Raw genomic sequence first — 55,607 nt, 5'->3', positions numbered from 1 at the left:
CCCGTCTGCCGGGCCGCGCATCTTACAGCAGAGTTCGAAGTCGTCAACCGATTTCGTACCGCTTTCGATCCGCCCCGACGCGCTCAATCCATGCAGCTCGGCGGGGCGCGCATTGTGCACATGCACAACGGATTTGGGAAGCCCGAAATCGCGATTTTTCGAAAGTTTTTTCGTCGGGCTCAGCCGGCGATCAGGCGCACGCGCGCAAAGGTGCGCTTGCCGACCGCGAGCACGCCCTCGAAACCCGGCGCATACGCGCGCTGCGCGTCCTCGACGATCTCGCCGTCGATGCGCACCGCGCGCTCCTTGAGCTTGCGGTTGGCTTCGGAATTGCTGGGCGTGAGCCCGGCCGCGGTCAGCAGGGCGGCGATGCGCAGGCCTTCGGCGGGCACCGCCACATCGGTCAGCGGCAGGGACGCGGTATCGCCCTCGCCGCGCACGGCCGCGTTCCAGCCGGCGACCGCGGTTTCGGCGGCGTCCGCGCCGTGGAAGCGCGCCGCCAGCTCGCGCGCCAGACGCAGCTTGAGATCGCGCGGATTGAGCGTTCCGGCCTCGATTTCGGCCTTGAAACGCGCGGCATCGGCGATCGAGATCTCGAAACTGAGCAGGTCGATCCAGCGCCACATCAGCGCGTCGTCGATCTTCATGGTCTTGGTGACGATGTCGATCGCCGGTTCGTTGATGCCGATGTAGTTGCCCAGCGACTTGGACATCTTGTTGACGCCGTCCAGGCCTTCCAGCAGCGGCATGGTCAGCACGATCTGGGCCGGTTGGCCGTGGTGCTCCTGCAGGCCGCGGCCCATGAGCAGGTTGAACTTCTGGTCGGTGCCGCCGAGCTCGACGTCGCACTCCAGCGCGACCGAGTCGTAGCCCTGCACCAGCGGATACAGGAACTCGTGGATCGCGATCGATTGCTGGGCGGCGTAGCGCTTGGCGAAATCGTCGCGCTCGAGCATGCGCGCGACCGTGTGCTGGCCGGCCAGGCGGATCATGTCGGCCGCGCTCATCTTGCCGAACCATTCGGAGTTGAAACGCACCTCGGTCTTGTCGCGGTCCAGCACCTTGAACACCTGGTCGGCGTAGGTCTGGGCGTTGGCCAGCACGTCCTCGCGGGTCAGCGGCTTGCGGGTGACGTTCTTGCCGGTCGGGTCGCCGATCATTCCGGTGAAATCGCCGATCAGAAAGATCACCTGGTGCCCCAGGTCCTGGAACTGGCGCATCTTGTTGAGCAGGACCGTATGGCCGATGTGCAGGTCGGGCGCGGTCGGGTCGAAGCCGGCCTTGATCCGCAGGGGGCGGCCGAGCTTGAGACGGGCCTCGAGCTCGTCGAGCTTGAGGATCTCGTCGGTGCCGCGGCGGATCAGGTCGAGGGCGTCTTGGACGGAGGCGGGGCTGGGAGCGGACAAAGGAGGACTCGCGTGGCGGACGCGGGCGCCGAAATGCGACCGCGGTCAATGAATGGGGTTAACAGGGAGTTAAACGTTACCGCATTGTCTGGCGGACAAAAACCCTATTCAGGTCAAGGGTTTGACGCACGTTGCTCGCATGTCTATGGTAACGCCGCTACGCAGCCTTCACACCTTTTGCAGGGGATTCCATCGATGACCGCACCCGATTCCGGTTCGGACCGGCGCGAACGCCTGAAGGCACTGCGTGAGGCCGCCCTGCATCGACCGGTGCTGGCACGTCATATTTCCGATGGATTCAACGGTCGCTGGTCGCGCCGTCAATGGGTGCAGGCCAGCCTGTTCGCGACCATGGGCATGCTGGTGCTGGCGATCGTGCCGGGCTTCAGCCCCGGCAACGCCAAGCCGCTGCACGCCGCGCGCCAGTCGCTGGCGCTGGCCCTGCCGCCGCTGCCGATGGCGCGCGCCAAGGGCCAGATCGGCGACAGCTGGCAGCTGGTGCGGGTCGACCGCGGCCAGACCCTGGGCGCGGTATTCAAGCAGTTGGACATTCCCGCCTCGACCCTGCAGCAGATCCTCGACCAGCCCGGCGCCAAGCAGGCGCTGACCCGGCTGAAGCCGGGCACCGAGCTCGCCTTCGACATGCCGGTCAACGGCTCGCTGCGCAGCTTCCGCTACGACCGCGACGACAGCCACCAGGTCGAACTGAAGCTGGACGGCGGCAAGATCTACCAGAAGGTGATCGCGCGCCCGAGCGAAACCCGCACCGTGGTGCTCAGCGGCAAGGTCGGCTCCTCGCTGTTCCGTTCGGCGCGCAAGGTCGGCCTGACCCCGAACAACATCCGCACCCTCACCGACGACATCTTCAAGTACGACATCGACTTCAACGAAGACGTCGGCGCCAACGACCGCTTCAGCGTGGTGGTCGAGCAGACCTGGCGCGAAGGCGAACTGGTCAGCACCGGCCCGGTGCTGGCGGCGACCTTCACCAGCGACGGCAAGCTGCACACCGGTTTCCGTTTCGAGCGCGACGGCAAGGCCGAGTACTTCACCGGCGACGGCCGCCCGCTGAAGAAGAGCTTCATCCGCATGCCGATCCCGTACGCGCGCCTGAGCTCGGGCTTCGGCGCGCGCCGCCACCCGGTGCTGGGCCGCATGCGCATGCACAAGGGCGTGGACTACGCGGCCGGCAGCGGCACCCCGATCATGGCCGCCGGCGACGCGCGGGTGAAATCGGCCGGCTGGATGGGCGGCTACGGCAACGCGGTGGTGCTGGACCACGGCCGCGGCTACACCACGCTGTACGGGCACATGTCGCGCATCGGCAAGATCCGCCCGGGCCAGCGCATCGCCCAGGGCACGGTGATCGGCTACGTCGGCAGCACCGGCATGTCGACCGGCCCGCACCTGCATTACGAATTCCGCGTCAACGGCGTGCACCGCAATCCGCTGTCGATCACGATGCCGCCGCCGGAGCCGCTCAGCGGCGGCGCGCTGGCGCAGTTCCGCTCGCAGACCGGCGTCGCCCTGGCGCGCATCCGCCAGGTCGAGAACATCATCTACGCCGACGCCACGCCGGTCGTATCGCCGATGTCGCGCGCGCTGGCGCCCAAGAAGAAGACCAAGGCCTGAGGCCAGCAGTGCCCGAAAACATGCAGGCCCCCGCTGCGGGGCTGTTCGTCGGACTGATCTCCGGTACCAGCGCCGACGGCATCGATGCCGCGCTGGTGCGTTTCGATGCCGCCCGATCGCCGCATTGCGAACTCGTGCTGGGCCGCACCTTCCCCTGGGCCGAGGCGCTGCGCGCGCGCCTGGTGGTGCTGGGCCAGGGCGGCGAGGCGCAGTCGCTGGAGGAACTGGGCACGCTGGACGTGCAGATCGCAGACGCCTTCGCCGAGGCGGCGCTGGCGCTGCTGGCCGAAGCCGGGGTCGGCGCGGCCGACCTCAACGCGATCGGCTCGCACGGCCAGACCGTGCGCCACCGCCCCGAGGGCGCCTACTACGACGGCCGCAACCCCTTCACCTGGCAGCTCGGCGACGGCCACCGCATCGCCGAGCGCTGCGGCGTGGCCACTGTCGCGGATTTCCGCCGCCGCGACGTCGCCGCCGGCGGCCACGGCGCGCCGCTGGTGCCGGCCTTCCATGCCGCCCTGCTGCACGCGCCCGACGAGGACCGCGCGGTCCTGAACCTGGGCGGCATCGCCAACTACACCCTGCTGCCCGCCGACGGCGCGGCGCGCGGCTTCGACACCGGCCCGGCCAACTGCCTGATGGACGCCTGGCACCTGCTGCACCGCGGCGGCGCCTACGACGCCGACGGCGACTACGCGGCCCAGGGCGAGGTCGATCCGGAGCTGCTGGCGCGCCTGCTCGACGAGCCCTGGTTCGCCCTGCCGCCGCCCAAGAGCACCGGCCGCGAGCATTTCCACCTCGACTGGGTGCGCACGCGCCTGAGCGGCGGCGAGCGCCCCGAGGACGTGCAGGCGACCCTGCTGGAGCTGAGCGCGATCACCATCGCCGACGCCCTGCGCGCGCAGCAGCCGGACACGCGCCGGCTGCTGGTCTGCGGCGGCGGCGTGCGCAACGCCCGCCTGTTGCAGGCGATCGCCGCGCAGCTGCCGGACACGATCATCGAATCGACCGCGGCCTACGGCCTGGATCCGGATTTCGTCGAAGCCATGGCCTTCGCCTGGCTGGCGCGGCAGACCCTGGCCGGGTTGCCCGGCAATCTGCCCAGCGTGACCGGCGCGCGCGGCCCGCGCGTGCTCGGGGTGGTCTACCCGGCCTGATTCTTGCCGGCCGGCACCTGGTCGATCAGCTTCTGCAGGTCGGCGTCGATCTGGCTGGCGCCCTGGTGACCCCATTCGCCCTCGTCGACCGGACGCGGCGCGCGCCCGATCAGGGAATAGCCCGGATCGCTGGGCACGCTCTCCAGGGCCATGATCGCGGCCTTGAGGGCGTCGGCATCGGTGTCGCTGAAGCGCGCGGCCATCTCGGTCTCGCAGGCGAACAGGCCGTGCTCGAGCAGGTGCATCAGCGCTTCGTCCGGGGACCAGCTGCGGGCCTCGGCGACCCGGCGGATGCGTTCGGCCAGCACCGGGTCGATGTCGTGCAGGACAATATCGGTCATTGCTGCACTTTACCTCAGCAAACCGCGGGTTTTGTGCATGAACGTCGGCGAATCGTGAGCGCGGTCGCGCGCGTTCAGGCCGCCGCCGGCGCCGCGACCGGCCGGCGCATGACCAGGATCAGGCACAGCAGCAGGGCCGGAATTCCGAGCAGGGCGGTGCCGACGAAGAACAGCGAGTACGCCTCCAGCAGGGTGCGGCCGGTTTCCAGCTGCTCCACCGCCACCCCGGACAGGCCCTTGAGCAACTTGCCGGGCATGGCATAGAACGAACTGAGCAGGGCGTATTGGGTGGCGGTATAGCCCACGCTGGTCAGGCTGGACATGTAGCCGACCAGGGCCACGCCGGCGTAGCCGTTGCTGAAGTTGTCGATCGCCATGACGATCGCGAACACGGTCGGATCGCTGCCGTGCACCGCCAGATAGGCGTAGGCCAGGTTGGAACCCGGGCCCAGCACCGCGCCCACCAGCAGGGTGGGCACGAAGCCGAAGCGGATCGCGCTCAGGCCGGCCGCGGCGATGCCGACGATGGTCGCGACGGTGCCGATCGAACCGCGCACCGCGCCGACGGTCTCCTTGCCTATGCCCAGGTCGGCATAGAACGGGTTGGCCATCGGCCCGAACACGAAGTCCGGCAGCCGGTACAAACTGATCGCCACCAGCATCAGCAGCGCCCACTTGCCGTGGGTGCGCAGGAACATCAGCAGCGGGCCCAACACCGCGTCGAAGAAGCGCAGCAGCGGCCGCACCAGCGGCCGCGACCAGGTCGCCTCGGGCACCGGCCGGCCGTCCTGGGGGCGGCGCAGCAGCAGCCACAGCACCAGCGCCGTGCCCGCGGCGAACGCGGCGTCGAGGTAGCTCCAGCCGGCGTCCCAGAAATTGTGCTTGGCGATCTGGTAGGCCAGCGCGGCCACGCCGATCGCCAGGGCCGTCAGCCAGCGCACCACCATCGCGTCGGATACGCCCAGCGTTTCCTCGCCGGCGTCGACGATCCCGATCGCCGGTTCGGCGGCGGGCAAACGCGTCTCGCGCGCCAGGAACACCGCGAACATGCCCACGCCCAGCAGCGCCGCCATGATTTCGTAGGACACCGCCCAGCCCACACGCGCGGCGATGATCAGGATCAGCGAATCGGTGACCAGCAGCGCGGTGCGATAGCCCAGCGCGCCGCTGGCGGTCAGCAGGCCCTGTTGCTCGTTGCTGTCGGCGCTCTCGATGCGCCAGGCGTCGATCACGATGTCCTGGGTGGCCGAGGCGAAGGCCACCACCAGGGCCAGCACGCCGAACACCAGCAGGTGGTTCAAGGCCACCCCGCCCAGCATCAGCTGGCCCTTTTGCGGCTCGACCAGGGCCATGCCCAGCAGCGCCACGCTGGCGACGATCTGGGTGAGCAGCATCCAGCCGCGGCGGCGGCCCAACCAGCGCCCGAACAACGGCGCGTCGGTCTTGTCGACCAGCGGCGCCCACAGGAATTTCAGCGAATAGGCCAGACCGACCCAGGACAGGAAGCCGATCGTCGACAGCTCGATCGCGTTCTCGCGCATCCAGAAGCCGAGCGTGTTGCCGACCAGGTAGATCGGGATGCCCGAGCTGAAGCCCAGCAGCAGCATCGCCAGCACCTTGGGCTCGCGCAGGCTCTTGAGCACCTGCCGCCAGCCCGGGCGCGGCTTCGCCGCGGCGGCCTCAGAGCTCATAGTCGACGATGAACGGCGCGTGGTCGGAGAAGCGCGGTTCCTTCTGGATCGCCCAGCCGCGCAGGCGCTCGCGCAGGCCCGGCGTGGCCAACTGGTAGTCGATGCGCCAGCCCACGTCGTTGCCGCGCGCGCCGCCGCGGTTGCTCCACCAGGTGTAGTCCTGGCCTTCGGCGTTGAGGGCGCGGTAGGTGTCGACCCAGCCGTCCTGGTCGGCGCACAGGCCGTTCAGCCACTCGCGCTCGGGCGGCAGGCAGCCGGAGTTCTTCTGGTTGCTGGTCCAGTTCTTGATGTCCAGGCGGCTGCGCACGATGTTCCAGTCGCCGCACAGCACGTACTCGCGGCCGCTGCGCAGCCATTCGTCCAGCTTGGGTTTGAGCCAGTCCATGACCTCGAACTTGAAGCCCTGGCGCAGCTCGCCCGAGGACCCGGACGGGATGTAGAACGAGACCACGCTGAGATTTCCGTAACGGGCCTCGATATAGCGGCCTTCGTCGTCGAACGGCGCCCAACCCATCGCGGTGCGGACCTCGTCGGGCTCGCGCTTGGAGTAGATCGCGACGCCGCTGTAGCCCTTCTTGGTGATCGCGTCGCGGAAGTAGGCGCGGTAGCCCTCGGGCAGGAAGGCCGGGCCGGTGAGCTGGTGTTCCTGGGCCTTGGTTTCCTGGATGCACAGCACGTCGGCGTTCTGAGTGCGGAACCAGTCGAAGAAGCCCTTGGTGGCCGCCGACCGCAGGCCGTTGGCGTTGAAGCTGATGATGCGCATGCGCACTCCCGAGCGTGATGCGGCCGATCATAGCAATGGCCCGGGCGCCGGTGGCCTATCATGCCGGCATGTCCGTAGCCCCCGCCGCGTCCGCGATCGTCCGCGTCGTCCCCGTCGACGATGCGCTGGCCGAGGCGGTGCGCGCGCTGCGGGTCGCGCCGGAACAGCTGGAGTTCGTCGGCGATACCGCCTTCAACCTCGACGACACCCGCCGCGACCCCGACAGCGAGGCGATGGCGGTGCTGGCCGGCGACGAGGTGGTCGGCTTCTACCGCCTGGATTTCCATCCTGGCGCGGTCGGCGGCCGCGCCTTCGAGGAGCCCAGCGTGGGCTTGCGCGCGGTCGTGATCGACCACCGCCGCCAGGGCCGCGGCTACGGCGCGCGCGCCATGGACGCCTGCTGCGAGGACCTGCGACGGCGCCACCCGCAACGGCGGCTGCTGGCGCTGACCGTGAACTGCCGCAATCTCGCCGCGATCGCCGCCTACCGGCGCTCGGGCTTCGTCGACACCGGCGAACTGTTCCTGGGCGGCGCGGCCGGCCCGCAGCACCTGATGCTGCGCCGGCTGCAACCGTCCCCCACCGCTTGAATCCGAACCGCACGACGCCCCCCATGACCGACCACCGCTCCCGCTTCCTGCAACTCGCCCTGCGCGCCGACGCCCTTCGCTTCGGCGAATTCACCCTCAAGTCGGGCCGCAGCAGCCCTTATTTTTTCAACGCCGGCCGTTTCGATACGGGCGCCGCGCTGGCCGAACTGGCCGGCTGCTACGCCGACGCCATCGACGCCCACGGCGTCGGCTTCGACCTGCTGTTCGGACCGGCCTACAAGGGCATCCCGCTGGCGACCGCGCTGGCCTGCGAATACGCGCATCGCGGCCGCGACCTGCCGCTGGCGTTCAACCGCAAGGAAGCCAAGACCCACGGCGAGGGCGGCAGCCTGATCGGCGCGCCGCTGGCCGGGCGCCGGGTGCTGATCGTCGACGACGTGATCACCGCCGGCACCGCCATCCGCGAGGCGCTGGCGATCATCGCGCAGGCCGGCGGCAGCGCCGCCGGCATCGTGATCGCGCTGGACCGCCAGGAAGCCGTCGACCCGGCCACATCGCGACGCTCGGCGGCAGAAACTGTCGCAATCGAACAGGGCCTGCCGGTGATCGCGGTCGCCAGCCTGGCCGACCTGCTGGCGTTCACCGGCGAAAGCGCCGAATTCGGCGCCCAGCGCGAGCGCCTGCTCGACTACCGCGAGCGTTACGGCAGCCACGCCGGCGCCTGAATTCCGCGGCTCGCGCCTGGCCGGCCGACCCCGGCCGGGCGCGTTGATGGAATCGTGACGCCGGTTGCACGCGCGGGGTGCTGATATGGCCCGACTCTTGCGTCAGTTCCATCCCATGACCCATGCATCGCGATGGCAGGGAGCCGATATGAACAAGATCCACTCGCTGCTGACCGGTGCCGTGCTGCTGGCGCTGACCGCCACCGTCGCGGTCGCCCAGGACGCGCCCAAGAAGAAGCTCTACTGCTGGAACGAGAACGGCCGCAAGGTCTGCGGCGACGCCCTGCCGGCCAGCGCGGTCGACAGCGCGCGCACCGAGTTCAGCGCCAAGAGCGGCCTGGCCACCGCTCAGGTCGGCCGTGCCCTGACCGCCGAGGAACGCGCCGCCGCCGCCGCCCAGGCCGAAGCCGCGCGCATCGCCGCGATGGCCGACGAGGCCAAGGCCCGCCGCGACATCGCCATGGCCCAGTCCTACGCCACCGAGGCCGACCTGCGGCGCGCGTTCCAGGAACGCATCGCGGTGATGGACGAGACCGTGAAGGCCTCGCAGCTCGGCGTCGAAGGCCGGCGCCAGAGCCTGCTCAGCCTGCTGCGCAAGGCCGGCGAAGAAGAACTCAACGGCAAACCGGTGCGCGGCAGCCTGTCCGACAACATCCGCAACCAGCACGCCGAACTGCTGCGCCAGCAGAGCATCCTGCTGCAGCAGAAAGCCGAGCGCGCGACGATCGACGAGGACCTGACCGCGGCGCTGCAGCGCTACAACAGCATGAAGGCCGCCGAGGCGGCGCGCGCGGGCGGTTGAGCGGGACGAACGCCGCGGGACTGCGTCCGAGCGCTAGCGGCATCCAGGATTCACGGACGCTGAGAACGAAACGACCGGCCTGAGCCGGTCGTTTCGCTTTGCGTCGGCCCGATGCCCGGGCCGCAATCAGAACGGCAGGTTGAGCGTGGGATCCACCGCCAACAGCTGCGAGCGGAACGCGGCCTGGATACGGCCCAGCGACTCGCGCGAGTCGGCGTCGAAGCGCAGCACCAGCACCGGGGTGGTGTTGGACGCGCGCACCAGGCCCCAGCCGTCGGCGTAGTCCACGCGCAGGCCGTCGATGGTCGACAGGCGCGCGCCCTCGAACTGGGCCTGCTGCAGGAAACGCTCGACGAAGCTGTGCGGGTCGCCGTCGGGCGCATCGACCTTGATCTCGGGCGTGGACACGCCGTCGGGCAGGGCCGCCAGGGTCTCGCTGGCGCTTTGCGGGCGCGCGGCCAGGATCTCGAGCAGGCGCGCGGCGGCGTAGATGCCGTCGTCGAAACCGAACCAGCGCTCCTTGAAGAAGAAGTGGCCGCTCATCTCGCCGGCCAGCTCGGCGTCGGTCTCGCGCATCTTGGCCTTGATCAGCGAGTGCCCGGTCTTCCACATCAGCGGGCTGCCGCCATGGCGCAGGATCTGGCCCGGCAGACGGCCAGTGCACTTGACGTCGTAGATGATCATCGCGCCGGGGTTGCGTTCCAGCACGTCGGCGGCGAACAGCATCAGCAGGCGGTCGGGGAAGATGTTCTGGCCGTCGCGAGTGACCACGCCCAGACGGTCGCCGTCGCCGTCGAAGGCCACGCCCAGGTCGGCGTCCAGGCGCTGCACCATCTTGATCAGGTCGGCGAGGTTGTGCGGCTCGCTCGGGTCCGGATGGTGGTTGGGGAAGTTGCCGTCGATGTCGCAGTACAGCGGCGTGACCTCGGCGCCGATCGCGCTGAGCACGCGCGGGCCGATGTCGCCGGCCACGCCGTTGCCGGCGTCGACCACGACCTTGAGCGGGCGGTCGATCTGCACGTCGGAGGCGATGCGCTGGACGTAGTCCTCGCCGATGTCGCGCTCGGACAGCGAGCCCAGATCGCCCAGGTGCAGGCGGTCGTCGGCGATGCGCGCGTACAGATCGGTGATGGCGTCGCCGGACAGGGTTTCGCCGCCGACCACGATCTTGAAGCCGTTGTAATCGGGCGGGTTGTGGCTGCCGGTGACCGAGATGCAGGAACCGGCGCGCAGATGGTAGGCGCCGAAGTAGATCACCGGGGTCGGCGCCATGCCGATGTCGATCACGTTGCGGCCGGCCTTGCGCAGGCCGGCGATCAGGCCTTCGACCATGGCCGGGCCGGACAGGCGGCCGTCGCGGCCGACGACGATGTCGGTCAGGCCTTGTTCGTGCATCAGCGAGCCGACCGAGTGGCCGATCAGTTCGGCGACGCCTGCGTCCAGGGTCTTGCCGACCACGCCGCGCACGTCGTAGGCGCGGAAGATGCTGCGGTCGATCGCGACCGCCTTGGCCGGCAGCGGCGACTTGACCTCGATCGGCAGTTCGACCGGCGGCGGCACCGGCTGCTGTTCCATCGCTTCGGTCAGGGTCTGGTCGGGGCCTTCCTCCTCGACCGCGACCGCCGCGCCGCGGCGCAGCTTGGGCGCGCGCCAGGCCAGCAACGCCAGCAGCGCCAGCGCCGCGGCGGCGCCGAAGCAGCCGACCGCGCCCAGGCCGAGCGGGCCGCCGGCGATGTCGGGAATGGCGGCGGCGACGCGCAGGTCGCTGTCGGGAATCTTGGCCGCAAGCGCCTCGGCGCCGTCGGCGAGCGAGGCGTCGCCGCGCTCGACCACGCTGTAGCCGCCCTGGCGCAGGGCCAGGTAGCTGTCGCTGGACACCGAGGCGCCTTCGATGCCTTGGCTCACGCGCTGCAGCGGCAGACGCAGGAAGGCCACGCCGACCGCCTGCGGGCCGACGCGCGCGGGCGCGGCCAGGGCCAGGGTGGCTTGGGCGCCGTCGCGCGCGATCCAGGCCACCGCCTTGTCGTTGGCGATCGCCGCCTCCATCGCGGCCAGGCGGCCGTAACCGCCCTTGGGCAATGCGGCGTACTCGGCCGCCAGGTCGCTGCGCAGGACCACGGCGTCGCTGGCGCCGGGCCAGTCCTTGCCGAGTTCGCGCGCGGCCGCGGCCAGATCGCCCGCGCCCAGCGCGGTCTGCAGCGGCGCCGAGGCCAGGCGTTCGTCCAGGCGCTTGAGTTCGCCGGCCAGGCCGGACTTGGCGGCGGCGACGGCGGCGTCGCGCGCGCGCTCGATCCCGCTGCGACGCGCGTTGTCGCGATGCTGCTGCCAACCGCTCCAGGCGAACCAGGCCGCCAGCAGCGCGCACAGCACGATCGCGATCGGGCGTATCGGTTTGAGTTGTTCGGCCGACAGCTTGGGCCGCTCGATCTTCAGATCCACCATCGTTGCGTTCCTTTGATCAGCGCACGCCAGTGTGGCCGAAACCGCCGGCCCCGCGCGCGCTGGATTCGAATTCGTCGACCACCTGCAGCGTCGCCCGTACGATCGGAAGTACGACCAGCTGCGCGATGCGATCCCCCGGCTGCATCGTAAAAGCCTCGCGCCCGCGATTCCACACGCTGATCAGCAAGGGCCCCTGATAGTCGGCATCGATCAGGCCGGTGCCGTTGCCCAGCACGATCCCGTTTTTGTGACCCAGGCCCGATCGCGGCAGGATCACCGCGCACAGCGTGGGGTCGCCGAGGTGGATCGCCAGACCCGACGGCACCAGCGCGGTGTCGCCCGGGTGCAGCACCAGCGACTGGTCCAGCGCCGCGCGCAGGTCCAGGCCGGCGCTGGCGGCGGTGGCGTATTGCGGCAGCGGCCATTCGTCGCCGAAGCGCGGGTCGAGGATCTTCAGTTCAAGAGTGTGATTCATTCGTTGCGCAGTCGTTCGGCGATCAGGTCCAGCAGCTGGTCGGCCAACTGGGTCTTGGGTGCGGGACCGAGCGCGCGTTCGCCGCCGGTCCAGTACACGGTCAGGGCGTTGTCGTCGCTCTCGAAACCGCTGCCGGGCACGCCGACGCGATTGGCGGCGATCAGGTCCAGCTTCTTCTTCTCGAGCTTGCCGCGCGCGTAGCGCTCGACCTCGTCGGTCTCGGCGGCGAAGCCGACCACCAGGCGCGGGCGCGCGGCATGCACCGCGACCTCGGCCAGGATGTCGGGCGTGCGCACCAGCTCCAGGGCGAAGTGCGCTTCGTTTTTCTTGATCTTGCCCGGCGCGACCTGCGCCGGGGTGTAGTCGGCGACCGCGGCGGCGCCGATGTAGGCGTCGGCCGGCAGGCCCGCCAGCACCGCCTCGCGCATCTGCGCGGCCGAGCGCACGTCGGTGCGCGCGACCCCGGCCGGCGTCGGCAGCGATACCGGACCGGCGATGAGGCTCACCTGCGCGCCGCGGCGTGCGGCGGCCTCGGCGATCGCGAAGCCCATCTTGCCGCTGCTGCGGTTGCCGATGAAACGCACCGGATCGATGTCTTCGAAGGTCGGGCCGGCGCTGACCAACAGCCGCAGCCCCTGCAGGCTGGCCGCGCTCACGGCGTCACCTGGGCCAGCGCGGCGACGATGTCGTTGGGCTCCATCAGGCGGCCGGGACCGGATTCGGGCTCGGCCATGGGGCCGTCCATCGGGCCCAGCAGGCGCACGCCGCGCGCGCGCAGGGTGGCGACGTTGGCCTGGGTGGCCGGATGCGCCCACATGCGGTGGTTCATCGCCGGGGCCAGGGTCAGCGGCGCGTCGGTGGCCAGGCACAGGGTGGCGATCAGATCGTCGGCGAAGCCGTGCGCGAGCTTGGCGATCATGTCGGCGGTGGCCGGCGCGATCAGCACCCGCTGCGCCCAGCGCGCCAGCTCGATATGGCCCATCGAGGCCTCGGCCTCGGCGTCCCACAGCGAGGTCCGCACCGGCTGGCCGGACAGGGCCTGAAAGGTCGCGGTGCCGACGAAGCGGGTCGCGTTCTCGGTCATGGCCACGCGCACGTCGGCGCCGGCATCGCGCAGGCGGCGCACCAGCTCGGCGGCCTTGTAGGCGGCGATGCCGCCGCAGACGCAAAGCAGCACGTGCTGGCCTTGCAGGGTGAGTGGCGCGTCTGATGCCATGTTCGGCTTCGGTCCATTGCGGCGGTGCGGCTCCGGCGTTCGCAGACTGCCCGTAAGGGAATTCCCACGCCGGAATGGGGCCCTAGCTTACCCGATGCCCCCGCAACGCCCGATCGGCGCGCCTCGCGCCACGCGGCAAGCTGCGGCCATGCGTATCCAAGAATGGCCCAGCGCGGAACGGCCCCGCGAAAAACTCCTGGCACGCGGCGCCCGCTCGCTTTCGGACGCCGAACTGCTGGCGATCTTCCTCGGCTCCGGCCTGCGCGGCCGCGACGCGGTCTCCAGCGCGCGCAGTTTGCTGAACGCGCACGGCCCCCTGCGCGCCCTGCTCGAATGCAGCCCCGCCCAGCTGCTGGGCCTGCCCGGCCTGGGTCCGGCCCGCACCTGCACCCTGGTGGCGGCGCTGGAGTTGGCCAACCGGCACCTGTCGGCCCAGCTCGAGCGCGGCGAGGCCCTGGCCGATCCGGGCGCGGCCGGGCGCTATTTCGCCCAGCGCCTGCGCGGCCTGTCGCACGAGGTGTTCGCGGCCCTGTTCTTGGACGCCAGCCACCGCGCGATCGCGTTCGAGGAGCTGTTCCGCGGCACCATCGACGGCGCCGAGGTGCACCCGCGCGAGGTGGTCCGGCGCGCCCTGGCGCACAACGCCGCGGCGGTGATCGTCGGCCACAACCACCCCAGCGGCAATCCCGAACCCAGCGGCGCCGACCGCGCCGTGACCGCGCGCCTGCGCCATGCCCTGGACCTGGTCGACATCCGCCTGCTCGACCATTTCGTGATCGCCGACGGGCCGCCGGTGTCGATGGCGGCGCGCGGCATGCTCTGAGGCCTGGCTCCAGCGGCCGGCGCTGGTGCCGCCGTCGGGTACGGGAACGCGTTTCGCGGCGGCGTCCGCGGCCCGCCCGCGGCTTCGCCCTCGCGTACAATGGCCGATCCGCAGCACCCCGCAGAATCCCCGTGAAAACCCATCTCCGCGCGCTGGTCGCGCAGGCCATCGATGCGTTGCGCGCCGCCGGCACCCTGCCGGCCGAGCTGGCGACGCCCGAATTCGTGATCGAACGTCCCAAGACCCGTGCCCAGGGCGACTTCTCGACCAACGCCGCGATGCTGCTGTCCAAGCCCGCGCGCGCCAATCCGCGCGAAATCGCGCAGAAGCTGGTCGAGGCCCTGCCCGGCAACGGCGACATCGCGCGCATCGAGATCGCCGGCCCCGGCTTCATCAACTTCCATGTCGACGAGTCGGCCTGGCGCCGCCTGCTGCGCGACGCCCTGGCCGCCGGCGCCGACTACGGCCGCAACGACAGCGGCGCCGGCCATCGCGCCGGCGTCGAGTACGTCTCGGCCAACCCGACCGGCCCGCTCCATGTCGGCCACGGCCGCGCCGCGGTGATCGGCGACTGCATCGCGCGCGTGCTCGCCGCCAACGGCTGGAACGTGGCGCGCGAGTTCTACTACAACGACGCCGGCGTGCAGATCAACAACCTGGCGATCTCCACCCAGGCGCGCGCGCGCGGCATCGCCCCGGGCGACGAGGGCTGGCCGGAAGACGGCTACCGCGGCGACTACATCGCCGACGTGGCGCGCGCCTATCTCGACGGCGCCACCGTCGAAGTCGACGGCCACAGCGTGGTCGGCGCCGGCGATGCCGACGACCTCGACGCGATCCGCCGCTTCGCCGTGGCTTACCTGCGCCGCGAGCAGAACGGCGATCTCGCCGCCTATGGCGTCGGTTTCGACGTGTATTTCCTGGAAAGCTCGCTGTACGCCGACGACAAGGTCGAGGAGACCGTGCGCGAACTGATCGCGCACGGCCATACCTACGAAGAGGGCGGCGCGCTGTGGCTGCGCAGCACCGACTTCGGCGACGACAAGGACCGCGTGATGCGCAAGTCCGACGGCACCTACACCTACTTCGTGCCCGACGTCGCCTATCACCTGAGCAAGTGGCAGCGCGGCTACGAGCGCGCGATCACCGAACTGGGCGCCGACCACCACGGCTCGCTGGCGCGCGTGCGCGCCGGCCTGCAGGCGCTGGATGCCGGCATTCCGCAGGGCTGGCCCGAGTACGTGCTGCACCAGATGGTCACGGTGATGCGCGGCGGCGAGGAAGTGAAGCTGTCCAAGCGCGCCGGCAGCTACCTGACCCTGCGCGACCTGATCGACGAGGCCGGCCGCGACGCGGTGCGCTGGTTCCTGATCGCGCGCAAGCCCGATTCGCAGCTGACCTTCGACATCGACCTGGCGCGTTCGCAGTCGATGGACAACCCGGTCTACTACGTGCAGGTCTCGCACGCGCGCATGTGCGGCCTGATGCGCCAGCTCAAGGAACGCGGCCTGTCCTTCGACCTGGAGCAGGGCTTGGCCCAGCCGCTGGACCTGGACGACGCCGCCGCGCACGAACTGGTGACGACCTTGCTGCGCTACCCCGATGTGGTGGCCGCGGCCGGCCGCGACCTCGAGCCGCACCAGATCGCGGTCTATCTGCTGGAATTGGCGCAGACCTTCCAGACGTATTACAACGACCACCAGTTCCTGGTCGACGACGATGCCGTGCGCAACGCGCGCCTGGCGCTGGCGACGGCGACGCGCCAGGTGCTGGCGAACGGTCTGGATCTGTTGGGCGTCAGCGCCCCCGAGGTGATGTAAGTGGCAGCACGACGTGGCAAATCGCAAGCGAAGCGCAACCAGGGCAACGGCGGCGGCCTGCCCGGCTGGGCCTGGGGCGTCATGGGCGTCCTGTTGGGCGTGGTGCTGATCCTGTCGGCGCCGAAGTTCCTCAAGTCCGACGGCGACGGCTTCTTCCGTCCCAAGCCCAACCCCGACGCCCAGCCCGCGCCGGTCGCGGTGGCCGAGGACGAGACCGTCGCGCCGGACAACGACAACGGCTCGACCGCGCCCAAGCCCGCCGCCGCTGCCGACAAGCAGCCGCCCGACTACGCCTTCTACGACCTGCTGCCCGGCAAGGAAGTCCCGCTGAGCGATGCCGAACTGGCCGCGACCGAGCGCGCCGAAGCGCAGCGCCTGGCCCAGCAGCAGAAGCAGCAGGCGGCGCAGACCGCCGCGCAGAACGGCGCATCCCCGGCGACCGCACCGGCCAACGCGACCGCCGCCAACAACGCCGGCGCCACCCTGCCCAAGCCGGTCGACGCCGGCCCGAGCACGCCCGTCGCGGCGATCCCGGCCGCGACCGCCAACGCGGGCACGACCGCGCCGGCCACGGCCAACATCGCCGCCGGCACTGCATCGAACGCGATCGGCGACGGCACCCTCTACCTGCTCCAGGCCGGCGCGTTCCAGGCCTCCGGCCAGGCCGAGGAAATGAAGGCCAAGATCGCTCTGCTGGGCCTGGGCGCCCGGGTCGAACAGGCGCAGATCAGCGGCAAGACCGTCTACCGCGTGCGCATGGGCCCCTACGGCACCGCCAGCGACCTGGCCGAAGCCAAGCGCAAGCTTGCCAGCGGCGGCCTGCCGGGCATGGCGATCAAGGTCAGGTAAGCGATCGGTTCCGCCGGCGGCCGCTGCGTCGCCGGCCCGCTGGGCATGCTCGCGCCGACGGCGATGCGACGGCTTCCAGGGTTCGATGGCCACGCGCCGCAAAGGTAGCCGCCACCTCGTTCGCGGCGCAGACGCGGGTCGCCGCTCATGGTTCGACAGGCTCACCGGCTCGGGAGCTGCGTCTAGGGCCCCACCGTAGGATGCGGTGAGCCATAGGCCAACCGCGTCGTCGCCATGACGACGACGCGCCGCAAAGGCAACCGCCACGTCATCGACGCAGCGGACGCGGTTCGCCGCTCATGGTTCGACCGTGCGCGCCACGAACGGCTCTGGCAGTCGCGAACGGCCTTGGGAATCGCGAACGGCTCGGGGAGTTGCGAACGGCTCTGGGGGATCGCAACGCCTTTTGGCGTGGCGACACAACCGCTCTTCCTCTCCCTTTGAAAAGGGGGACTGAGGGGGATTTGCTCTTACAGCGGCACGAGGAAGCACCTCTCAAGCCCGCATCGTCGCCATCGCGCGCACCGCCGCGGGCGGCCCGCCACACCAGACCGTCGCCGCCAGCCGGCGCCTCAGCGCCCGCCGGCAAGCGCGAGCACGGTCACAGCCCGGGCAGCGCAGGCTTGGCGCTGCGCACGACCGAGGTAGACTCGCCCGGTTCGCAGCAAGGTGAAGCATGGACAAACGCGTACTTCTGGGCTGCATCGCCGCACTGTCGGTGCTGTTGCTGGGCGGCCTGGCCGCGCAGCTGGCCGGCGCCAACAGCGAGGGCGGGCAGATCCTGCATACCCCCTTGGGCCGGGTGCCGATCGGCGATGTCCTGATGGTGCTGCTGGCGATGACGGTGGGCGGCGCGGTCGCGCGGCGCAAATTCCGTGCCGTCGCCGTGCTGATGGTGCTCATCGTCTGGCTGGCGATCCTGACCGTGCTGGTGGCGATGATCGCCCCGGACAGCCCGCCGCCGATGGCGTCCTTGCCGGCGATGCTGAAGTACAACGGCGCCGCGATCGCGCTGAGCCTGTTCGCGGCCTGGCTGGGCGCCACCATCGGCGAGACCCTGGCCAACCGCCGCGCCAAGACCGTCGCGTCCTGAGCGTAGCACCGCTGCCTTCTGTGGGAGCGGCGTGAGCCGCGATCGTGCGGCCCGTCGCAACGCGGCTCGTAGCTCGCGCAGCGAATGCAAAAGCGTCGCGGCTTACGCCGCTCCTACAGGGAACCGGCGCAACGCGCGCTGCCGGCTTAGGCGCGCGATCAGCCGCGCTTGATCGCGATCAGCGCCGACGTATCGGACTCGCCCATGCCGCGTTCGATCAGCTCGGCGTAGTCGGCCAGGGCCTGATCGATGACGGCGGTGCGAATGCCGCTGTCGCGCGCGATCGCCTGCACGATGCGCAGGTCCTTGAGCATGTGCGCGCACTTGAAACCGGGCGCGAACTCGTCGCGCAGCATGGTCGCACCGCGCTTGTCGAGGAACCAGTTGTTGGCCGCGCCGGCCAGCAGCGTGGGCAGCAGGCGCTCCGGGTCCAGGCCCAGCTTCTCGCCCAGGGCCAGGCCTTCGCAGACCGCCTCGTTGATGCCCGCGACCAGCACCTGATTGACCGCCTTGGTGGCCTGGCCGGCGCCGGTTCCGCCCATGTGGCTGATGCGTGCGGCGTAGGACTCGATCGCCGGGCGCGCGCGTTCCAGCACCTCGGCGTCGCCGCCGGCCATCACCGACAGCTTGCCGTTGCGCGCGCCTTCGACGCCGCCGGACACCGGCGCGTCGATGAAGCCGATGTTGTGGGTGGCCAGCATCGCCGCGCAGCGGCGCGCGGTCTCCACCGCCACCGTCGAATGGTCGACCACCACCGCTCCGGCCTTGAGCACCTCGGCCAGCGCGGCCACGTTCTCCAGCACGTCCGCGTCCAGCGACACGCACAGCGTCACCACGTCGCAGTCGGCGAAGTTCGCCGCCGAGCGCGCCGCGCGCACGTCCAGCTCCGCCGCCAGCGCGTCGGCCTTGGCCTGGGTGCGATTGCCGACCGCGGTCAGCAGCCCCTGGTTGTGCACGTAACGCGCCATCGGCGCGCCCATCGCGCCCAGGCCTATGAATCCGACTTTCATTTCAACCTTCCGTCCCGTGAGGGTGTTCAGACCTGCCATTCGTAAATCGTGAGCCGCGACGCACCGGTCAGGTGCAGCGGATCGGTATGCGCGAGCGCGGTCGCCGCGTCCAGGTCCGGCGCCAGCAGCACATAGGCGCCGCCGCTCTTGTCCGAGAACGCACCCGAGCGCTCCAGCCGGCCTTGCGCGCGCAGCGCGGCGATGAACTCGCGATGCGGTTCGATCGCGCCGGCGTCGAACGCCGGCTCGCGCATCGCCAGCACCAGATACTGCTTCATGCCCGTGGTCCCGCCGTCGTCACGCCAGCGGCGCGTCGCTGAGATAGGTGTAGCCGGTCAGGCCGGTCTCCAGCGCCTCGTTCAGGCGATCGGATTCCTCGCCCGACAACCGCGCCGCGGCGACCTTGTCGCGGTAGGCCTGGCGCAGATCCGACAGCTGGTAGCCGACGTAGTCCAGCATCACGTCGGTGGTGTCGCCGCGGCGCTGCTGCGCGATCCGGTAACCATCGCCGTCCACGCGCACTTCCACCGCGTCGGTGTCGCCGAACAGGTTGTGGATGTCGCCCAGGATCTCCTGGTAGGCGCCGACCAGGAAGAAACCCAGCCGGTAGCTTTCGCCGTGCTTGAGGCGATGCAGCGGCAGCGAGGTATCCAGGCCCTCGTTCTCGACGTAGGTCTTGACCGTGCCGTCGGAGTCGCAGGTCATGTCGGCCAGGATGCCGCGGCGCTCGGGTACCTCGTCCAGGCGCTCGATCGGCACGATCGGGAACACCTGGTCGATCGCCCACACGTCCGGAATCGACTCGAACACGCTGAAGTTGACGAAGTACTTGTCGACCAGGCGGTCGTTGAGTTCGTCCAGCAGCTCGCGATGGCTCTTCTCGTCGTAGTTCAGGCGCTGCCGCACCGCGTGCGCGATCGCGTAGAACAGGTCGTCGATGCGCGCGCGCTGGGTCAGGTCGATCTGGCCCAGCGCGTACAGCGACAGGCCTTCGCTGTGGTGATGCTGGGCCTCGTGGAACAGTTCCACCGCCGGGCGCCGGTCGAGCTCGTCGTGGATCTCGCGCAGGTGGCGCACCACCGCCGGCTCGTCGTCGTGCGAATCGGGGATGCGGCCTTCCGGCGCTTCCTCGACTTCCGACACGTTGGCCACCAGCACCGCGTGGTGCGCGGTCATCGCGCGGCCGCACTCGGTGACCACGCGCGGCGGGGTCAGGCCGTGTTCGACGCAGGCCTCGGCCAGCGGCTGGACGATGCTGTTGGCGTACTGGCCGATGCCGTAGTTGATCGAGCAGTAGCCGCGCGAGCGCGTGCCTTCGTAATCGATGCCCAGACCGCCGCCGACGTCCATGTAGCGCACCTTGGCGCCCAGCTTGGACAGTTCGACGAAGTAGCGCGTGGCCTCGCGCATGCCGTTGGCGATGTCGCGCACGTTGGAGATCTGCGAACCCATGTGGAAGTGCAGCAACTGCAGGCAATCGCCCATGCCGGCGTCGCGCAGCTTCTTCCACAGGTCCAGCACCTGGCGCGGCGACAGCCCGAACTTGGCCTTGTCGCCGCCGCTGTTCTGCCACTTGCCGGCGCCCAGCGAGGCCAGGCGCATGCGCACGCCCAGGCCGGGCTGCACGCCCAGGGCCTGCGCTTCCTCGATCACCAGCGCCAGCTCGGACGGCTTCTCGACCACGATGTAGGTCTCCAGCCCCAGCTTGCGGCCGATCAGGGCCAGGCGGATGTACTCGCGGTCCTTGTAGCCGTTGCACACGATCAGGCCGCCTGGCCGGCTCAGCGCCAGCACCGCCATCAGCTCGGGCTTGCTGCCCGCTTCCAGGCCGAAGCCTTCGCCGTGGTGCGAGGCCAGGGTGCCGGCCACGCCGCGGTGCTGGTTGACCTTGATCGGGTAGACCGCGGTATAGCCGCCGGCGTAGTCCCACTCGGCCTGGGCCTGCGCGAACGCGGCCTGCAGCTTGCCCAGGCGGTCGCCCAGGATGTCGGGGAAGCGCACCAGCACCGGCAGCTTGGCGCCGTTGGCGCGCGCGGCGTCGACGACCTCGGGCAGCGGGATCGACGGACCGCGCTCGCCGTGCGGCCGCACCGCGATCCGCCCGGCCGCATCGACATCGAAGTAGCCTTCGGACCAATGCGGGATCGAGTAGGTCTTACGGGCCTGATCGAGCGACCAGTCGGACATCGGCGTGGCACCAGTGGTACGGAGGGGACGCGCATTCTACCGTCCCCATGCCTCGATCCCGGCCATCGCTGCCTGAACGGCCGCGGGCGGCCCCACCCTGGCGCGAGCGGCTTCAGCCCCGGGTGTACACCAGCGTGCCCGGCATCGCCTTGATCCGCTTGGCCAGGGCGCGGTGGCTGGATTCGTGCAGGGCGACGATGCTGCCCGGCAGCTCCAGGCCATCGAGCACCTTCTGCAGCATCCCGTCTTCGGTCCAAGCCACCCCGCGCAGGGCCAGCAGCACCAGGTAGTGCGGAATGCCGGTCTCGTCGCCCTCGATCTGCTTGCGCACGATCCAGGCCCGCTTGACCTTGCCGGAGGCTTGCAGGCCCGCAACCGCGACGCCCAGGGCCTCGGCGTCCAGGCCGTGCTCGAGCAAGCGGTCCTTCTTGGCGTCGACCTCCTCGCGCGCGAGCACGGCGCCCTCGCGGCGCTGGTACAGGGCGCGCAACCGTTTGGCCGCCGCCTCGAACGCGGCCTCGTCGCCGACGCGGTGATGGTGCTGCATCAGCAGCTGCAGGGCCTGCTCGCTGAAATCCGCATCGAGCTCCATGGCGCGCTCCAGATGGGCCACGCCTTCCGCGTCCTGGCGGTCCAGCAGCAGCGCGCCCAGGCGGGCGACGACCAGGGCCGCATCCGGGCATGCGCTCAGCGCGGTGCGGTACAGCGGCAGGGGGTCGGCGTCCGGACGCAGACGGTGGACCAGGATCGCGTATTCGCCCAGCTCGGGGCCCGCCAGCGTATCGACGCGCGCCTCCAGCTCGGACAAGCGCGCATGGTCCTGGCCCAGGTTTTCGTGCTGTTGGCGCCAGCTCTCGGCGATGTGCTCGCGCCATTCGCGGCTGAAGCGCTCCTCCAGGGTCTCGCGCAGCGGCCCCAGCAGCGCCTCGGCGGCCGATTGCGCCGGCGCCGGCACCGATGCGGGCGACTGACCCAGGGCTTGCAGGCGCTGGGCCAGGGTCGGGTGGGTGTCCTCCAGGCCGGGCTGCTCGTCCAGCAGCTCCTGCAGGCGTGCCGCATCGTCGCTGCCGACGTGGGCGAAACTGCCGGCCATGTCGCGGAACAGCGCCTGCGGCGGCTGCGGTTGGGCCTGCACGCTGCGCTCCACGCCGGCCCAGAAATCGCGTTGCAGGCGCACGTTGCCCAGCCCTACGCGCTGCAGCGCCTGGGCCATGGTGGGCGCGCCGGTCACGCGCGCGGCGGTGGCGTCGGCGTCGTACTCCTGCGCGCGCGCCAGCACGAAGCTGTAGGCGTCGAAGTAAGGCGCATACCAGTTGAAGAAGCGCAGGAATACCGCGCCCATGCGCGAACGCCGTTGCGACAGCTCCTCCAGGAACCGGTACCAGCTCGCGCGCACCCGGTAGATCCAGCCCGAGAAGCGGCCATGGCCGCCGCCGAAATGGCCGAACTCGTGCGCGACCACCGCGGCGAACTGCTCGCGGCTGAGCAACTGCATCAGCGGCAGGCCCAGCACCAGGTAATGGGTATGCCCGAACAGGCCCAGCATGCACGGCACGCTGGCGGCGCCGGCATTGAGGTTCGGATCGATCAGGATCTGCTTCAGCGGCGGCGCCCCGGTCTGCTCGCGCAGGCGCTCGATCTCGGCGCGCAGCGCCGGCGCCTCGTCCGGGCCCAGCACGTAGCCGCTGGGCGGCTCGAACTTCACCCACAGCGCCTTGAGCACGAACCAGCCGAACGCGACCGGTATCCAGATCACTTTCAGCAGCTTGAGCAGCAGGATCGGGCTGATCGCCAGCAGCGCCAGCACCAGGCCGGCCGACATGCCCAGCGCCAGCAGCACCGTGCCGCCCAGCACCGCGAATCCCAGGCCCGCCAACAGGGCCAACTTGAACTTGTAGCGTCCAGGCGCCTGCTGCGCCTCCCGCTCCAGGCGCTCGACCAGCCCCTGGTACCGCGCGACCGATGCCATCCCTGCAGCCCCCTGCTCCGCCCCCGTGCCTGCGGCCATTTTAGGACAGGCCGGGCGCCTCACGCCCGGTCCGTTACAATGCCGCCCCCCGCCCTGGCGCAGCGCCCGCACGTCGTGGCGCAGCGCGGCCGTCATCGGCGACGGCTACCTTGGCAGGCGCGTCCCACTTCTTCTGGAATCACCCGCATGAGCAGCTCCGACACCTGGCATTACGAGAACTTCGAGCGCGCCGGCTCGGCCATCGGCTATCGCATCACCCGCAAGCTCGACGAGGTCCAGTCGCCGTTCCAGAAGATCGAGATCTTCGAGAGCACCGACTGGGGCAACCTCATGCTGATCGACGGCGCGATGATGCTGACCACGCGCGACAACTTCCTCTACCACGAGATGATGTCGCACCCGGCGCTGTTCACCCATGCCGCGCCCAAGAACGTGGTCATCATCGGCGGCGGCGACTGCGGCACCCTGCGCGAAGTGCTCAAGCACCCCGGCGTCGAAGAAGCCGTGCAGTGCGATATCGACGAGCAGGTCACGCGCATGGCCGAGAAGTGGTTCCCGGAACTGTGCGAGCGCAACGGCGACGCGCGCGCGCAGCTGCTGTTCGACGACGGCATCGCCTACATGGCCAACCGCGCGCCGGGCAGCGTCGACATCATCATCGTCGACTCCACCGACCCGGTCGGCCCGGCCGAAGGCCTGTTCAACAAGGCCTTCTACGAAAGCTGCTTCCGCGCGCTCAAGGACGACGGCATCCTGGTCCAGCAGTCGGAATCGCCGCTGGTCCTGCTCGACCTGATCAAGGAAATGCGCGGCGAAATGGGCAAGGCCGGCTTCGCCCGCTTCCAGACCCTGCCGTTCCCGCAGCCGTGCTACCCCACCGGCTGGTGGAGCTGCACCCTGGCGCGCAAGTCCGGCGGTTTCGATTTCCGCGACGCCGACGCGCGCGGCAAGGGCTTCGACACCCTGTACTACAGCGCCGACATCCACCGCGGCGCGCAGACCCTGCCGCCGTTCGTGGCCCAGGCCCTGGGCGAAGCCTGATCCGGCATCGGGCGCGGCCGGGCGCAGGCCCGGTCACGCGCCCGATACGCGGCCACGCGGCGGCCTGGCGGCCGCCGCGGTTCCCGCCTGGCCGCGCTTAGCGGAACGCCGCCATCGCCGCCGCGCGTTCGCGCATGACCCGCTCGTTGTCGCGCGTGCTGGTGCCCAAGGGCCGGCTCACGCCGCCGGAGACGTAGCTTTGGTCGGTGGTCGAGAAGTAGCCGATGCGCGGCTGCGGATTCGCATTCACCGCCATGATCGTGCGGAAATTGCCGGACGTATTGACGTAGCCATGACCGTACGAGAACGGCGTGGTGCTCGGATCGTTGTCGTGGCGGGCGCCGAACAGGTGCGCCGCCTCGTGCACGAAGGTATACGTGCTGCAGCTTTGGTTCTGCACGAAGAAGCCGCTGCTGGCGGTCGCGCCGATCACCGAGGCCTGGCCGCACAGGCCCGCGCCGCTGCTGCTTTGCAGGCCGTCGCGGACGACCAGGGTCACCAGGTCGGCGGCGGTGCTGTCGCGCTCGGTGGTCGAGTAAGCGTCGTACCAACCATCGCTGGTACCCCTGATGCGCGACAGCAGGGTGCCGGAGTCGTCGGTCGACTGCGCCTGACTGGTGAAGCGCACCCCCGCGCTTTCGAATCGCAGCGGCAAGGCGTTGTTCGCGAACGCGGTGTTCGACTGGGCGATGAAGAACGCGGCGCGATCGTTCGCCGAATTCTGCCCGCCCAGCTCGCTGACGGCTTCCGGCGTATAGACCTGCAGGATGCGCACGACCGTATCGGCCAGCAACGCGGTCGCCGCCGTACGGCCGCCGGCGCCGCGGTCGGCTTGCTGCGCCAGATCGACCTCGGCCGGCGTGTCGTCCGCTCCCTCCAGGCTGGCCAGTTCGCGCTTGACCATGTACTGCCGCTTTCCGTCTTCCGACGTCAGGATCTCGTACACCTCGCCCGTGGCGGCGGTGATCTGCCCGGTGACGCGCTCGCCGCGCACGACGAACAGGGCGGTGGACGGCGGCTGCGCGCCGAGCCTGAGCTGGCCGTTGGGTAGCAGTTGATCGGCGCCCGACCATACGACATCGCCGGCGGCGGTGCGGTAGGACTTCGCCAAGCGCATATGCAGGCGCGCGCCTTCCGGCATGCTCAGCATCAGCTCGCGCTGCGCGCCGACCAGCGCCTTGCGATCGACGGACACGGATGCCGCCCAGTGCGCGCTCTTGTCGCGCAGCATGTTCTGGACGCTCGCGGGCGCGGCGACGACGGCCTTGGAAGAGTGGGCCTGGAACAGTTCCGGCACCGCCGCGGATTGCGCACCGGCGACATTGACCGTGGCGGCCACCAGACCGGCGATGGACATTACCAATACTGCTTTCTGCATTTGAAGATCCCCTTGAGCACAGCAACGATGATGGGCGTCGGGAGCGACCGCGGTCGCCCGCTTCGTTCATGGCCGTATCGCCGCGTTCGCGCTATTGCAGTCGCGTGGGAATGCGATCGAACCGCCTTGAACCGTACCGAGCTTAGGCACGACGCGTTCGACCGAAACAGATTGGAAACCCCTCATTTCCGCTTGCAAGCTGCAACGAAAATCACACATTGCCGCATCGAAGAAAAGAGCGGCACAGAAGATACGTATCAAGTGAGCAATCATCGCAAGCGCAGGCGGATACGCCGAATGCGAACGACGCCGATACCTTGCGCATCCGCTGCAGGCAGCCCGCCTGCGGTAGCCCCATCCGCTGCGACTGAGCCACGCCGTGAGCGCCCGCGCCTCAGCCGCCGCATAAAAAACCCTGCAACGATGCGGGGTTTTCTTTGTCCGCGAGGCCTTGCGCTCTACTTCGAGCGCGGCTTACGCGGTTCCATCTAGCCGATCTCGCCGACCGCATCTTGCGCACGCGCATGCGCATGCGCCTGGCCTGCGGTTTTCGTCTCGGACATCGCGCAGCGCATCGAAGCATCGGTTCCCCGCGCGCCGCCGCACCCCCGCCATCGAACGGCTCGGTCGTGGCCGGACGCAGACGCTCCAGGCCCTGCGTTGGCGCCATGGTACTGCAGCGTGTTTATCCGCCGCCGATCCAGCGCATCGCGGCAAGATTGAGCGCGTAGCCGCCCACCGTCAGCAGCCCGAACAGCGCCGCCGCCAACAGCAAAGGCCGGGGTCCGGCCTCACGGATCGCGCCGATCCGGGTGCGCAGGCCGAGCGCGGCCATCGCCATCGCCAGCAACGCGGTATCCACTTGCACGATCGCCCCCACCCAGGCCGGAGGCAGCCGAACCAAGGAATGCAAGCCGCTGACCGCGATGAAGGCCAGCGCGAACCAGGGCATCGCAAGCTTGCCGCGCGCGCGCCCATCGCCGCGCCCGGCGACGCGCGCCGACAGCAGCAGCAGGAACGGCGCCAGCAGCATCACCCGCAGCATCTTCTCGATCACGGCGGTCGAGGCCGCGGTCTCGCCGATCGCGCGGCCGGCCACCACCACCTGCGCGACCTCGTGCACGGTCGAACCGACATAGAGACCGTAGGCGTGCTCGCTCATGCCCAAGTGCGGATACAGCCAGGGGTAGACGAACATGCCGACGGTGCCGAACACCACCACCGTCGCCACCGCCACCGATACCTGGTGCGCGCGTGCGCGCAGGACCGGCTCGGCCGCCATCACCGCGGCCGCGCCGCAGATCGCGCTGCCGGCGCCGATCAGCATCGCGGTCTCGCGGTCCAGCTTCAGCCAGCGCGTGCCCAGCCAGACCGCGCAGGCGAACACCGACGCCACCACCACCGCATCCACCGCCAGGCCCGCCACGCCGACCGCGGCCAGGTCCTGGAAGCCGACCCGGAACCCGTACAGCACGATGCCCAGGCGCAGCAGCCGGCTGCGACACAGATCGACACCCGGGCCGGCGAGCGCGGCGATGCGCGCGAAACCGCTGTTGCCGACCGCGATGCCCAGCACGATCGCCAGGGTCAGCGCGCTCAGGCCCAGCCCGCGCAGCGGCGCCCATTCGGCCAGGCCCCAGGCCAGGGCGGCCAGGGCGGCGGCCAGCGCCAGGCCGGGCGCCCAGGCTTTCGCCCGCCGCAACGCCGAGACCTCCCGGGGCGGGGTCGGGGCAGCGGTTTCGCAGGCAGACGACACAGGGCACTCCGGCGCCATGCGCCTGACGAAATCGGCGCCACCTTAGGCCCGCCACCGGCGAGCGTCCAATACATATAATTCAATGATCCATGAACTGAACTCATAGTTATGAACCTGCACCTGCTGCGCAGCTTCCTCACCGTGGTCGAGACCCAGAGCTACTCGCGCGCCGCCCAAGCCTTGTTCGTGAGCCAGTCGGCGGTGTCCAAGGCGGTGCGCGAACTGGAACACCAGCTCGACCTGCCGCTGCTGGAACGCGGCGGCGCCGACGGCAAGTCGCAGCGCGCAGTGGTGCTGACCGAGCACGGCCGCGCCGTGTTCGAACATGCGCGCGCGATCTTCGCCCTCGAACGCGCCGCCAGCGAAGACGTCCGCGACCGCGTCGAGCTGCGCCAGGGCCGGCTGCGCATCGGCGCCAGCACCACGGTCGCCGCGTACTGGCTGCCGCAGACGCTCGCCGCGTTCGCGCGCCGCCATCCCGCGCTGGAATTGGAGTTGGTGGTCGCCAACACCGACGAGGTCGGCCGCGCGCTGGTCGATTGCCGGGTCGATGTGGGCTACGTCGAAGGCGAAGTCGATGACGCGCGCATCGCGGCCACGCTGTGGCGCACCGAACCGCTGCGGCTGATCGCAGCCGGCGATGGCGCGGCCGCCCGCGCCGGGCGCAGCACGCCCGGCGCCTTGGCGGCGCAGACCTGGCTGCTGCGCGAGCCAGGCTCCGGCACTCGCCAGGCCGCGCAGGCCTGGTTCGAGGCCCAGGGCATCGTGCCTGCGCGCGTCGTCGAGATCGGCAGCAACGAAGCCATCGCGCGCGCGGTCGCCGCCGGCGCCGGCATCGCCCTGCTGCCGGAAACCGTGGTCGCCGATCTGCTGGCGATGGGGCGGCTGCAAGCGCTCGCCTTGGCGGGCGGCGCCAACGCGGTCACGCGACCGTTGTATCGGTTGGAACTGGTCAACCGGCCGCAAGCCCCGGCCTTGCGCGCCTTTCTGGCCCTGGATGCGCAGTCGCCGCCGGCGGCGAGCGGGCGCCGCCGGTAGGCGACACGCACCGCTTTCGCGGCGGCATGTTGCTACAGCGCGTCGCCGTCCATTTCGCCGGTGCGGATGCGCACCGCGCGCTCCAGATCCCAGACGAAGATCTTGCCGTCGCCGATCTTGCCGGTGCCGGCCGCCTTCATGATCGCCTCGACCACGCCGTCGACCTGCTCGTCCGTCACCGCCACCTCGAGTTTGATCTTGGGCAGGAAGTCGACCACGTATTCGGCGCCGCGGTAGAGCTCGGTATGGCCCTTCTGGCGGCCGAAGCCCTTGACCTCGGTGGCGGTGATGCCGGCCACGCCCGCTTCGGCCAGGGCCTCGCGCACGTCGTCCAGCTTGAACGGCTTGATCACCGCCATGACCATCTTCATCGTCGCTCTCCGGTTCCCATCCGCGCACGCGGCGCGCCTCGTCTGGGCGGCAGCATAGCCGAGGCGCAGGCTGCGGCCCTATCCCGTCGGCGTTCACGCGGTCTTCGCCCGGGCGCAGCCGAGGATGGTCTACCTCGCGTCCGCGACCGCCGCCGTGGTGTAATGCCTCACCGCAATGTCGGATTTTTCTGACAGCGCGGCGCGGCCCGCACCGACGGCGCCGTCCCGGCCACGAGGCCATGCTGGCCACGTCCCCCGGATTGAGTCCCGACCCGATGATCGACCTGAACCATATCGACGACCTTGCCCGCCGCCTCGGCTCGCTGTTGCCGCCGGGCGTGCGCGAAGGCCGCGAGGAAATCCAGCAGAACTTCAAGGCCGTGTTGCAGAGCGGGCTGGCCAAGCTCGACCTGGTCACGCGCGAGGAATTCGAAGTGCAGCGCGCGGTCCTGCTGCGCACGCGCGAGAAACTGGACGAACTGCAGCGCACCGTGGCCGAGCTGGAAGCCCAGCTGGGCCAATCCACGCCGCCCCAACACTGAGGCCTCCCTCATGAATCTGGCGATCGTGCACAGCCGTGCGCGTGCGGGCGTGCGCGCGCCCGCGGTTCGGGTCGAAGTCCACCTCGCCGGCGGCCTGCCCGCGATGTCCATCGTCGGCCTGCCCGAAGCCGCGGTGCGCGAGGCCAAGGACCGGGTGCGCGCGGCGATCCAGTGCGCGCAGTTCGAATTCCCGGCGCGCCGCATCACCGTCAACCTGGCCCCCGCCGACCTGCCCAAGGACGGCGGCCGCTACGACCTGGCGATCGCGCTGGGCATTCTCGCCGCCAGCGGCCAGGTGCCGCTGGAAGCGCTGGGCGAGTACGAATTCCTGGGCGAGCTGGGCCTGACCGGCGAGCTGCGCGCGGTCGACGGCGTGCTGCCGGCGGCGCTGGCGGCCGCCGACGCCGGACGCAAGCTGATCGTGCCGGCCGGCAACGGCGCCGAGGCCGCGCTCGCCAGCCGGGTCGAGGCCATGACCGCGCGCACCCTGCTGGAGGTCTGCGCCATGCTCTCGGCGCGCAAAACCTTGCCGGCCGCGGTCGCCGTGGTCAGCGCGCGCACGCCGGGCCCGGACCTGGCCGACGTGCGCGGGCAAAGCCAGGCCCGTCGCGCGCTGGAAATCGCCGCCGCCGGCGGCCACCATCTGTTGCTGATCGGCCCGCCCGGCAGCGGCAAGACCCTGCTGGCCTCGCGCCTGTCCGGCCTGCTGCCGGACGCGGACGAAGAAGAAGCGCTGGAAGCCGCCGCGATCGCCTCGGTCAGCGGCCGCGGCCTGGACCCGGCGCGCTGGCGCGAGCGCCCGTTCCGCTCGCCGCACCACACCGCCAGCGCGGTCGCCCTGGTCGGCGGCGGCGCCGACCCGCGCCCGGGCGAGATCTCGCTGGCGCATCAGGGGGTGCTGTTCCTGGACGAACTGCCCGAATGGGACCGGCGCGCCCTGGAAGTGCTGCGCGAACCGCTGGAGTCGGGCGTGGTCACGATCTCGCGCGCCGCGCGCAGCAGCGAGTTCCCCGCGCGCTTCCAGCTGGTCGCGGCCATGAACCCCTGCCCCTGCGGCTGGGCCGGCGACCGCAGCGGCCGCTGCCATTGCGGCATCGACGCGATCCGCCGTTACCGCGCACGCGTGTCCGGGCCGATGCTGGACCGCATCGACCTGCACATCGAAGTGCCGCGCCTGATGCCCACCGAACTGCGTGCCGACGCGCCGCCGGCCGAATCCAGCGCCGAGGTGCGCGAGCGCGTGGCCCAGGCGCGCGAGCTGCAGCGCAGCCGCGCCGGCAAGGTCAACGCGCAGATGACCCAGGCCGAGACCTCGGCGACCTGCCGCCTGGACGATCGCGACTACGGCCTGCTCGAACGCGCGGTGGAAAGCCTGCAACTTTCGGCGCGCTCCACCCATCGCATCCTGCGCGTGGCGCGCACCATCGCCGACCTCGCCGGCAGCCCGCGCATCCACAGCGTGCACCTGACCGAGGCGATCGGCTATCGGCGCGCGGACCGCGGCGCGGCGATGCAGGCGGCCTGACGCGTTTCGCTCGTGCGCCTTCCGCGCGCACGCCAAGAACACCTGCTCTCGCGGGTATTGGAATCAATCTCAAGTAAGAGCCCCACGATCGCCGCCTGCCACGCGGACGCGACTTTCACCCGTGGATCGTCTTCCTGGTGGAGGCCGTTCGCATGGTTGCGTCCCGTCGGTGAGAAGGAGGTTCTCGCATGGGCAACTGCCGCCTCGTCCACGGAGATTCGAGAACCCCGCTCAGAGTCCAGTAGCGCATGCAGTTCGCGTGGCGACCGGCAAGTGGTCAGCCGCCCTTGAAGGAACAAGGTCAAAACCTTGCGGCGTCTTCTGGTGGGAAGCTATCGATCCGCCCCCTTGGACGGGCGCTTTGTCGGTGACTGCCATCGGCTGCGGGACTGAGGTCCATTCCCGGCCCGAAAAAGGGTCACGCCAGGCCGGACCATCAGCTACCGTTAGCTGGCCACGGCCAAGCCGCAGGCCATCTCCTCACAATCGTGGCTAAAGGCCCGAGGGGCTGCTATTGGCCGAGAGCGGTCGCTGGCGGAAACCCGCGAAGCTCGTTCTAAAGAATGACCGCCCGCGAACCCTCCCGGCGACCCGAAACCCCGGCCGGCGCCCTCGAGCAAAAATCCGCGATGCGCCCAACGGCCTCGATCAACTCCTCTTCCGGTCGCACGTATGGGATGCGCAGCCACCGATCGTTGCCACCTTCGACGCTGAACATCGGACCGGGTGGGACGTGGACGCCAACGGTCTCCAGGTTCGCCGCCAGCTGTGTAGCGCTGCCATCCGGCAACTGCAGCCACAAGGTCATTCCGCCTTCGGGCAGGCGGAATCGCCACTGCGGCAGTCGTTCGCCGATAGCGTGGGCCAGAGCATCGCGACGCTGGCGAAGTTGCACGCGACGCATCGCGATGACATCGCTGTCGTCCAGCAGTTCGGTCACCACCAATTGGTCGAAAAGCGCCGTGCCCAGGTCGAACTGCAATCGGGCCTTGATGAGCCGGTCGATCAGATCGTGCGGCGCGCGGATCCATCCGACGCGCAATCCGCTCCACAGCAGCTTCGAAACGCTGCCGATCGTGATGGCGCCTGGTGCGTGCGCGGCGAATGGCAGGGGCATGCCGGCGTCCGTCAGTGCGATGGCCTGCAGCGATTCGTCGACGACCGCGGTCGTGCGCGTGGCATGCAGCGCGGCGGCGTAGCGTGCGCGCTGGTCATCGCGCATCAGGAAGCCGGTGGGATTCTGGAAGTCGGGGATCAGGTAGGCCAGGTGCGGCCGCGTCTGCCGCAGCGCGGCCTCGATGCCGTCCAAGTCCCAGCCTTCCTCTCCCAGCGCGTCGCCCATCGGGGACGCAACCAGGCGCGCGCCGCCCAGGCGCAATGCTTCGATGACGTTGGGGTATACCGGCGATTCGATCATCGCCCGGTCGCCGGGTCGCGACAGCGCGCGTGCGACGACGGCCGTGCCCGCCAACGCGCCAGAGGTGACCATGATCTGTTCGGGGTCGGTCGGCAATCCTCGCCGCGCGTACATCTGTGCGATCAGGGCGCGCAGGACCGGCAGGCCGGTTGGACGGTGACCGTCGCTTCCCAGATAGCAGGACAACCTTTCCAGAGCGCGTTCGTAGGCCGGGGCGATGCCCGGAATGGCGGCAGTCGCGGCGCAGTTGAGGTCGATGGCGCCTTCGGTCGCATGCGCGCCGGCGAGCGAGCGCAGCGAGTGTTCGTGCGCGCGCCGGCGATCGTCAGGAACGGCGACGAACGTGCCCGCACCCTGGCGCGCCGTCGCGAAACCCGCGGCGACCAGGTCCGCATAGACGCGGGTCACCGTATTGCGCGAGACCTCCAGCGCCTGGGATATCGCCCGCTCGCTGGGCAAACGCGTGCCGAGGGGAATGCGGCCGGTGCCGATCAGTTCCTGCAGGACCTGGCGGAGCCCCCGGTAGGCCGGCTTGCGTGGGAACTGGCCGATCAAAGTGGCCAAGTGTTCCGAGGTCATGGATCGATTCATGAGGCCATTATGGCCAAGGTGGATCTACGTAAAAGCGCCAATCATCCAGATACTGGCGCTCATGAACCCCAACACCTCTCCCCTTGGACTGGCCAATCTCGGTCCTCTCGCCCAACTCCGTGCCGGCCGCCTGCCCGAACGGCTCTTGCGCCTGCTGGCTGGCCTATGGCTGTACGGCGTGTCCAACGCGCTGTTGATGGAAAGTGCGCTCGGCGGCTCGCCGTGGGTCGTGTTCCACCAGGGCGCTGCGCTGCGCCTGCCGCTGTCGCTCGGCATAGTCATGGTCCTGGTGGCCGTGGCGGTACTGTTGCTATGGATCCCGCTGCGGCAGATGCCCGGACTGGGTACCATCGCCAACACGCTGCTGCTGGGGCCGTTCACCGACTTCAATCTCCGGATGCTGGATGCACCCGAGTCGTTGCCGTTACGTTGCGCCTACCTGGTCTGTGGAGTGGTGGTCTGCGCGCTGGCCACTGCGCTCTACGTTGGGGCGCAACTCGGTCCCGGGCCGCGCGACGGCCTGATGACCGGATTCGCGCGCCGCACGGGTTGGTCGATCCAGCGCGTGCGCACCGGCATCGAGATCGTGGTGCTGGCGATGGGTGCGGCGCTGGGCGGCACGGCCGGCGCGGGCACCCTCGTATTCGCGCTATGCGTGGGGCCGATCACGCAGTTTTTCATGCGCTATCTGGTGCTGCGCCTGGATGAGCCGGCCGATGTAATGAAGTAGCAGCTGGCGCGCCCAAGAGTTCATTCAAGCCGCAGCCGCTTCGCGGCTCGACTTAGTTCAGGCGCCATGCCGCTATACCAAATGAAATCCTCAGGAACCAGCATGTCCTTACTCAACGGTGCCGTTTTTTCCTTACTCGTCGGTGTTACGGCGATATCAGTATCCAGTGCCTCCGAGCAGACCACGAATACGGCGGCAGGTACCTCGACCATCGGGACTCCCGCCGACGTGGAGATCCACGAAGTGCGGCCCGGCGTGTGGGTTCACACCTCGTACTACACCTATCCCGGCGGCACGCGTTACCCTGCCAATGGCCTCATCGTCCGTGAAGGCGACGGCCTTCTCCTTGTAGATACGGCATGGGGAGAACTCCTCACGCTTACCTTGCTCAATCAGATCGAGGCGAAGATCAAGCTTCCTGTCCGCCGCGCCGTCGTGTCCCATGCCCACGGGGACCGTATTGCGGGCGCTGACGCACTCGAAGCACGGGGCATTGAGGTTTACGCGCTGCCGCTGACTCAACAGCGAGCAATTGGGGAAGGCATGCCAGTCCCAGACCACACGTTGGCAGGGCTGGACACGCCAGGAGCCAGCGTTCAATTCGGCTCCGTCGAGCTTTTCTACCCCGGACCGGGCCACGCGCCGGACAATCTCATGACGTGGGTTCCATCCCAAGGCGTGCTGTTCGGTGGGTGCGCTGTGCGCGCTGCCGCTGCCGATTCGCTCGGAGGCATCGCTGATGCGAACATGACAGGGTGGCCAGAGGCCATCCGCCAGACGCGCGCCCGTTACGCAAAGGCGAAGGTCGTCATTCCGGGACACGGAGAGGTAGGCGGACCAGAATTGCTTGATCACACTCTCGCGTTGCTCAAGGAATCGCGCAAGGCTGGGCGGTAAATGCAAGCCGTCGAGCGCCATAACAACTCATTCAATCCGACGCGGTCCGCGGCGCGACTGGCTTCAAGCGCTCCGGACGGCGCCGTCGCCCCTCTGACGCGCAAGCACGGTGGACGCCCCCTTCGGTTCGCCTGAGACGATAGGGCGATCGCCGGCCGGCGACCGCCCGTGCACGCTGTCGGCCCGGCGCGTTCCCGCGGCGCCAGGCACGCGTGGGATCAGAATCCGCGGGTGAAGCCGACGAACATCATCGCCGTGCCGTCGGTATCCGGCTCGATGAAGGGGCTGTCCTGGATTTCGTCGGGCAGCAGGCTGTACTTGGCGGACATCATGAGGGCCCAGTTCTCGCCGACCGGCCGGAAGTAGCTGACGCCGACGTGCGCGATGGTCGCAGAGCCCGGCTTGTAATCGACCACGCCGCGCGCGACCTCTTCGTCCAGCGTTCCGTAGTAGTAGTTCGCCATGTCCTTCGACAGCCAGGTAGCGCCGACGTTCGGGGTCAGGGTGCCCTTGCCCAGCTCGATGGGATAGCCGTACTCGACGCTGGCTTCCTGGCCGCCGCTGGTGTCGGTGGCGTCGGCCAGCAGTTCGACTTCGAGTTCGCCGGCCGCGCCGCTCCATTTCATGCCCAGGCCCAGATCGAAGCCCTTGTCGCGGTCCTCGAGCAATCGGTAGTCGATCCCGTTCCTGGCGAGCGCGGTCTTGCCCAGATCGTCCACCTCGAACCCGTCCATGCGGAATTTGCCCTTCGCGGAGAGTTCGAAAGAATCCGTGGCGATGATCCGCCAGTCGGCCGAAAGGCCCCTGAAGGAGAACCGTTCGCCCTGGTAGCTCACCAGCGGGATAGGCATCACGCGGGTTCCCTCTCCCGCGAACGGACTGTCCTTGACCACCGCGGCCAGGCCCACGCCCCAGCGGGGCGGCTGCCCCTCGGGCCCATCGCCCTGGGCATCGCCGGCTTGGGCGGCAGCGCCGAACGACAAGCCGGACAGCAACACGGGCCACAGAAATTTCATCATGGGAAGCCTGACCTCATTGAGTAGGGGAGTGTCGAACTCGCGGGCCCGTCCACGCTGCTCAACAGCGCGCGACCGCGAACATCCGCCTCAGAATGAGTTGGCGATGTCGCCGAAATGTCGTGTCCGGCGCCGGAGCGCTGAATGCCGGCTGTACTAGAGCGCGATCACGCTGGCGGTCACGTCCAACTCGGCGCGGGTGCCGCCCATCGCCACCGACTCGATGGACAGCTTCCAGCCGAAGCGTTCGCAGATGCGGCCGATCAGGAACAGTCCCAGGCCCTGCCCGCGCACGGGCGCCGCCTGGCGCAGGCTGTCGCGATAGCGCCGGGCCGCCTCGACCGGGTTGAAGCCGCTGCCCGAATCGGAGACCGAGACGACGCCCGCGCTTACCGCAAGCTCGATGTAGCCGACTTCGGTGTTCTCGATGGCGTTGCGTATCAGGTTGCTCACCGCGATGCGGATCATCGCCTCGGGAGCGGCCAGGAAGGTCGGTTCCAGTTCGCCGATCCGCAGCTGCGCCGATTTGCGCTGCAGGAGGTGCTGGTGGTCCTGCACCAGGCGCGGCAGCAGTTCGTGCAGCACGGTCACCTCCGCCGGCTCGGTTTCCGGGTTGGCCTCGCGCGCGAGGTACAACAGGGCGACCATGGTCTCCGACAGTTCCTCGACCGCGTGTTCGATCCGGCCCAGCGCCGGCTTGGACGATTCGGGCAGCGCTATCTGCTTGAGCACGTCGACCGCGCCCGAGATGACCGCGATCGGCGTCCTGAACTCATGGCTGGCCTGGTCCAGCAGGCTGCGCTCGCGCTCGATGAATCGCTCCACGCGTTCGAGATGGGCGTTGCTGGCGCGGGCGATCACCTGGATCTCTTCCCGGCGGTACGTGGTCGGCAACCTGGCTCCAACGGCGCCCGGCTCGATGGCGCGCATGCGATCGGCCAGGTCGCGCACGGGGCGCACCAGGTTGGCATGCAGCCAGGCGATCACGCCGGCGATCAGCGCCAGCAGGCCGACGGCCCAGAATGCGCTGACGAAGGAATCGCGGTTCTGCTGGTCCTCCAGCTCGGTGATGTCGACCAGGGTGACGAGGCGGCCCGGAGGCAGATCGACGACCAGCGCGTGGAAACTCTGGCCCGATCGAAACACGCCGTACTCGTCGCCCAGCTCCCGGAAGATGTTGCGCGGCGAGAACAGCCCAGATCCGCCCTCCGTCGAGTAATAGCCGGGCGCCAGCCTGGCCAGGTAGCCGACGGGCTGCGGCAGCTTGCTTTCGCCGTCCACGTACCAGGACCGCACCGCGCCGGCGCCGGGCAGCGCCTCCCTGTCGCCTCGGCGCACCAGGGCGGCATGGTCGGCGGATATCGACCGGAGCACGTCGCTCCATACCTTGTGTTCGACCAGCAGCTGGCTGCTGAAGGCCTGGATGCTCAGCGCCGCCACCATCACGGCGCCGAAGACTATCAAGGCGGTGCTGATCCACCAGTGCACGCTGCGCTGCCTGCCTTCCATGGGCGCCGACTCATTCAAGGTCGCACAGCCTGTAACCCGAGCCCGCCACGGTATGCAGCAGCGCTTTTTCCGAATCCAGCTCGATGGCCCGGCGCAGCACGTGCATGTGCGAACGCAACAGGTCGGTGCCGGGCACGCTGTCGCCCCAGGCGGCGCGCTCCAGGCGCGCGCGCGTGACCACGTGCGGGCTCTCGCGCATCAGCAGCTCCAGCAGACGGCGTCCGGTCCGGCTCAGCGCGATGCGCCTGCCGGCGCGGTGGATCTCCATCGTGCGTATATGGAAGCGCAAATCGCCCACCGTCAGCACATCGTCCGGCGCGGCGGACTGCTTGAGGCGCGACACCAGCGAGCGCAGGCGAACCTCGATCTCGGGCAAAGCCACCGGCTTGACCAGATAGTCGTCCAGGCCGGATTCGAATCCGTCGATCTTGTCCGCCAACTGGTCGCGCGCGGTCAGCATGATCACCGGCACCTTCTTTCGCGCCTCGCGACGCAGCCTTCTGAGCAAGGTCAGGCCGTCCAGCCTGGGGAGATTCCAGTCGAGCACGATCGCGTCGTAATCCTTGGAGACCGCCAGGTGCAGGCCGGACACCCCGTCGGGCGCGGCATCCAGGCTGTGCCCGCAAGCCTCCAGGTAATCGTAGAGGTTGGCCGCCAGCTGCGCGTTGTCCTCGATGATGAGGATGGACAGGGATTCCTTGCTCACGGCCGGCCCGCCTGTATCGCCCAACAAATTGAGAAACGGCTCCGCGGCTCGCGCATCGCCGCAACCCGATGGATCGTCGCGATCCCTGTCCACTCCATCCAATTTAGCATGGCGTGAAGCGGCGCAAAGGCCGATAAAACCGCCAGAATTTTCAGAACGGCCTTCAACCAGACGCGGAGCGTTTGCTTCTTCGATTTCATACGGGTCGCGACCTCCCGCTGCGACGCGATGCCAAGTGAAGCCGGCGAAACGGTCCACGCATCCTCCAGGGGTGTTCTGCGCAGCCATCCTGGGCGGTCCGCTCAAGCACCGGCTTGGGAAGCGCGGATCGCCGCGGTCGCCGGCCCTCCACGGCGCAGGCCGCGGATCCACTCGATACCGTCGTCGACGTAGCTGTAGACCACCGGTATCGCCAGCAGGCACAGCACCGTGGACGTCATCAGCCCGCCGATCACGACGATCGCCATGGGCGCGCGAAAACTGGGATCGGCGCCGAGGCCCAGGGCGATGGGCAACATGCCGGCGCCCATGGCGATCGTGGTCATGACGATCGGCCGGGCCCGCTTGCGGCAAGCGTCGACGATGGCGCGGCGCCGGTTCAGACCATGCTCGCGGCGGGCGAGCACGATGTAGTCGACCAACAGGATGGAATTCTTGGTCGAGATTCCCATCAGCATGATCAGACCGATCATGGACGGCATCGACAGGCTGGACCCGGTGACGGACAGCGCCAGGAACGCGCCCGGGATCGACAGCCCCAGGGCCGCCAGCACGGCCATGGGTTGGGCGAAATCCTTCAGCAGCAGCACCAGCACCATGTACACGCACAGCACGCCGGCGAGCATGGCCAGGGCGAAGCCGCTGGCGAGCTCTCCCATCGCCTCCGCGTCGCCGGCGGCCGTCTGCGTCACACCGCGCGGAAGCGCGCGCAGGCCGGGGAGCGCGGCCGCCGCGTCCTCGACTTCGCCCAATGGACGGCCATTGAGTTCGACCTTGAGCGTGACGTTGCGCATTCGATCGTAACGAGCGACTTCGGATGGCCCGCTCAGGATGCGCAGGTCCGCCACGCTCTCCAGTGGCACCGCGCCGCGGGCGCCCGGCACCGGCAGGCGCCGCAGCGTATCCAGGTCGTCGCGGCCGCTGTCGGCCAGCCTCACCACCAGCGGGACCTGGCGCTCGCTCAGATTCAATTTGGCCAAGGCCTGGCTGTAGTCGCCGGAGGTCGCGATGCGCAGGGTCTCGGCGATCGCCGCCGAAGTCACCCCCAGGTCCGCAGCGCGCGCGAAATCGGGCCGAACCACCAGCTCGGGCCTCACCAGGCTGGCCGACGAGGTGACCGCTCCGATCCCCGGGATGCTGCGCAGTTCGCGCTCGACGATACCCGCCTGCCGCGCCAGCAGCGGTCCGTCTTCCGATGCCAGTACCAGTTGGTAGCCTTCGTCGCCGCCGGCGCCGACGGCGATGCGCACGCCCGGCAGACGCTGCAGATCCTGGCGCAGCCGGGCCTCGATGTCCTGACGGGTCAGGCCATCGCGCTCGCCGCGGTCCACCAGATTGGCAGTGAGGACGGCGGTGGTGATGCTGGCCGCGGGCGCATCCGACTCGTCCGGGCCGCCTGAAGCGCTGGCGCGACCGACCGCCGTGTAGACGGATTTCACCTGCGGATGCGCGCCGATCAGCGCGCGTGCGCGCTCGGCCATCGCCAGGGTGTCGCGCAGCTTGCTGCCGGGCGACAGCGACAGAGTCGCCTGGGTCTGATTGCCGTCGTCGGCGGGGATGAACTCGCCGGGCAGGGTCGCGGCGATCGCCAATCCGCCGCAGACCAGCATCGCGGCGGCACCCAGGGTGACCGCGCGATGGCCCAGGCAGAAGCGCACCGCTCGCAGGTAGCTCGCGATCCATTTCGGCTTCTTGCGCCGCGCGCTGGGCGCCTTCAGCAGATAGGCCGCCATCGTCGGGGTCAGCATGCGCGCGACCACCAGCGAGAAGAACACGGCGATCGCCGCGGTCCAACCGAACTGGACGAAGTACTTGCCGACCACCCCGCTCATCAGCGAAGTCGGCAGGAACACCGCCACCAGGGTGAAGGTCGTGGCCACCACCGCCAGCCCGATCTCGTCGGCCGCCTCGTCGGCGGCTCGGAACGGCGCCTTGCCCATCAGCAGGTGGCGCTCGATGTTCTCGATCTCGACGATCGCATCGTCCACCAGCACGCCGATCACCAGCGACAGCGACAGCAGCGACACCGTGTTGAGAGTGAAGCCCATGAGGTGCATCACGGCGAAGGTCGGAACCGCCGAGAGCGGAAGCGCGACGGCGCCTATCAGGGTGGCGCGCCAGTCGCGCAGGAAGAAGAACACCACCAGCACCGCGAGCGCGGCGCCCTCGAACAGCAGCATCATCGAGCCCCGGTAGTTCTCGGCGATGGGATCGACGTAGTCGACGGCCTCCGCGAACGCGATTTCGGGATGCGCGGACCGCAGCGCGTCGATGGTCGCACGCGTCGATTCGGCGACCTCGATCTCGCTGGCGCCGCGTGCGCGCAGCACGTCGAACGCCACCACCGGCTTGCCGTCCATCAGGGCCGCGGAACGCCGCTCGGCCGTGGTGTCCGACACCGAGGCGACCTGATCCAGGCGTATCCGGCGTCCGTCGGACAGGGACAGGTGCAAGCTCGCGATCTGGTCCGCCGACTGCACGGTCGCGATGGTGCGCACCGACTGTTCGGCGCCGCCGATAGCCACGCGCCCTCCCGACGCATCCTGCTGGAACTCGCGCAGTTGCCGCGATACGTCCGCTGCCGTGGTGTTCAGCGCCAGCAAGCGGTCCGGATGGAGTTCGACGCGCACCTCGCGGTCGACGCCGCCGACGCGGGACACCGCGCCGACGCCGGGCTGGGCCAGCAGGCGCCGGCTGACCTGACTGTCGACGAACCAGGACAGCGCCTCCTCGTCCAGGCGCGACGAGGACAGGCTGTAGCTCAGCACTGGCTTGCTCGCCAGCTCGACCTTCCTGATCACCGGATCCTGCAGATCGGCGGGCAGATCGGCGCGGATGCTGGAGACCGCGTCGCGCACCTCGTCCATGGCGTCCTGGACCGGCTTGCCCAGATGGAACTCGGCGGTGACGGTGGCGACGCCGTCGGTCAGCGCGCCCTTGATGTGCTTGATGCCCTGGATGTTGGCCAGCGCATCCTCGATTTTGCGGGCGACATCGCTTTCCAGCTGCGGCGGCGAAGCGCCCGGCAATGCCGCGGTCACGGTGACGATGGGGAAGTCGATGTCCGGAAAGTCCTGCACCTTCATCGCCATGAAGCCCCACCAGCCGGCCAGGCTCAGCAGGATGAACAGCAGCGTGATGGCGACCGGGTTACGGATCGACCAGGACGAGACGTTGAGGTTCATGGCGTGCGCGCCGTCGGCGCCGCCGAACCCGCGCGCGGGCCTTGGTCAGGCGCCACCACCCGTACCGTGTCCCCCTCGCTCAGGAAGCTCAAGCCCGAAGCGATGATCGCGTCGGACGCCGACAGCCCCGAACGGATCTCGATGCGCTCGCCGATGCGTCTTCCGACGGCGACCTTGGTCATCATCACGTTCGACTTCGGCCCGACCCGCATCACGTAGTGGAATCCGTCGCGCAGCAGTACCGCGCTGTCGGCGACGGTCAACGCCGGCGCTTCGCCCACCTCGACGTAGCCCCGCGCGAACGAGCCCGCGCGTACGCCGCTGCCGGGCGAAATGTCCACATAGATCGATCCGTTGCGGGTTTCGGTATCGACCACCGGCGCCACCATGCGCAGGCGGCCCGGAATCGGCGGATGGCCCTGGACCGCGATGCTCACGCGCTGTCCCATGTTGAGTTCCTGCATGTCCGACAGTGCGACTTGCGCGCGCCATTCCAGCCGGCCGTCCCTGATCAGGCGAAACAGCTCCTGCCCGGCGGGCACCACCGCGCCTACCGTCGCGATACGTGACGTGATCACCCCGTTACCGGGAGCCAGCACCCGCGTCTGCCGCAGCCGCAATCGGTGCCGCTGCTCGATCGCGCGCGCCGCGTTCACTTGCGCCTGCGCCGTCATCGCGGCGACCAGATACTGGTGGATCTGCTGCGAGGACATGGCGCCGGTGCGGTCCAGGTCCCTCGCGCGCTGCGCGTTGGCCTGAGCTTCCGAGCGCTCCGCTTCGGCTTTGGCGACCGCCGCCGCGGCCTCGGCGAGTTCGGCCTCGACGATGCCGGCATCGAACAAGGCCAGCACCTGGCCACGTTTCACGCTGTCGCCGACATTGACCCGCACCTCGGTCAGCCGCAGGCCGTCGCCTTCGGCGCCCACGCTGGCCTCCTGCCATGCGACGACATTGCCCGTCGCCGGCACGCGGATCGGCAGCGACGACATCCGGGCGCGCGTCAGCGCAACCGACAGGACCGGCGCCGGAGCCGCGTTCGCCAGCGCCCGCCCCTCATCGCGGGTGCCCAAGCCGATCAGCACGAGCGCAAGGGCTACGATCGCCGCTCCGGTCAGAGCGATTCGACGGTGCTTCATGCTGGAGGGATTCCTTGAACCTCGGTTACGACAATCCGCGGCTACAGCGGCGCATCGGCCCGTGTGATGCCGGGTCGGGGCCATGATGGGATGCGCATGTCGTGGAAATGTCGCGCGCTATGCGCGACGCCCGCCGCAGGTCCGCCCGCGTTAACGAAGCTGACGCTTCGCGCAAGGCCTCGGGGCGCCGGCGATTTCCGGCGATCGGGAACGAAGCACCGGCGACGGCAGCGCGTGCTGCGCGCGCTTGCGGCGGTGCGGGCCGGGGCGCGTCCGCGGACGCGTCCCCGGGGGCGCGGATTACGGGCCCGCGCAGTCCCTGCCGCAGACCTTGGGGCGTTCGAGATAGTCGCGTGCGCCCTCGCGGGCCTCGCGCATCTCCGCGCGGGTACCGCAACGGGTCTTCTTCATGCCGGTACCGCTGACGCGCTCGCGCCAGCACACGTCCTGGTCGTCGTGCGCGGTACGCGTGTCGACGATCTCGGCGTTGATGCGTTCGAGCGCGTTCTCAAGACGGATCTTGTCGTCCATCGACAGCTGATCCAGGGTTTGCTTGCCCTCGGCGACGGCGAAGACTTCCTTTTGCGCCTTGCGGATCGCATTGGCCTGGCGCGGGCTGAGGCCGTCGATGCCGCCATCGTCGAGATCGGCCTGGATCGCGCGTTGTTGCTCCAGCACGACCTGCAAGCGATCGCGGCCGTCGGCGGCGACGGTTTCGGCCGCCCACGCGGAGCCCGCGGTCAGGGCCAGCAAGATGCACAGCACTACGGGTTTCATGACGACGCCTCCGGTACTGGAACGTGAGCGACAGCGGCCCGGGCCGAACCGGCCGGAACCGACAGGATCGGGGTCTGCCGGCGCGATCGGCGAGCGTCGCGGCCCTCTCCAGCCCCTGGCCGGACACTAACTCGCCGCGCGCGCGCCTACAACGCGGCATGCCACCGTATGTCGGAAATCGACCGCACAGCGGGCGCGATCGGCGCAAGCCATCGCAATGGCCGGACGAGGCGTGCCGGTCGACCTGCAGCGGCCTGTTGCAGGGGCGCCGCGGGACGGCATCTTCGCGGCGGCTGGACGGGCGCCATTCGTCGCCCGTCAGCTCGCCCGGCGTCAGCGCCGGTTCTGGATGTCGCCGTGGTCCAGTTCGTCGCGAGCGGCTTCGCGGGCTGCGCGTTCCTGGGCCACTGTCCGGCAGACTCGGGTCAACCGGGTGCTGCCGAGCGCTTTTTCGCGCCTGCACACCATGCGCTCGTCTTCGGCGTTGTTGATTGCCGCCTCGATCCATTCCAAGCGATTGAACACTTCCACTTGTTCGTGTTCGCTGAGATCGCTGGACGAGGTCTTGCCCTCGACCATGGCCAGCACCTCGGCCTGCTTGGACAGCAAGTCCACGCGGGTCGCAGCGGGCATGTCCTTGTAACGCCCGCGCTGGGCGATCACGTCCTCGCGGATCTGCTTCTGTTGGGACGTAATGGCCGAAATCGCCAATGGCGGACGTGCAGCGCCTTCGGCGGCGGCCGCGGCCGCAGACGTCAGCAACAACAGCCCGAGTAGCAAACAACGCATGAACTTCGCTCCCCTATGTCCGGTCATTCGGACCGGATCACGCTAGCCGGAGCGCTGCGCCCTGTCGAGTGCCGGCCTGGCTACAAAATGAGTGCGAACAACACACTCGAAATACACCACGGAATCCGCGCGCGAGTTCCCGCCGACGCTGGCGCCCTGCCCTCCAGGGCGAACGCTGGAACCCGATCTAGATTTCCCGACCGCCGACCTGGCGAGGCCGCCTGTCCAGACTGCGGCCCGCGCTTTCCTTGTCCTTGCGCTCGTCGGCCACGGTGCGGCAGGAGCGCACCATGCGATTGCTGCCCAAGGTCCGCTCGATGCGGCAGATCATGCGTTCTTCTTCGGCGTCGTTGATGGTGGCTTCGATCCATTCCAGCCGGTTGAACACTTCCACCTGCTCGCGTCGGCTGAGGTCGGCCGAGCTGGCCTTGTCCTCGACCAGACTCAGGACCTCGACCTGCTTGGTCATCAACTCGGCGCGCGTGGCCAGGGGCAGTTGCCCGAAACGCCCGCGGCGGGCGATGTCGTCGGCGCGGATCTGCTTCTGTTGCTCCACGATCGCAAGGATCGGCAGCGGCGGCGGCGGCCGCTGCGCCTGCTCCCCGGCGACGGCCGTGGAAGCCGCCCACAGTAAGGTCCCTATCGCCAACGAACGCATCGCCGCCTCCCTCGCACGCGCCCATGCCGGGCCCCGCCACTCTAGCGGACGAGAATGGCGGCGGTCGATGGCCCGCGGGCGCGGGGACGCCTAGCCCCACGGCCCCGGGCGCGGCACGGCGGTCCCGAGGCTAGCTCAGGGCCGGAGCCGGCCGCAGGAGATGGTGCCCGCCTGCGGCATGCAGACGCCCGGTTCGCCTTTCCATTCGCGCGCGCCCTGGCTGATCCGTTCGCGCTCGGCGACGGTGGCGCAGTGCGTCTCGCGCAGGGTGGTGCCGGTCTTGCGCTCGCGACGGCAGATCTGGCGGTCGCCTTCGTTCTCGGCCAGCACCGCCTTCACTTCCTCCAGCGAGTTGAACAACTCCGTCTGCTGTTCGCGGTCGAGCTGCTCCAGCGAGTCGACCCCGTCCAACAGCTTGAAGATCCGGTCCTGCGCGCGCTGCATCTTGTCCAGGGCCTGATGGCCGAAGCGCGCATAAGCGCCGGTCGAACGTTCGGACTCGGCGCGGATCTCACGCTGTTCCTGCAGGATCTGGCTGAGTCGGCCGACATTGGCCGAGGCGGCGAACGCGGTGCAAAGCATCAGCGCCGAGGTCAACACGATCGACATCTTCATGGGCAGCTCCTAACTCGCGCGGCGCGCGGCGCTCGCCGTTTATTGGCGTACTTCGCGATTGTCCAGGCGATCCCGGGTGGCTTCGCGCTCGGCGCGCAACTGGCCGGCGGTCTTGCACACGCGCTCTTTGCGCGTGCTGCCCAGCACGGGGCGGCGCTCGCAGACCATGCGCTCGTCGTCGGCCTTGTTGATCGCGGCCTCGATCCATTCCAGGGTGTTGAAGACCTCGGTCTTCTGGTCCTCGTTGAGGTCCTGGGTCGACTGCTTGCCCTGCATCAGCTGGAACAGGTGCTCCTGCTTGGCCAGCAGCTCGCCACGGGTGTTCACCGACATGTCCTTGTAGCGACCGCTGCCGGCCTGGACCGCGGCGCGGATTTCGGTCTGCTGGGAACGGATCGATTCGAACTGCAGCACGCCGCGATCGACCGACGCGAACGAGAGCGGGGCCACCAGCAACAGCGACAAGGCCCAAACACGGAACTTCATAGCTCGACTCCTGGGTGCGGATAACTGGATTGCGAATGGCTGACGTTACGCGCGCGAAATGTGACCTTCAACCGTAATTGAACACAGTCCAACGCTGCGCCCGGCCCCGCTTTCCGGCACAAAAAATCAATATTTACAGTCGCTTATCCGCCAAGAAGCAGGCCGTCCGACTGCGCAGGCCGCTCCGCAGGGAAGCACCGCCGGTGCGATCAACCGTGCCCGCCTTGCGCCGAACCGTGGCCGAGAAACCGGCCTGGGCGCGTAGCGGCGGGCGCGCTGCGCACCCCGGGCCGTCGGCCGTTCAGGCACCGCCGACGCCGGCCCGCCGGACGGTCCCGGCCCGCTATCGCCCCGCCGAAGACCAGACCGCGCCGCCGGGATCGAACTCGGCCGTGCGCAGTTCGGCCGCGCGCCAGCCGAAGCCGCACACCGCCAGCGGCCCCTCCAGCAGCGGGTCCAGGCCGAAGCCGCGTTCGATGTCGACCTCGTTGATCGCGCAGGTCACGAAGGCGCCCAGGCCCAGCTCGGTCGCGCTCAGGTACAGGGTCTGCGAAAGGTGGCCGCTGTCCAGCACCAGCGCGCGATAGGCCTTGGCGTGGTGGCGGTATTTCCAGAAGCAGCGGGCGTAACGCGGCACCAGCACCGCCAGCACCGGGGCGTCGGCGAACCAATGTTGGCCGGCCAGGGCCTGCAGGGCGAACGCGGCCAGCGCCTGCGGCGGCGACGGCAGCGGTTCCAGCGCGTGCGCGACCGGGTGGTAGTGATAAAGGCCCGGCGCGACGTCTTCGACCCGCTGCACGATCAGATAGGCCTCGGTCGGGTGCAGGCCGCCGGCGGAGGGCGAATGCTTCTTCAGGAAGATCGCGTCGTCGTGGGTCTGCAATTGCGCTTGGGCGGCGAAGCTGCGCAGCAGCATGTGCGCGAACAGGGCCTGCGGCAGGGCGCGTTCGCGGTCGAAATTGCGGCAGGTGGCGCGGCGCGCGAGCAGGGCGTCGAACTCGCCCGGCGCGATCTCCGGCAGCGCGATCCGCTGCGTCGCCGGCACCCGCTCGCGCACCGGCGGCGGCGGCGCGCCCAGCTTGTCGCGCAGGCCGGACATGGTGGTGAGTTCCTTGGCCTCCATGTCGGCGACCCCGTCCACGCCCTCCCAGCGCGCGTGCCGGTGCAGCATCGCCGCGGCCGGCCACCAATGGTTGTCGCGCAGGGTCTGGTCGCGTTCGCGGTGCTCGGCGTGGGCGCCGCCCTCGGCGATCGCCAGGCCGAGTTCGAGCAGGCGCGCGAGCGCGGCCGCCGGCGCGTCCTCGGCGGCGCTCCACTCGCCCGGGCTGAGCCTCCCCAGCAGTTCGCGTTCCTCGGCGTCGATCTCGACTTCGCCGTTCAGATGCGGCGCCAAGGCCAGCCAACGCCGCCGGCGCGACAGCCCGGCGCCGCCGCGGAGTAGGGACTGCAGGTCGAAACCGATCTCCTCGCGCGGCTCCAAGAACACCACCGCGCAACGCCGCACCCGCATATTTCGCTCCCGCGCCGCATTTTTTAAGGAGTTTGAGGTTGTCCCTTACCTGGGACAAGGATAGATTCGTCGCCTATCGGGGCCGCAACAGGCTCTGCTAGGGGGAGTACCGATGGGCAACGACAACAACACCAAGGGGCATCCGCCCCTGGATCCGAAGATCGCCGACAAGCTGCTCGACAAGCTCGGCAACGACGATCATTTCCGCCAGCTGTTCGTTCAGGATCCGGCCGCCGCACTGGGACGGGTCGGTCTGGCGCCTGCCCTGACCGAGGCCGCGCTGTCGGACACCAGCTGCATGATGGTGGCCAATATCGCCCCGAAGGAAGAAATCCAGGCCTCGCGGGATGAGCTGCGCAGCTATCTGACCTCGGAAGACACCCACACCGTGGTTCACTGCTTCGAAGCGGGCAGCGTCGCTTCCAGCCTGCGCGCCAAGTAAGGCGGCAGGGTCTCGCTCGCCCAGGCGCGGCGGAAGGCTTCGGCTTCCCGTCGCGCTTCGTCCGGGCGACCGAGACCGGCCAGCCGTTCGGCCGCGTCCAGCGGCGCCAGGCTGGCGTCGGCCACGCTCATCGATTGCAGGGCCTGGCCGCCCAGCGGCTCGATATAGGCCAGGCCGCGGTGCGCGGCCAGCCAGCGGTCCTGCTTCAGCGCTTCCTCGGCCTTGCCGGCGTCGCGCAGCGCGTCGCGCAAGGCGACGTGCAACTGGAACGGCTCGCTGCCGTCGACTTCGCGCGACAGCAGCGCGGCCGCTTCGGCCGGCTTGCCGGACAGCCGCAATTGTTCGGCCTTGGCCACGCTGAGCAACTTGATCGCACCGGCGTGGCCGGATTCGGCGGTCATCGCGCCCAGCTTCGGCAGCAGGCGCTCGCCGATCGCGCGGTCGCCGTTGCGCTGGCCCAGCCGCACCGCGGCCAGGGCCATCACCAGCAGATCGTCGCGGTCGGCTTCGCCGGCCGGGTCGGCGGCGTCGGCGAGGATGGCGTCGGCCAGCGCGGCGATCTTGGCCGGCGGCACCGACTTGGGATCGCGCAGCAGATCGGTCCAGTAGTCGGCGATCGCGAAGGGATAGCGCAGCAGCGGATTGGCGCCGCCCGCGGCCGCGGTGGCGCGGTCGGCGCTGCGCTGGGCGTCGCTCAGGCGGCCCTGGTCCAGCGGGATCGCGATGCGCTCGAATTCGTTGACCAGCGCGCCCAGGCTGCGGTCGTTGGCGGGCAGCGCGGCCAGGACCTTTTCCGCCTCGGGGTAACGGCGCAGCGTCGCCAGCGCGGCGGCATGGCGGCGCGTGGGCGGGTACTGGCCGGCGGTTTCGGCCTGCTTGAAGCTTTCCAGCGCCTGCGCCGGGCGCTCCTGGGCCAGGTAGACGCGACCCTTGAGCTCCATGGCGATATCGCGCAAGGCGTTCTGCGGCGCGGCGAAGGCCTGCGCGCCGCGCAGCGCGGCGTCGTAGCGGCCGGAAGTGAAATCGAACCAGGCCAGGCGGCTCTGGCCGGCGTAATAGTCCGGGTACAGGCCGGCCAGCAGCTTCCACTTCGGCGCCGCGCGCCGCGAGGGCTGCGGGCCGAACTCGGCCGCCCAGGCGTCCAGGTACAGGGCGTCGCGCGCGGGCAGGTGCTCGCGCAGGGCCAGGGCGCGGGTCAGCGAGGGCTTGGCGGCGGCGTTGTCGGCGTTGCTCACGTACACGCGCATCACGCCCATGTGGGCGAGGGCGAAGTTCGGGTCCAGCTCGAGCGCGCGCTGGAAGTACTGCAGGGCTTCCGGGAACTGGCGGCGGGCATAGGCCTTGGTGCCCAAGGCGTAGGAGCGCAGGGCGTCGAGGTTCTTGGTGGTCACCTGCGGCAGCGGCGCGGAATCGTTGTCGATCGACTTCAGGGCCTCGCCCAGCTTGTTGCGCAGGCTGGCGGTGACCTGGTCGATCGAGGCCAGCGCCGAACCGGCGCCGACGCCGTCGACGGATTCGGCGTAGACCGTGGTCTGGGTGTGCGGGTCGACCACTTCGGCGCTTACCCGCACGCGCCCGCCGACTTCGGCCACCGTCGGCAGGATCACCGCGCGCGCGCCGTCGCGCAGCGCGATCTCGGACGCGACCGAGCGGTCCAGGAAGGTGTCGGACTTGCGCTGCATGCGCGCCAGGGTGTCGCGCGCCTTGAGGTCGGACAGCACGTTGACGTAGCGCGACTGCTCCAGGCTGATCCGGAATGCCTGCTCCAGCGAATCGTCCAGCACGCTCTGGCCGGTCAGGTTGCGCAGGTCGCCGACCACCACCCAGTCGCGCTCGTTGAAGGCGATCGCCGGTTGCGGCTTGGTCACGAACCACACGCCCACGCCGATCGCGGCCAGCACCGCGACCTCGGCCGCGAGCGCGGCCGGGCGCCGCCACAGCGGCACGTCGCGCCAGGCCTTGGGCGAGTTCGGCGGCGCGCGCAGCGGCGCGATGCCGGGCTCGCCGACTTCGTAGATCTCCTGCGGGTCCGGCACGCCCTTGAAGCGCCAGCGCCCGTAGGACTTCCACAGCAACTGCTGGCCGCGTTCGCCGAGTTCGCGCGCGGCGCGGTGCGCCAGCGGTTCGGCCACCGCCGACAGCAGGATCTGGCCGGGCCGCGCCATCGCCATCAGGCGCCCGGCCATGGGCTTGGCCAGGCCTTCGACTTCCAGCGGCTTGGCGCCGACCTTGACCGCCTCGTCGCTGTTGCGCCAGGTCAGCACTTCGCCCACGTGCAGGCCGGCGCGCGCGAGCAGGGTCTGCTTGCGCTCGCGCCCGATCTCGCGCAGGCCGCGTTCGTAGTCCAGGGCGAAGCCCAGGCCGTCGATCGGGCGCTCGAACAACAGCAGCAGGCCGTCGGAACGGTCAATCAGGCGGCCGCGCCATTGCTGCTGCAATTGCAGCACCAGGCGGTCGTGTTCGCGGAACAGTTCCGCCGCCGGGCCGTCGCCGAGACGCTCGACCAGGGTGGTCGAATCGCACAGGTCGGTCAGCAGCAGGGTGCGCAGCTGCGGCGCTTCCGGATTGGGGCGGTGGGCATCGTTCATCGCGACGGCATCCTTGTTCGTTCGCGTGCCGGTCAGACCGGTTCCAGAGCCGCGTCTTGCCAATGCACGCGGTTCCCGCCCTTGCGTTTGGCCTGGTACAGCGCTTCGTCGGCGCGCGCGTACCAGTCGTTCCAGTCCGCGCGCGGGTCCACCATGCAGGCGCCGACGCTGACCGGACAGATGGTCGGCGGCGACTGCGGCATCAGCATCAGGTTCTGCGTGGTCGCGACGATGAACTCGGCGAAGCGCATCACGTCGTGGGCGTGCCCGGCCGATACCAGCAGGCAGAATTCGTCGCCGCCCAGGCGGCAGGCGATGTCGTCGGGGCCGGCGACCGAACGCATGATGTTGGCCACGCTCTGCAGCACGCGATCGCCGGCCAGGTGGCCGTGGTCGTCGTTGACCTGCTTGAAGCGGTCGCAGTCCACCAGCACCAGGCCCAGGGTCTGCGGCATGCCCAGCGCGCGCGCTTCCTGCAGGTGCAGAGTCAGGCCGCGGCGGTTGTACAGGCCGGTGAGTTCGTCGGTGCGGATCAGCTCTTCGGTCTGGTTGAGCTGGTGGGTGGTGGCGTACAGGCTGTCGAGCGCGGCTTCCAGGTCCTGATTGCGACGACGCAGGCGCCGGATCAGGCCTTGCTCGTTGAGCACCACGCGCATGATCGCGCGGCGCAGGAAATGGCAGACCAGGCCGGCGTTGCGATCGACCAGGCGCTGGAACTCCTCGTGGCGCAGTTCGATCAGCAGGCCCGGCCCGGCGACAATGGCGTCGGCACTGCGCGCGTGGTCGCCGATCAGCAGGCCGAGCTCGCCGAAGAATTCGCGCGGCCCTAGGCGCTTGGTGACCAGGTCGTCGCCGAAGTCCAGATCGATCGCGCCGCGCGCGACCACGAACATGGTGGTGCCCAGTTCGCCGCGGCGGAACAGCACCTGGCCGGCTTCGACGTGGCGCGGGCGGCCGAGTTCGGCGAACAGTTCGAATTCCGCTTGGCTAAGCGCTGCCGTCGCCGCTTCGTTAGGCGCCGGTATCGGATCCGAATTGAACTGACCGCCCGTCATGGTCGGCGCAGCACCATCGCGATTCATCCCACGACCCCCGGGTCCCCGGCTCCTTCAGAGGCTGGAGAGGCAGGATAGCACCTCACCTGAACAGCAAACGCCCTGGCCGGGCGAAGTCGGTCATCGCCGTCGCCGCCGGTCGGAGGGCGAGCTCGAGGGCATCCGGGATCCGCCCCTGCCCCGCGCAGAGGCGTGGTCGGCAGGGGCACCGCCGCGGCGGCTTAGGGCCGCAACCGCCGCGACGCGCCCGGCCCTCGCCGGTCGCACCGCGCGGCCCGCATTCAGGCAGCGGCCTTGGCCTGCTGGAACTGCTCTTCCTCGGTCGAACCCTTGAGCGCGACGGTCGAGGACTGGCCGCCCTGGATGGTCTGGGTGACCGCGTCGAAGTAGCCGGTGCCGACCTCGCGCTGGTGCTTGACCGCGGTGAAGCCCTTTTCGGCGGCGGCGAACTCGGCCTCCTGCAGTTCCACGAAGGCGCTCATCTGCCGGCGCGCGTAGCCGTGGGCGAGGTTGAACATGCCGTAGTTCAGGCTGTGGAAGCCGGCCAGGGTGATGAACTGGAACTTGTAGCCGTAGCCGGCGATCTCCTTCTGGAACCTGGCGATCGTGGCGTCGTCCAGGTTCTTCTTCCAGTTGAAGCTGGGCGAGCAGTTGTAGGCCAGCAGCTTGCCCGGGAACTTGGCGTGGATGGCTTCGGCGAACTTGCGCGCGAACTCCAGGTCCGGCTTGCCGGTCTCGCACCAGACCAGGTCGGCGTAGGGCGCGTAGGCCAGGCCGCGGCTGATCGCCTGGTCCAGGCCGTTGCGGGTCTTGTAGAAGCCCTCGGCGGTGCGCTCGCCGGTGGTGAAGGGCTGGTCGTTGGGATCGATGTCGGCGGTCAGCAGGTCGGCGGCTTCGGCGTCGGTGCGCGCCACGATCAGGGTCGGCACGCCCATCACGTCGGCGGCCAGGCGCGCGGCGACCAGCTTCTCGACCGCCTCGCGGGTCGGCACCAGGACCTTGCCGCCCATGTGGCCGCACTTCTTGACCGAGGCCAGCTGGTCCTCGAAATGCACGCCGGAGGCGCCGGCCTCGATCATGCCCTTCATCAGTTCGAAGGCGTTGAGCACGCCGCCGAAGCCGGCTTCGGCGTCGGCCACGATCGGCTGCAGGAAGTCGATGTCGCCGGTTCCCTCGGCGCACTGGATCTGGTCGGCGCGCAGCAGGGTGTTGTTGATCCGGCGCACGACCTGCGGCACCGAGTTGGCCGGGTACAGCGACTGGTCGGGGTACATCTCGCCGGCGATGTTGGCGTCGGCGGCGACCTGCCAGCCCGACAGGTAGATCGCCTTGAGGCCGGCCTTGACCTGCTGCATGGCCTGGTTGCCGGTCAGCGCGCCCAGCGCGTTGACGAAGTCTTCGGTGTTCAGCGAGTTCCATAGCTTGGCCGCGCCCAGCTTGGCGATGCTGTGCTCGACCGCGACCGTGCCGCGCAGCCGCACCACGTCTTCGGCCGAATACGGCCGGGTGATGCCGGCCCAGCGCGGATTGCTGGCCCAGTCGTTGCGGAGTTGCTCGGCGGTCGGCAGGGTCTGGCTCATGACTTCGTTCCTTGCGTGGGGTCGTGGGGTGAGGCGCGAGAGAGAGGGAGATGCGATACGTGGAGCGGCGCGAACCGCTTTCTGTGGGAGCGGCGTAAACCGCGATCGCCGTCCGGCGCAGTTGCGTCGGTGGGCGGGGTTCGATCGCGGCTTACGCCGCTCCCACAGGCGCCGCCAAGGCGGGCGGGCGGTTCAGTCGATGCGTTGGTAGGCCGGCAGAGTCAAGAACTCCTCCAGCGTGTCGGCGTGGGTGAGCTGGTCGAGCATCGCGATGGCCTCGCCCAGGCGCGCGGCGCCGGGCAGGTTCATGCGTTCGGCCAGCTTGCTGGGCAGGCCGATCAGGGCGCGTTCGAGCAGGGCGAAATCGACCGGCGTGCCGTCGTCCAGGTGCAGGCCCGAGGCGTGCAACCATTGCCACAGCTGGGTGCGCGCGATCTCGGCGGTGGCCGCGTCCTCCATCAGCCAATGGATGGGCACGCAGCCGTTGCCGTCCAGCCAGGCCGCGAGGTAGCGCACGCAGACTTCGACATTGCCTTCGAAACCGGCGCGCGTGATCGTGCCCAGCGAGGGCTTGATCAGGTCGTCGCGGATCACCAGCACGTCGTCGCGCAGCACGTGCTGCTGGTGCGGGCCGGGCATGCGCTCGTCGAAGATGCGCATCGCCAGCGGAATCAGCGCCGGGTGCGCGACCCAGGTGCCGTCGTGGCCGGCGGTGACCTCGCGCAGCTTGTCGGCGCGCACCTTGGCCAGCGCGGCCTCGTTGGCGGCCTCGTCGCCGCTGATCGGGATCTGCGCGGCCATGCCGCCCATCGCGTGGGCGCCGCGCTTGTGGCAGGTCTGGATCAACAGTTCCGAATACGCGCGCAGGAACGGCTGCAGCATCGTCACCTGGCCGCGCTCGGGCAGGACCTTGTCGCGGTGCGCGCGGAAGGTCTTGAGGTAGGAGAACACGTAATCCCAGCGGCCGCAGTTGAGGCCGGCGATGCGCGTGCGCAGCGCGTGCAGGATCTCGTCCATCTCGAACACCGCCGGCAGGGTCTCGATCAGCACGGTGACCTTGATCTGGCCCGGGCTCAGGCCCAGCGCCTGTTCGACCCGATCGAGCACCTCGTTCCACAGCTGAGCCTCTTCCATCGACTGCAGCTTGGGCAGGTAGAAATAGGGTCCGCGATCCTTCGCGGCGAGCACGTCCGAATTGTGGAAAGCGAACAGGCCCAGATCGAACAGGCTGGCCGAGATCGGCGCGCCGTCGATCAGCAGGTGCTTCTCGTCCAGGTGCCAGCCGCGCGGCCTCACCATCAGCACCGCCTGCTGCTCGAAGGGCTTGAGGGTGTAATGCTTGCTGCCGTCCGGGGCCATCCAGTCCAGGGTGCCGGCGACGGCCTTCTTCAGCGCGCGCTGGCCGGTGAGCAGGTTGGCCCAGGTCGGCGCGGTGCTGTCCTCGAAGTCGGCCATGAAGACCTTGGCACCCGAGTTCAGGGCATTGATGACCATCTTCGGGTCGACCGGCCCGGTGATCTCGACCCGGCGATCCAGCAGGGCCGCCGGCAGCGGCGCGACGCGCCACTGGCCGTTGCGGATCGCGGCGGTGTCGGCGCGGAAATCCGGCAGGCCGCCGCCGTCGAAATAGGCCTGGCGCTCGCGGCGCGCGGCCAGGCGGGCCTGGCGGACCGGCTCGAAGCGGCGGTGCAGGTCGGCCAGGAAGGCCAGGGCCGCCGGCGTCAGCAACTGCTCCTGCCCGGCCAGACTGGCCGTCAGCTCGATCCCGTTCGACTCCTGCCGTTGTGCCATCACTGCCGACATGCCCGTGCTCCTACGCCTGTAGCGTGTTTCGTTAGGGCTCCGACCATGCGCTGGCGTCTTGTATTTGACAATCAAGTTTTTTCAATGCATATCATTTGAAAAACTTATATATGTCTTTCACGTGACCACGACGCGCGCCGCAAGTCCGCGATTTGCTTACAAAGGCGACCGCCTGAAGCCGCTGCGGGCGTTCTGCCAGACCGCCCGCCTGGGCTCGGTCTCACGCGCGGCTGAGGCGCTATACCTGAGCCAGCCGGCGGTGACCCTGCAGTTGCAGGCCTTGGAGCGCGATCTGGGAGTGCGCCTGCTCGAGCGCAGCGGCCGCCGCCTGAGCCTGACCCGCGAGGGCCAGGAGCTGTACGAGCTGGCCCGGCCCCTGGTCGAGGGCCTGGACGGCCTGGACGGCGCCTTCCGCGAGCGCGTGCGCGGGCTGGACGGCGGCGAGCTCAACGTCGCCGCCGGCAGCTCGACCATCCTTTACCTGCTGCCCAAGATCGTCGAAGCCTTCCGCGCCGCGCACCCGGACGTGCGCCTGAGCCTGCACAACGTCACCGGCGCCGGCGGCCTGGACCTGCTGCGCTCCGACGCGGTCGACCTGGCGGTGGGCTCGATGCTCGACGTGCCCGGCGACCTCAGCTATGCGCCGGTCTACCGCTTCGAGCCGATGCTGATCACCCCGCGCGACCACCCCCTGGCGCACAAGCCCGACCTGAGCCTGCAGGACCTCTCGCCCTACGGCCTGATCCTGCCGCCGCAGCGCCTGACCACCTACCGCATGGTCGACCTGGTGTTCCAGCAGAACCGCGTGCCCTACACGGTCGCGCTGGAGGTCGGCGGCTGGGAGGTGATCAAGCAGTACGTGGCGATGGGCCTGGGCATCAGCATCGTCACCGCGATTTGCCTGACCGACGCCGACCGCTCGCGCCTGTCCGCGCGCTCGCTGGCCGACTACTTCCCCTCGCGCAGTTACGGCGTGGTGGTGCGCAAGGGCAAATACCTGTCGCCGCAAGCGCGCGCGTTCACCGAGCTGATCCAGCCGGACCTGTTCTTCCGCGGCGACTATTACGCCACCGGGCAATCGGATCGCTGAGCGCGTCGGTCGCGGGCGCAGGCCCGTCCGCACGACGCGACGATGCGGTTCGCCTGCGGCTCACCACATCCTACGGCCGCCGCCGTTCAAGGCAGCACGCCCGCAGCCGCGTTGCTGTTGCTGTTGCTGTTGCCGTTGCCGTTGCCGTTGCCGTTGCCGTTGCCGTTGCCCCGGCATTGGAATCCATAGCCCCGCACCCACGCGA

Annotated in this window: 47 protein-coding genes and 2 pseudogenes; 18 read left to right on the top strand and 31 right to left on the bottom strand. The window is 69.4% G+C overall.

What is annotated here, in order from left to right; translation table 11 throughout:
• Window positions 1–179 precede the first annotated feature (179 nt).
• Entirely contained in the window at window positions 180–1,406 is a 1,227-nt protein-coding gene (gene tyrS / locus V1318_RS19655; protein WP_332941460.1) for a tyrosine--tRNA ligase, read from the bottom strand.
• A gap of 195 nt (window positions 1,407–1,601) precedes the next feature.
• On the opposite strand from tyrS, the gene V1318_RS19650 reads away from it, so the two are divergent.
• Window positions 1,602–3,038 (top strand): peptidoglycan DD-metalloendopeptidase family protein, encoded by a 1,437-nt coding sequence (locus V1318_RS19650; RefSeq protein WP_332941459.1) that lies wholly within the window; start codon window positions 1,602–1,604, stop codon window positions 3,036–3,038.
• A gap of 20 nt (window positions 3,039–3,058) precedes the next feature.
• Window positions 3,059–4,195: an anhydro-N-acetylmuramic acid kinase gene (locus V1318_RS19645; RefSeq protein ID WP_332941463.1), complete on the top strand. Its 1,137-nt coding sequence runs from the start codon at window positions 3,059–3,061 to the stop codon at window positions 4,193–4,195.
• Between the two features lie 122 nt (window positions 4,196–4,317).
• Here V1318_RS19645 and V1318_RS19640 read toward each other — a convergent pair.
• From V1318_RS19640 to V1318_RS19630, 3 genes and pseudogenes are all read right to left on the bottom strand, one after another.
• Window positions 4,318–4,536 (bottom strand): annotated as a pseudogene (locus V1318_RS19640) (hypothetical protein); the annotation flags it as partial.
• 74 nt (window positions 4,537–4,610) lie between these two features.
• Window positions 4,611–6,227: an MFS transporter gene (locus tag V1318_RS19635; RefSeq protein ID WP_332941458.1), complete on the bottom strand. Its 1,617-nt coding sequence runs from the start codon at window positions 6,225–6,227 to the stop codon at window positions 4,611–4,613.
• The gene (locus tag V1318_RS19630; protein ID WP_332941457.1) at window positions 6,217–6,990 is read right to left on the bottom strand and encodes an exodeoxyribonuclease III; all 774 of its coding nucleotides are present in this window, start codon (window positions 6,988–6,990) and stop codon (window positions 6,217–6,219) included. Before V1318_RS19630 ends, V1318_RS19635 begins: the two co-directional genes overlap by 11 nt.
• A gap of 68 nt (window positions 6,991–7,058) precedes the next feature.
• On the opposite strand from V1318_RS19630, the gene V1318_RS19625 reads away from it, so the two are divergent.
• The 3 genes from V1318_RS19625 to V1318_RS19615 all read left to right on the top strand — a co-directional run bounded on the left by V1318_RS19625 (window position 7,059) and on the right by V1318_RS19615 (window position 9,068).
• Window positions 7,059–7,580 carry a GNAT family N-acetyltransferase gene (locus tag V1318_RS19625; protein WP_332941456.1) on the top strand — a complete coding sequence of 174 codons (522 nt, stop codon included), beginning with the start codon at window positions 7,059–7,061 and terminating at the stop codon, window positions 7,578–7,580.
• 23 nt (window positions 7,581–7,603) lie between these two features.
• Window positions 7,604–8,266, top strand: a complete 663-nt coding sequence (gene pyrE / locus V1318_RS19620) for an orotate phosphoribosyltransferase (RefSeq protein ID WP_332941455.1) — start codon at window positions 7,604–7,606, stop codon at window positions 8,264–8,266.
• A gap of 148 nt (window positions 8,267–8,414) precedes the next feature.
• Entirely contained in the window at window positions 8,415–9,068 is a 654-nt protein-coding gene (locus V1318_RS19615) for a hypothetical protein (protein WP_332941454.1), read from the top strand.
• Between the two features lie 126 nt (window positions 9,069–9,194).
• Here the strand turns inward: V1318_RS19615 and V1318_RS19610 are convergent, their stop codons facing one another.
• The 3 genes and pseudogenes from V1318_RS19610 to coaBC all read right to left on the bottom strand — a co-directional run bounded on the left by V1318_RS19610 (window position 9,195) and on the right by coaBC (window position 13,201).
• Window positions 9,195–11,510, bottom strand: coding sequence for a phosphomannomutase/phosphoglucomutase (locus V1318_RS19610; protein ID WP_332941453.1), 2,316 nt, complete (start codon window positions 11,508–11,510; stop codon window positions 9,195–9,197).
• Window positions 11,511–11,526: 16 nt separating this feature from the next.
• Window positions 11,527–11,985: a dUTP diphosphatase gene (dut, locus tag V1318_RS19605; RefSeq protein ID WP_056176804.1), complete on the bottom strand. Its 459-nt coding sequence runs from the start codon at window positions 11,983–11,985 to the stop codon at window positions 11,527–11,529.
• Window positions 11,982–13,201, bottom strand: a pseudogene (gene coaBC / locus V1318_RS19600) (bifunctional phosphopantothenoylcysteine decarboxylase/phosphopantothenate--cysteine ligase CoaBC). Before coaBC ends, dut begins: the two are co-directional and overlap by 4 nt.
• A gap of 148 nt (window positions 13,202–13,349) precedes the next feature.
• On the opposite strand from coaBC, the gene radC reads away from it, so the two are divergent.
• The 5 genes from radC (at window position 13,350) to V1318_RS19575 (ending at window position 17,786) form a co-directional block, all read left to right on the top strand.
• Entirely contained in the window at window positions 13,350–14,024 is a 675-nt protein-coding gene (gene radC, locus V1318_RS19595) for a DNA repair protein RadC (RefSeq protein ID WP_332941452.1), read from the top strand.
• Window positions 14,025–14,155: 131 nt separating this feature from the next.
• On the top strand, window positions 14,156–15,844 hold the full coding sequence (gene argS, locus V1318_RS19590) for an arginine--tRNA ligase (RefSeq protein WP_332941451.1): 1,689 nt from the start codon (window positions 14,156–14,158) through the stop codon (window positions 15,842–15,844).
• Window positions 15,845–16,693, top strand: coding sequence for an SPOR domain-containing protein (locus V1318_RS19585; RefSeq protein ID WP_332941450.1), 849 nt, complete (start codon window positions 15,845–15,847; stop codon window positions 16,691–16,693).
• Between the two features lie 234 nt (window positions 16,694–16,927).
• A complete protein-coding gene (locus tag V1318_RS19580; protein WP_332941449.1) occupies window positions 16,928–17,137 on the top strand; it encodes a hypothetical protein in 210 nt (69 codons plus the stop codon).
• A gap of 232 nt (window positions 17,138–17,369) precedes the next feature.
• Complete coding sequence (locus tag V1318_RS19575; protein WP_332941448.1) at window positions 17,370–17,786, top strand: hypothetical protein; 417 nt, start codon at window positions 17,370–17,372, stop codon at window positions 17,784–17,786.
• A gap of 158 nt (window positions 17,787–17,944) precedes the next feature.
• On the opposite strand, the gene V1318_RS19570 is transcribed toward V1318_RS19575, so the two are convergent.
• The 4 genes from V1318_RS19570 to V1318_RS19555 form a co-directional block, all read right to left on the bottom strand.
• Window positions 17,945–18,796: an NAD(P)-dependent oxidoreductase gene (locus V1318_RS19570; RefSeq protein WP_332941447.1), complete on the bottom strand. Its 852-nt coding sequence runs from the start codon at window positions 18,794–18,796 to the stop codon at window positions 17,945–17,947.
• 26 nt (window positions 18,797–18,822) lie between these two features.
• Entirely contained in the window at window positions 18,823–19,074 is a 252-nt protein-coding gene (locus V1318_RS19565; protein ID WP_332941446.1) for a YciI family protein, read from the bottom strand.
• A gap of 19 nt (window positions 19,075–19,093) precedes the next feature.
• The gene (gene speA, locus V1318_RS19560; protein WP_332941445.1) at window positions 19,094–20,983 is read right to left on the bottom strand and encodes an arginine decarboxylase; all 1,890 of its coding nucleotides are present in this window, start codon (window positions 20,981–20,983) and stop codon (window positions 19,094–19,096) included.
• A 112-nt stretch (window positions 20,984–21,095) separates the two neighbouring features.
• Entirely contained in the window at window positions 21,096–22,952 is a 1,857-nt protein-coding gene (locus V1318_RS19555; RefSeq protein ID WP_332941444.1) for a M48 family metalloprotease, read from the bottom strand.
• 186 nt (window positions 22,953–23,138) lie between these two features.
• Between V1318_RS19555 and speE the strand changes: the two genes are divergently transcribed.
• Window positions 23,139–23,993 (top strand): polyamine aminopropyltransferase, encoded by an 855-nt coding sequence (gene speE, locus V1318_RS19550; RefSeq protein ID WP_332941443.1) that lies wholly within the window; start codon window positions 23,139–23,141, stop codon window positions 23,991–23,993.
• A gap of 97 nt (window positions 23,994–24,090) precedes the next feature.
• Here speE and V1318_RS19545 read toward each other — a convergent pair whose 3' ends face one another.
• Window positions 24,091–25,350 (bottom strand): M12 family metallo-peptidase, encoded by a 1,260-nt coding sequence (locus V1318_RS19545; RefSeq protein ID WP_332941442.1) that lies wholly within the window; start codon window positions 25,348–25,350, stop codon window positions 24,091–24,093.
• Between the two features lie 706 nt (window positions 25,351–26,056).
• Complete coding sequence (locus tag V1318_RS19540; RefSeq protein ID WP_332941441.1) at window positions 26,057–27,073, bottom strand: putative sulfate exporter family transporter; 1,017 nt, start codon at window positions 27,071–27,073, stop codon at window positions 26,057–26,059.
• Window positions 27,074–27,235: 162 nt separating this feature from the next.
• Between V1318_RS19540 and V1318_RS19535 the strand changes: the two genes are divergently transcribed.
• A complete protein-coding gene (locus tag V1318_RS19535; RefSeq protein ID WP_332941440.1) occupies window positions 27,236–28,165 on the top strand; it encodes a LysR substrate-binding domain-containing protein in 930 nt (309 codons plus the stop codon).
• 32 nt (window positions 28,166–28,197) lie between these two features.
• Here the strand turns inward: V1318_RS19535 and V1318_RS19530 are convergent, their stop codons facing one another.
• Window positions 28,198–28,536 carry a P-II family nitrogen regulator gene (locus V1318_RS19530; RefSeq protein ID WP_056176848.1) on the bottom strand — a complete coding sequence of 113 codons (339 nt, stop codon included), beginning with the start codon at window positions 28,534–28,536 and terminating at the stop codon, window positions 28,198–28,200.
• Window positions 28,537–28,811: 275 nt separating this feature from the next.
• Between V1318_RS19530 and V1318_RS19525 the strand changes: the two genes are divergently transcribed.
• Together V1318_RS19525 and V1318_RS19520 are read left to right on the top strand one after the other, a co-directional pair.
• On the top strand, window positions 28,812–29,078 hold the full coding sequence (locus V1318_RS19525; protein WP_332941462.1) for an accessory factor UbiK family protein: 267 nt from the start codon (window positions 28,812–28,814) through the stop codon (window positions 29,076–29,078).
• A gap of 10 nt (window positions 29,079–29,088) precedes the next feature.
• Complete coding sequence (locus V1318_RS19520; protein ID WP_332941439.1) at window positions 29,089–30,603, top strand: YifB family Mg chelatase-like AAA ATPase; 1,515 nt, start codon at window positions 29,089–29,091, stop codon at window positions 30,601–30,603.
• A gap of 556 nt (window positions 30,604–31,159) precedes the next feature.
• Here the strand turns inward: V1318_RS19520 and V1318_RS19515 are convergent.
• Window positions 31,160–32,599: a PLP-dependent aminotransferase family protein gene (locus tag V1318_RS19515; protein WP_332941438.1), complete on the bottom strand. Its 1,440-nt coding sequence runs from the start codon at window positions 32,597–32,599 to the stop codon at window positions 31,160–31,162.
• 73 nt (window positions 32,600–32,672) lie between these two features.
• Here V1318_RS19515 and V1318_RS19510 point away from each other — a divergent pair, with 73 nt between their 5' ends.
• Window positions 32,673–33,341 carry a hypothetical protein gene (locus V1318_RS19510; RefSeq protein WP_332941437.1) on the top strand — a complete coding sequence of 223 codons (669 nt, stop codon included), beginning with the start codon at window positions 32,673–32,675 and terminating at the stop codon, window positions 33,339–33,341.
• A gap of 102 nt (window positions 33,342–33,443) precedes the next feature.
• A complete protein-coding gene (bla, locus tag V1318_RS19505; RefSeq protein ID WP_332941436.1) occupies window positions 33,444–34,238 on the top strand; it encodes a subclass B1 metallo-beta-lactamase in 795 nt (264 codons plus the stop codon).
• A 218-nt stretch (window positions 34,239–34,456) separates the two neighbouring features.
• Here bla and V1318_RS19500 read toward each other — a convergent pair whose 3' ends face one another.
• The 12 genes from V1318_RS19500 to V1318_RS19445 form a co-directional block, all read right to left on the bottom strand.
• Entirely contained in the window at window positions 34,457–35,254 is a 798-nt protein-coding gene (locus V1318_RS19500) for a MipA/OmpV family protein (protein ID WP_332941435.1), read from the bottom strand.
• 156 nt (window positions 35,255–35,410) lie between these two features.
• Window positions 35,411–36,763 (bottom strand): HAMP domain-containing sensor histidine kinase, encoded by a 1,353-nt coding sequence (locus tag V1318_RS19495; RefSeq protein WP_332941434.1) that lies wholly within the window; start codon window positions 36,761–36,763, stop codon window positions 35,411–35,413.
• 10 nt (window positions 36,764–36,773) lie between these two features.
• Complete coding sequence (locus V1318_RS19490) at window positions 36,774–37,454, bottom strand: response regulator transcription factor (protein WP_332941461.1); 681 nt, start codon at window positions 37,452–37,454, stop codon at window positions 36,774–36,776.
• 11 nt (window positions 37,455–37,465) lie between these two features.
• Complete coding sequence (locus V1318_RS19485; protein WP_332941433.1) at window positions 37,466–37,669, bottom strand: hypothetical protein; 204 nt, start codon at window positions 37,667–37,669, stop codon at window positions 37,466–37,468.
• Between the two features lie 102 nt (window positions 37,670–37,771).
• Window positions 37,772–40,873, bottom strand: a complete 3,102-nt coding sequence (locus V1318_RS19480) for an efflux RND transporter permease subunit (protein ID WP_332941432.1) — start codon at window positions 40,871–40,873, stop codon at window positions 37,772–37,774.
• The gene (locus tag V1318_RS19475; RefSeq protein ID WP_332941431.1) at window positions 40,870–42,009 is read right to left on the bottom strand and encodes an efflux RND transporter periplasmic adaptor subunit; all 1,140 of its coding nucleotides are present in this window, start codon (window positions 42,007–42,009) and stop codon (window positions 40,870–40,872) included. Before V1318_RS19475 ends, V1318_RS19480 begins: the two co-directional genes overlap by 4 nt.
• A gap of 300 nt (window positions 42,010–42,309) precedes the next feature.
• Window positions 42,310–42,786 carry a hypothetical protein gene (locus V1318_RS19470; RefSeq protein ID WP_332941430.1) on the bottom strand — a complete coding sequence of 159 codons (477 nt, stop codon included), beginning with the start codon at window positions 42,784–42,786 and terminating at the stop codon, window positions 42,310–42,312.
• 333 nt (window positions 42,787–43,119) lie between these two features.
• Window positions 43,120–43,575: a hypothetical protein gene (locus tag V1318_RS19465; RefSeq protein WP_332941428.1), complete on the bottom strand. Its 456-nt coding sequence runs from the start codon at window positions 43,573–43,575 to the stop codon at window positions 43,120–43,122.
• A gap of 187 nt (window positions 43,576–43,762) precedes the next feature.
• Complete coding sequence (locus V1318_RS19460) at window positions 43,763–44,233, bottom strand: hypothetical protein (RefSeq protein WP_332941426.1); 471 nt, start codon at window positions 44,231–44,233, stop codon at window positions 43,763–43,765.
• Window positions 44,234–44,368: 135 nt separating this feature from the next.
• Window positions 44,369–44,848 carry a hypothetical protein gene (locus V1318_RS19455; protein ID WP_332941424.1) on the bottom strand — a complete coding sequence of 160 codons (480 nt, stop codon included), beginning with the start codon at window positions 44,846–44,848 and terminating at the stop codon, window positions 44,369–44,371.
• Window positions 44,849–44,887: 39 nt separating this feature from the next.
• Window positions 44,888–45,334, bottom strand: coding sequence for a hypothetical protein (locus V1318_RS19450; RefSeq protein ID WP_332941422.1), 447 nt, complete (start codon window positions 45,332–45,334; stop codon window positions 44,888–44,890).
• 343 nt (window positions 45,335–45,677) lie between these two features.
• Window positions 45,678–46,844, bottom strand: coding sequence for a putative peptide maturation dehydrogenase (locus tag V1318_RS19445; RefSeq protein ID WP_332941420.1), 1,167 nt, complete (start codon window positions 46,842–46,844; stop codon window positions 45,678–45,680).
• A gap of 112 nt (window positions 46,845–46,956) precedes the next feature.
• Here V1318_RS19445 and V1318_RS19440 point away from each other — a divergent pair, with 112 nt between their 5' ends.
• Entirely contained in the window at window positions 46,957–47,286 is a 330-nt protein-coding gene (locus tag V1318_RS19440) for an NHLP-related RiPP peptide (RefSeq protein WP_332941418.1), read from the top strand.
• Here the strand turns inward: V1318_RS19440 and V1318_RS19435 are convergent.
• The 4 genes from V1318_RS19435 to aceB all read right to left on the bottom strand — a co-directional run bounded on the left by V1318_RS19435 (window position 47,238) and on the right by aceB (window position 54,312).
• Window positions 47,238–49,874, bottom strand: coding sequence for a putative peptide modification system cyclase (locus tag V1318_RS19435; protein WP_332941417.1), 2,637 nt, complete (start codon window positions 49,872–49,874; stop codon window positions 47,238–47,240). The two genes, V1318_RS19440 and V1318_RS19435, sit on opposite strands and share 49 nt — an antisense overlap.
• 32 nt (window positions 49,875–49,906) lie before the next feature.
• The gene (locus V1318_RS19430; RefSeq protein ID WP_254776674.1) at window positions 49,907–50,929 is read right to left on the bottom strand and encodes a GGDEF domain-containing protein; all 1,023 of its coding nucleotides are present in this window, start codon (window positions 50,927–50,929) and stop codon (window positions 49,907–49,909) included.
• 281 nt (window positions 50,930–51,210) lie between these two features.
• Window positions 51,211–52,509 carry an isocitrate lyase gene (aceA, locus tag V1318_RS19425; protein WP_332941415.1) on the bottom strand — a complete coding sequence of 433 codons (1,299 nt, stop codon included), beginning with the start codon at window positions 52,507–52,509 and terminating at the stop codon, window positions 51,211–51,213.
• A gap of 192 nt (window positions 52,510–52,701) precedes the next feature.
• A complete protein-coding gene (gene aceB / locus V1318_RS19420) occupies window positions 52,702–54,312 on the bottom strand; it encodes a malate synthase A (RefSeq protein WP_332941413.1) in 1,611 nt (536 codons plus the stop codon).
• Window positions 54,313–54,433: 121 nt separating this feature from the next.
• On the opposite strand from aceB, the gene V1318_RS19415 reads away from it, so the two are divergent.
• Window positions 54,434–55,402: a LysR family transcriptional regulator gene (locus V1318_RS19415; RefSeq protein WP_332941411.1), complete on the top strand. Its 969-nt coding sequence runs from the start codon at window positions 54,434–54,436 to the stop codon at window positions 55,400–55,402.
• Window positions 55,403–55,607 lie beyond the last annotated feature (205 nt).

Source organism: Lysobacter sp. CCNWLW3, assembly GCF_036697405.1.
In the GTDB taxonomy this organism is placed as follows: domain Bacteria; phylum Pseudomonadota; class Gammaproteobacteria; order Xanthomonadales; family Xanthomonadaceae; genus Lysobacter.
Note: the sequence above shows the minus strand (reverse complement) of the source record. Positions and strands in the feature narration are given on the sequence as shown.

Coding starts and splice junctions, on each gene's coding strand:
- V1318_RS19435 (WP_332941417.1), bottom strand. CDS start 49,874: ATGAACGATGCCCACCGCCCCAATCCGGAAGCGCCGCAGCTGCGCACC.
- V1318_RS19520 (WP_332941439.1), top strand. CDS start 29,089: ATGAATCTGGCGATCGTGCACAGCCGTGCGCGTGCGGGCGTGCGCGCG.
- V1318_RS19610 (WP_332941453.1), bottom strand. CDS start 11,510: ATGGTGGATCTGAAGATCGAGCGGCCCAAGCTGTCGGCCGAACAACTC.
- V1318_RS19580 (WP_332941449.1), top strand. CDS start 16,928: ATGACGACGACGCGCCGCAAAGGCAACCGCCACGTCATCGACGCAGCG.
- V1318_RS19525 (WP_332941462.1), top strand. CDS start 28,812: ATGATCGACCTGAACCATATCGACGACCTTGCCCGCCGCCTCGGCTCG.
- V1318_RS19535 (WP_332941440.1), top strand. CDS start 27,236: ATGAACCTGCACCTGCTGCGCAGCTTCCTCACCGTGGTCGAGACCCAG.
- V1318_RS19445 (WP_332941420.1), bottom strand. CDS start 46,844: ATGCGGGTGCGGCGTTGCGCGGTGGTGTTCTTGGAGCCGCGCGAGGAG.
- V1318_RS19430 (WP_254776674.1), bottom strand. CDS start 50,929: ATGACGGGCGGTCAGTTCAATTCGGATCCGATACCGGCGCCTAACGAA.
- pyrE (WP_332941455.1), top strand. CDS start 7,604: ATGACCGACCACCGCTCCCGCTTCCTGCAACTCGCCCTGCGCGCCGAC.
- V1318_RS19650 (WP_332941459.1), top strand. CDS start 1,602: ATGACCGCACCCGATTCCGGTTCGGACCGGCGCGAACGCCTGAAGGCA.
- V1318_RS19530 (WP_056176848.1), bottom strand. CDS start 28,536: ATGAAGATGGTCATGGCGGTGATCAAGCCGTTCAAGCTGGACGACGTG.
- V1318_RS19615 (WP_332941454.1), top strand. CDS start 8,415: ATGAACAAGATCCACTCGCTGCTGACCGGTGCCGTGCTGCTGGCGCTG.
- bla (WP_332941436.1), top strand. CDS start 33,444: ATGTCCTTACTCAACGGTGCCGTTTTTTCCTTACTCGTCGGTGTTACG.
- V1318_RS19515 (WP_332941438.1), bottom strand. CDS start 32,599: ATGACCTCGGAACACTTGGCCACTTTGATCGGCCAGTTCCCACGCAAG.
- V1318_RS19500 (WP_332941435.1), bottom strand. CDS start 35,254: ATGAAATTTCTGTGGCCCGTGTTGCTGTCCGGCTTGTCGTTCGGCGCT.
- V1318_RS19455 (WP_332941424.1), bottom strand. CDS start 44,848: ATGAAGATGTCGATCGTGTTGACCTCGGCGCTGATGCTTTGCACCGCG.
- V1318_RS19465 (WP_332941428.1), bottom strand. CDS start 43,575: ATGCGTTGTTTGCTACTCGGGCTGTTGTTGCTGACGTCTGCGGCCGCG.
- V1318_RS19475 (WP_332941431.1), bottom strand. CDS start 42,009: ATGAAGCACCGTCGAATCGCTCTGACCGGAGCGGCGATCGTAGCCCTT.
- V1318_RS19440 (WP_332941418.1), top strand. CDS start 46,957: ATGGGCAACGACAACAACACCAAGGGGCATCCGCCCCTGGATCCGAAG.
- aceA (WP_332941415.1), bottom strand. CDS start 52,509: ATGAGCCAGACCCTGCCGACCGCCGAGCAACTCCGCAACGACTGGGCC.
- V1318_RS19450 (WP_332941422.1), bottom strand. CDS start 45,334: ATGAAGTTCCGTGTTTGGGCCTTGTCGCTGTTGCTGGTGGCCCCGCTC.
- radC (WP_332941452.1), top strand. CDS start 13,350: ATGCGTATCCAAGAATGGCCCAGCGCGGAACGGCCCCGCGAAAAACTC.
- V1318_RS19480 (WP_332941432.1), bottom strand. CDS start 40,873: ATGAACCTCAACGTCTCGTCCTGGTCGATCCGTAACCCGGTCGCCATC.
- aceB (WP_332941413.1), bottom strand. CDS start 54,312: ATGTCGGCAGTGATGGCACAACGGCAGGAGTCGAACGGGATCGAGCTG.
- V1318_RS19510 (WP_332941437.1), top strand. CDS start 32,673: ATGAACCCCAACACCTCTCCCCTTGGACTGGCCAATCTCGGTCCTCTC.
- V1318_RS19565 (WP_332941446.1), bottom strand. CDS start 19,074: ATGAAGCAGTATCTGGTGCTGGCGATGCGCGAGCCGGCGTTCGACGCC.
- speA (WP_332941445.1), bottom strand. CDS start 20,983: ATGTCCGACTGGTCGCTCGATCAGGCCCGTAAGACCTACTCGATCCCG.
- V1318_RS19575 (WP_332941448.1), top strand. CDS start 17,370: ATGGACAAACGCGTACTTCTGGGCTGCATCGCCGCACTGTCGGTGCTG.
- V1318_RS19635 (WP_332941458.1), bottom strand. CDS start 6,227: ATGAGCTCTGAGGCCGCCGCGGCGAAGCCGCGCCCGGGCTGGCGGCAG.
- V1318_RS19625 (WP_332941456.1), top strand. CDS start 7,059: ATGTCCGTAGCCCCCGCCGCGTCCGCGATCGTCCGCGTCGTCCCCGTC.
- V1318_RS19570 (WP_332941447.1), bottom strand. CDS start 18,796: ATGAAAGTCGGATTCATAGGCCTGGGCGCGATGGGCGCGCCGATGGCG.
- V1318_RS19630 (WP_332941457.1), bottom strand. CDS start 6,990: ATGCGCATCATCAGCTTCAACGCCAACGGCCTGCGGTCGGCGGCCACC.
- V1318_RS19460 (WP_332941426.1), bottom strand. CDS start 44,233: ATGCGTTCGTTGGCGATAGGGACCTTACTGTGGGCGGCTTCCACGGCC.
- V1318_RS19555 (WP_332941444.1), bottom strand. CDS start 22,952: ATGGCATCGGTCGCGCGGTACCAGGGGCTGGTCGAGCGCCTGGAGCGG.
- V1318_RS19485 (WP_332941433.1), bottom strand. CDS start 37,669: ATGAAATCGAAGAAGCAAACGCTCCGCGTCTGGTTGAAGGCCGTTCTG.
- V1318_RS19495 (WP_332941434.1), bottom strand. CDS start 36,763: ATGGAAGGCAGGCAGCGCAGCGTGCACTGGTGGATCAGCACCGCCTTG.
- speE (WP_332941443.1), top strand. CDS start 23,139: ATGAGCAGCTCCGACACCTGGCATTACGAGAACTTCGAGCGCGCCGGC.
- V1318_RS19645 (WP_332941463.1), top strand. CDS start 3,059: ATGCAGGCCCCCGCTGCGGGGCTGTTCGTCGGACTGATCTCCGGTACC.
- V1318_RS19545 (WP_332941442.1), bottom strand. CDS start 25,350: ATGTCCATCGCCGGTCTGGTGGCCGCCACGGTCAATGTCGCCGGTGCG.
- dut (WP_056176804.1), bottom strand. CDS start 11,985: ATGAATCACACTCTTGAACTGAAGATCCTCGACCCGCGCTTCGGCGAC.
- V1318_RS19470 (WP_332941430.1), bottom strand. CDS start 42,786: ATGAAACCCGTAGTGCTGTGCATCTTGCTGGCCCTGACCGCGGGCTCC.